The following is a 55210-nucleotide window of genomic DNA, read 5'->3' as shown; positions in this document are numbered from 1 at the left end:
GCTGACGGTCTTGCCGAGGCCGACGACATTCAGCACCCGCCCGCCATCGGCGACGAGGTCGGTGGCCGTCTGCTTCGTCCCGGCATGGAAGACGAGCACATCGTCCAGCGCCGCGGCTTTCTCGACGCCCTTGATCACGCTGCCCTTCTCAGGTCCGGACGGATAGCCCTTGGCCGCCAGCACGACGGTCAGCGCGGCCTCATCCGACCAGCGCAGGTCGAAGGAGGCGAGTACGCCGTCGCAGGAAGCGAGCAAGGCCGGCACGATGTCGCTCTTCAGGCGCGGCATCAGCACCTCGCATTCGGGGTCGCCGAAGCGGACATTATATTCGATCAGCTTCGGTCCCTGCGCCGTGATCATCAGGCCGGCATAGAGAATGCCCTTGAATGGCATGCCGCGCTTGATCATGCCGGCGAGCGTCGGCCGGATGATCTCGGCCATCACCTGCTCTTCCAGCGCCGGCGTCATCACCGGGGCGGGTGAATAGGCACCCATGCCGCCGGTATTGGGGCCGGTATCGCCGTCGCCGACGCGCTTATGGTCCTGGGCGGACGCCATTGCGATGGCATGCGCACCATCGCAAAGCGCGAAGAAGCTCGCCTCCTCGCCGATCATCCACTCCTCGATCACGACCTCCGCGCCGGCCGCGCCGAGCCCGCCCGAGAACATCATGTCGATGGCTTCGTTCGCCTCGGACAGCGTTTCCGCCATGACCACGCCCTTGCCGGCGGCAAGCCCGTCGGCCTTGATCACGATCGGCGCGCCCTGGCGCGCGACATAAGCCTTGGCCTCGTTCGCATCGGCGAAGCGGCCGAAGCCGGCGGTCGGGATGCCGAATTCGGCGCAGAGCTCCTTGGTGAAGGCCTTCGAGCCTTCGAGCTGGGCTGCGGCCTTGGATGGGCCGAAGGTCTTGATGCCGGCGGCGATGAGATCGTCGGCGATGCCGTCGACCAGCGGGCCTTCCGGGCCGATAACGGCGAGATCGACGCCATGCAGCTTGCAGAAGGCCGCGACGGCCGAATGATCGGCGATGTCGAGCACGACATTCTCGCCGCATTGTGCGGTACCGGGGTTGCCCGGCGCGATGTAGAGCCGGTCGCAGAGCGGCGAACCCGATATCGCCCAGGCCAGCGCATGCTCGCGTCCGCCCGAACCGATCAAAAGGATGTTCATCGTGGTCTCCTTGCGTGTGGACGTCCGTCCACCCGCACTGGTTCCGGATCTGAAATCTGAAGGCGGCAATAGCCGCCGGGCGCGCAGACGGCAACGCTTCTGCTCGGCCATCCACGCCGCTATGGTCGCGCCATGGATATCGAATCGCCTGACGTAAAACCCTCCAACACGCCGGAATGGTCGGTTTCCGACCTTTCGGGTGCGCTCAAGCGCACATTGGAAGATGCCTTCGGCTTTGTACGCGTACGCGGCGAGATCTCGGGCTATCGCGGCCCGGTCGGCTCCGGCCATGTCTATTTCTCGCTGAAGGACCAGAACGCCAAGATCGACGCGGTGATCTGGAAAGGCGTCTTCGGCCGGCTGAAGACGCGGCCTCAGGAGGGGCTGGAGGTCATCGCCACCGGCAAGATCACCACCTTCGCCGGCAAATCGAGCTACCAGATCATCATCGATTCGCTGGAGCCCGCCGGCGTCGGCGCCCTGATGGCGCTGCTGGAGGAGCGCCGCAAGAAGCTTGCGGCGGAAGGCCTGTTCGATGAGGCGCGCAAGCAGCTCATTCCCTATCTGCCTGGTGTCATCGGCGTCGTCACCTCGCCGACAGGCGCCGTCATCCGCGATATCCTGCACCGGCTGGAGGATCGGTTCCCGCGCCATGTCCTGGTCTGGCCGGTGCGCGTGCAGGGCGAGACCAGCGCCAATGAGGTGGCCGCTGCCATCACCGGCTTCAATGCATTGCCCCGGGGCGGGCGCATTCCGCGCCCCGACGTCATCATCGTCGCGCGCGGTGGCGGCTCGCTCGAAGACCTGATGGGCTTCAACGAGGAGGCGGTGGTGCGCGCGGCTGCCGCCTCGCAGATCCCGCTCGTCTCGGCCGTCGGCCACGAGACCGACTGGACCTTGATCGACCATGCCGCTGATCTGCGCGCCCCGACGCCCACAGGCGCGGCCGAAAAGGTCGTACCGGTGCGCGCCGAGCTGATGAGCCTGGTCGCTGACCTGTCGCGCCGGCAGGCGGGCGCGATGCGCCGCCTGTCCGATCGCCGCCGCAGCGATCTGCGCGCGCTCGCCCGTGCCTTGCCCGCGCCGGAGGCGGTGCTGTCGGGCCCCCGCCAGCGGCTCGATCTCGCGGCGACGCGGCTCGCACCGGCGCTGGCCCGCAATGCGCGAGCCCATGAAATGCGTTTGGCTGGCCTTGCGCAACGGCTTGGCCGGCATTCGCCGTCTGCGCGCCTGGCCGGCTATGCGGCCAGGCTCGATGGCTTGTCGAACCGCTTGCGTGCCGGCCGCGATGCCTTGCTGCGCGCGGAGACATTGCGGGTTTTGCGGGCAGCCGAGCGCATCGGCGATCTCGCCCAGCGCTCTCGCCGCGCTTTTGCCCAGGGCGTCATGCGCCGCCGCGACGGGCTCGGCTCGCTCTGGGCGCTGATGCGTTCGCTGGGGCCGGACTCCGTCCTGGCGCGCGGCTATGCGTTGGTGCGCGATGAGGCCGGGGCGCTGGTGCGTGGTGTCGCACAGGCGCATGCCGGCCAGGGCTTGAGCGTTCAGGTCAGCGATGGCCGCTTCGCTGTCACGGTCTCGGGAGGAGGGGATGCACCGCCGCCCCGGCCCGCGCGCCCGCTGCGCAAGGAGGCGCCGAAGGGGGGGCAGGGCGATCTGTTTTAGCTCGGTTTCGTGTGGAGCGGGGCGTCAGGAGATCAGAGCCCCTTCAGGAAAGCCTTCACGCGTTTGAGCGCATCCTCACGCGCGGCGGGGTTGGTGCCGACCATGGCCTTGCCCGTCCCCGTCGCCGAATAGGCGATGTCGGAGCGCTCCTTCACCTCCAGACGCGGGTGGTCGAAATCGTGCACGGCGCCCGCATAGACCACGAGGTCGACCTTTTCGCCGCGAGCTTGCGCGGCTTTCGCCAGGAAGTCGCAAGGGGCGGGCGGTGTCCAGTCGTCGGCTTCGCCCACAAGGATCAGCACCGGCAGCCTTGCGGCGAAGCTGGCCGATTCCGATTGCTGGCGGCAGCTCGGATAGAAGGCGATGGCACGGGCGAAGTCGGGCTTGCCGTCGGCCGGCCGCCGGTCCTTGCGGATTGCCGCCAAGACGGCCGATCCGCCACCTGACCAGCCCATCAGCGCGATCATATCCGCTCGGACATCCTCGCGCGTCTGCAGCCAGCGGCGCGCGGCGGCCGCGTCCGCAACGCGTTCCCGGCTTGGGCGTACGGTCACGTCCTTGACGCCGCATTGCGAGCCGAGCCGGCGCGAGCCGTAGCTGTCGGGCATCAGGACCATCAGCCCGGCCTGCGCGAGCTGTTCGCCCCAGTCGGAATGCCGCAGCGACAATGTGCCGTTGTCGCGCCATAAACCGTTGCAACCATGCAGCGCTACGACGGCGGGAAACGGTCCCGGCCCCGCCGGCCTGTAGAGCACAGCGTCGATTTGTCCGTCGTCATTGGGAATGCGCACGTGCTCGTAACCGCCGGCTGAAGCGGCCGAAGACAGAAGCAGTACAGCTCCGGTCAGGGCTGCCAGAGCATTGTGCGAAAAAGCGGGTACCGGTTTATCGCTTGAGCAATGCTCTAGACTGTTAGAATCGATCAGGTTTGACGCCTTCGGACGGAATCGTCGGAAGGCGACGTGATCGAGGAGACGCATCAAGCTGGACATCATTGACGGGCACGCTATCACAGAGTGAGGATTATTTCGATAATCCGTTTTCCGATCAACGGTTTCGATGCATTCGAGATGAATATCAGCGAACGTCCCCCGATGCCTGGACCAGAGGCCGCCATCGACTACGGCCATGGCGAGTTCCGCGTCGTGCGGCCCGGCGCCTTCGTGCGCTGCGCGGTCACGGGTGCGCCGATCCGTCTCGACGATCTGCGTTACTGGTCGGTCGAATGGCAGGAAGCCTATGTCTCGCCCGAGGCCGTGCAATTAAGGCTGCGCCGCGCCGGCCGCAGCTGAGGCCAACGCGCTCCTCACCAGGCCAGTAAGGCGCGCTGGATCCTCGAAGGCGAGCGCGACCGGCACGACGACCAGCAGCTCCCGCTCGGTCTCGGGCCAGAGCGGGCCGAGCTTGGTCATGTCCTTCTCGGTCGTCGCGATCAGGCAGCCCAGCGTCCGCGCCTCGGCAATCAGGCTGGAGACATCGTCCGCGCTATAGGGATGGTGATCGCCAAAGGCGCGTTGCGACAGGATCTTGGCCTTGGCCGCGAGAAGGGTCGCTGCGAATTTCTCCGGCCGGCCGATGCCCGAGACGGCGATGACCGGATGTCCCTCCAGGAGCGAGGCTGTCTCTCGCGACGGCTCGAGCCGGGCCCGCAACAGCTCCAGGCCCGCCATTTGCGCCGCGAGCGCCACGGCGTCTCCCGCCGCTCCGTCGCCGATCATGAGGATGGCGTCGGTCGCCGCGAACTGGCCGGCGAGCGGCGCCCGCAGCGGGCCGGCGGGAACGCACAGGCCGTTGCCGACCCCGCTCGCGCCATCGACCACCGCGATCCGCAGATCCTTGGCCAGAGAGGGGTTCTGCAGCCCGTCATCCATGACGATGACGCTGGCGCCGAGCCGTTTGGCGAGGCGCGCGCCGGCGGCTCGCTCGCGCGCCACGATCGTGCGTGCTTGAGCGGCTAGAAGCAGCGCCTCGTCGCCGATATCGCTGGGGCCGTGGCGCGGCTCGACCTCGATCGGCCCGGCAAGGGCGCCGCCATAGCCACGGGTCAGCATGAAAGGCGTCTCGCCCAGGCTCCGCAGCAGCGCCGCCAATGCGATTGCGGTCGGGGTCTTGCCGGCGCCACCGGCGACGAAATTGCCGACGCAGATGACGGGGATGCCGGCCTTCGCGCCGCGCCTGCACATGCGCAGGCGCGTGATCGCGCCATAGAGCCAGCCGAAAGGTTGGAGCAGACGCGCCGGCGCTCCGGGGCGTGGCCGCCACCAGAATTCCGGCGAGCGCATCAGGAGGCCGTCTCGCGTAGGCCGATCGCGACGCGCATCAGCAAGGGCTCGATCGTCTGCATCGTGCGGTTGAGCGCTCCGCCGAGCTGGTGACTGGTCTGGGCCGCCGCGCGCGCCGCTTGCCGGGCCGCTGCAGGGTCGCTCAGCCAGCGATGCACCGCGCCGGCCAGCGCCTGCGTATCGGCGACCTCGCGAGCGCCGCCGCCGCGGTCGAAGGCCGCGAAGACGTCGGTGGCGTTATGGACATAGGGCCCGTGCAGCAGGGCGCAGCCGAGCTTGGCCGGTTCGATCGGATTATGGCCGCCGACAGGCGTGAGCGAACCGCCGATGAAGGCCACTTGCGAGAGGCGGTAGAACAGGCCGAGCTCGTTGACCGTGTCGGCGATGTAGAGTTCGACATCGCGCTCCGGCATGCCGCCTTGCGAGCGCTGCGCCGTGGCGATGCCGTTGGCCTGCGCCAGCGCATCGATCTCGGCGCCCCGCTGAGGGTGGCGCGGCGCGATGATGGTGAGCAGCTTCGGCAGATGCGCCTTGAGGCCGAGATGCGCCGCGATCACCTGCTCGTCCTCGCCCGGATGGGTGCTGGCCGCGATCCAGACGGGCCGCCCGGTGGTCAACCCATCGAGGATCGCCAGCGTGTCGGCATCGGCGGGCGGAGCAGGCACGTCGAATTTCAGATTGCCGGCGATGCTGACCCGGGGCGCGCCGAGCTGCGCCAGGCGTTCGCCGTCTCCCTGCGACTGGGCGAGGCAGGATTCGAAGCAGGAGAGCAGATAGCGCGAGGTCTGCGGCAGCTTGTACCAGCGCTTGAACGAGCGCTCCGACATGCGCGCATTGACCAGGACCAGCGGAATCGCGCGCTTGCGCGCCTCGATCATCAGATTGGGCCAGATCTCGGACTCGCAGATCAGGCCGAGCTCCGGCCGCCAATAGTCGAGGAAGCGGCGCATATAGCGCGGCACGTCGAGCGGCAGATATTGATGGATCACGCCGGCAGGCAGCCGTGCGGCGAGCAGTTTCGCCGAGGTCACCGTGCCCGAGGTCACCAGCACCGCGAGCCCGCGCCGCTTCAGCTTCTCGACCAATGGCAGCAGCGTCACCGTCTCGCCGACGCTGGCGCCATGCAGCCAGACCAGGGTTTTGTCCGGGCGCCGGACGCCTGGATAGCCGCGCCGCTCGGCAAAACGCGTCGGGTCTTCCTTGCCGCGCCGCCGCCGCCAGAGCAGCAGCCCCGCGGCCGCCGGCTCGAGCAGCGCGCTCATCACGCGGTAGCCCTGCAGGATGGAACCCTTGCCGATCATGCTGCTTTGCCTGCGGTCGCTCGTGCGGCCGGCTGGGTCTGCCTCAGCCCTTCGCCAGGGTCGCGCGCGCCGATCAGCGCATAGGCGCGGGCATGGACGGCGTCGAGGCCTGCTTCCAATGCGAGGCGTGCGGCCTCGCAGGTTGCTTCGTCCGCTTCCCGCTCGACGCGGATCGCCTCGCCGACGACGATCGCACCGCGCCCGAAGGGCAGGCCGATCGAGGCGCGGTCCCAGCTCTTGAAATCGATGCGCCGGCTGGTGACGACGGCGATCGGGTGGATCGGCCGGCCCGATGCGCGTGCCAGGGCGATGATGCCGGGGCCGGCGATGCGGGCGCGCTTGGGAATATCGGCGGTCAGCACCATGGTTTCGCCAGCGGCCAGCCGCCGCATCATGGCGAGGAAGGCGCTGGCGCCGCCCTTCTCCCGGATCTTCTTGCCCAGAGCGCCCGACCCCCGGATCGCGCCGATGCCGAGCTGGCGCAACGCGACCGCATTGAAGCCGCCATCGCCATGGCGCGAGACCAGGGAGCAGGCTGGCATCCAGTCCGGCCGGGAGAACGGGATCATGATGTGCTGGCCGTGCCACATCGCAATGATCAATGGCAGTTCGGGGCGCACCTTCTCATAGATGTCGGCTGGCTCGACGACGAACCGGTTCGTGCGGCGCACGAGCTTGAGATAGCTGGCCAGGAGCCGGCCGAGCGTCTCCTGCGCCGCGCGTGTCTTGAGAAGGGAAAAGCCCATTGCTGATGATTGAACCGATAAGGGAAGATTGAGGCCGTGATCTGACCACGGACGCTAGAGCAGGATGCGAAAAAGTGGGAACCGGTTTTCGCATCGATCCCGCTCTCACTCTTGGATGAGAGAGGAAATCATCCGGCTCTAGCGCGCCTGTCGCAGCCTGACGGTTCAGGACTTGACGGATTCAGGACTTGGCGGGCTCGGGATCGAGCAGGCGGTGCAGATGGACGATGAAATAGCGGGTCTGCGCCTGGTCCACGGTCGCCTGCGCCTTCGCCTTCCAGGCGGTATGGGCGCTGGCATAATTCGGGAACACGCCGACGACGTCGACCTTGGCGAGATCCTTGAAGGTGATGCCTTCGAGCGAGCTCAGCTCGCCGCCGAAGACGAGATGGAGAAGCTGTTTCTGTTCCGGTTCCATATCGATCCCTCCAGCCATGTGCGCCCGATTGCGGCACCAGATAAGCCATTCACGCCGAAGGCGCGAGTGCCGAACGCCCTGCGTTCTGCAATTCCCGGTCCGCAGAGGCTGTTACGATCCATGGGGCCGATTTGACGCAGGCGATTTTGCGCGAATGCCAGAGTTCGAGGACGCAAGCCTTCCGGCTTGCTACGAAGAACGACGCCGCAGTCGCGCAAAAGCGCCGCGCCCTACGGGTGAGGTGAAAACGGCGGAGCTGCAGCGTCGCATCGCTTGCCGATACCGATGGTATCGCCCGCGCAATGCTCCTCCCATCTCCGCCGTTTTGACCTCATCAAATCGGCCCCATGGTTCATAACAGCCTCTAACTGCTTGAAAGTCAGATGCGCTGCGGCTGTCCGTCGCGCAGACGCTGCAAGGCGCGCAGCAGAGGCTCTGCCAGGCCGTTGCTGCTGGCGACGAGCATGCCGTGAACCGGCGTCTCGCGGTTGTAGATCGCAGGCTGGCCCTCGCCGCCGGTCATGCGGCCGCCGGCCTCGTTCAGGATCAGGTCGGCTGCGGCGAGATCCCAATCGCGCGCGTCGGGCGAGATCAGTCCGGCATCGATCGTGCCGTCGGCGATGCGCGCAAGTCTGAGCGCGAGCGAAGGAATCTTATCGGCGGGCTCGAAGGCCTCCAGACGCGCCAGCGCATCCAGCATTGGCTTGGGGCCGGCGATGCGCGCCTCCTTCAGGCTCGCGATTTGCGAAGCCGAGATCGCGGCGCCGTTCAGGAAGGCCCCGGCGCCGCGTATGGCGGTATAGGTTGCGTTGCAGGCCGGCGCATGCACTGCGCCCAGGATCGGTACGCCCTCGTCGAGCAGGGCGACGCAGACGGCCCAATCCGGCGAGCCGCCCATGAAGGCGCGCGTGCCGTCGATCGGATCCACGACCCAGACGAAGCGGCGCGACAGCCGCAGGGCATCGTCGACGGTTTCCTCGGAGAGCCATGCCGCGTCGGGCAGCAGGACCGAGAGCTGGATGCGCAGGAAGGTGTCGACGCCGATATCGGCTTCGGTGACCGGCGAGCCGCCGCTCTTCGACCAGGTCCGTGCCGCCGTCGTCTCGCCGGGACGAAATAGCGCGAGCGCGATCTCGCCCGCTTCGATGCAGCTTGCGCGAACCGCCGGCAGGAGATCTGAGGCGATGGGCATCGGGAGCCTATTCATGATGCGTTCCGTATCGAATGCGGAGCCTGCGGACACAAGCCGAAAATGCGCTCGCGCACCGAAAGATTCCGTCAATCATCATGCATGAAACAGGCCATTCAGGGGCGCTCAGGCCGAAAAACACGCTCCTTTAACCCAACCGCTTAAGCGCTCGGAGAGAGCTTGGACGCAATCTCGACCTGCAAGCACGAGAGCCCCGGACTGCACAGAGGGCTCCGTAGCGGCAGGGACATAGAGAGGCGTTATACCGATGGCCAGCGTCACGCCGGCTGCCGGAGAGACCGGCTTTGCGTCAGGTCTCTCCGGCCGCCCGACACACACGACCACCGTTCCGAAAAACCCGATGCCGGCGCAGCCAGACGCGCCACGGGTCGAACGCATCGCCTCGGTCAGGATCCTGCGCGGCGGCGCCGGATGGCGCGGCATCGCGATGCGCATGACGAATACCGGGCGCGAGGATGAGCGCTTCGAACTGGCTCTGACGGCCGGCGACGGCCGCTCGATCACGGTTGCGGTGCTGGATCAGGACGATGTGGTGGCGCTCTGGCGCGACTGCGGCCGCGCCAGCGGCCTGCCCTTGCTGATCGAGACCAGCGATGGGGTAATTTCGGAGCCCTATCCGCAGCTTGGCCGGCTCGCGCTCGGCCCGGTGCGGATCAGGCGGCGTCATTCCTTCCTCAACGGCCGCCGGCCGCGCTTCCTGGTGCGGCGCAAGACCGGCCGTCTCAGTGAGCGCCCGGTCGTCGTCGCCGGCGAGCGCCTGACGGATTGAAGGCCGGCCGGGCCTTCCATGGACTTACAGTGAAAGCAGCAGCAGACTCTCGCCATTCGGCAGGGTCTCGCCCGTCTCCCTGAAGCCGAGCGAGCGATAGAACTCCAGGGGCCCTGCGCTCCCCTGCACGATACTCGTTTTCAGCAGGTGGAATCCCTGGTCGCGCAGCGCTTGAAAGAGCAGCATCAGCGCCGCCTTGCCGTAGCCGCTCTTCTGGTGTCTGTGGTCGATCATGAAGCGCCACAGATAGCAGGCGCCGGATTCAGAACCCGGACGCCACATCAGGAAGCCGACCGGAGTTTCGGCGGCGTAGATGGCTTTGAAGCTTGCCGCGGGCTCGAAATGCGCCTGCGCGATCGAGATGGCATTGGGCGCGACGAAACCTTTTTGATCCTGGCGGACTTCCAGCGCGCAGATCGCGCGAACCGTCGCCGCGGTTATATCGCGCAGGGCAACGTCAGACATGCCGCATCATCGTTGAGGGCGTGAGCGCTGGCGATCCAGCCATCGCCAGCGCGGTAACGCGCGGGGCGTTCAGAGGCCGAACCGAACCAGCGCATCGAGCGCGAAGCCGGCCGCCAGCAGCAGTCCGGCGTGCCAGTTCGAGCGGAACAGGCGCAGCGCCAGCACCGGCGTCACACCGCTGATCTGCGAAACTTGCCAGCCAAGATGAGCCGCAAAGCCCGCGACGCCGAGCCAAGCGAAGACGCCGCCGCCGACCATCCAGGTCGCGACAGCGATCAGCAGCACGGCGAATCCGAAGCAGGCTCCGATCGCCTCCCGGCCATACTGCCCGAAATAGCGCGCGCTCGACTTGATGCCGGCGATGATGTCGTCCTCGATGTCCTGCAGCGCGTAGATCGTGTCGTAGCCGATGGTCCAGAGGATTGCCGCCGCATAGACCAGATAGGCCGGCGGATCGAGCCGGCCGAAGACCGCGCTCCAGCCGAGAAGCGCGCCCCAGGAGAAGGCGAGGCCGAGCACGAATTGCGGCATCTGGGTGATGCGCTTCATGAAAGGGTAGATCGCGACGATCGCCAGCGAGGCGATGCCGGTCAGAATCGTGAAGCGGTTGAACTGGAGCAGCACCAGCAGGCCGACAAGCGAGAGTGCGACCATGAATAGCGCTGCCGCCTTCGCCGTGACCTGGCCGGAAGGGAGCGGCCGGCCGCGTGTCCGCGCCACCTGAGCGTCGAGCTTGCGGTCGATGATGTCGTTGAAGGTCGAGCCGGCGGCGCGCATCACCACGGCGCCGATCAGGAACAGCAGGCAATGCCAGGGATTGGGGAAGGCCTGCCTGTCGGCGATCGCCGCGAGGCCCGCCGACCACCAGCAGGGCAGAAGCAGAAGCTGCCAGCCGATCGGCCGCTCGATCCGCGCGAGCTTGAGATAGGGTCTGAAGCGTCGCGGTGCACGCGTATCGACCCAATGCCCGGTTAGGGCGTCGGGAAGCGGAACATCCGTCGTCGAAACCATGGGCCGTTCCGGGTCGGGGGCTAGGGTCACGAAGTGGTCAGAGCGCGCCCTGGGGAACCCGCAGCGATCCGCCGGTGATCGAATCGGCGCCGCCGAACGGGCTGCCGCCGCCCTGATGTTGCTGGGCCTGCTGCTGGGCGCGCTTCTGCATCGCCGCCTGCTGCTTGACGGCGTTGCAGGCATTGTTGCGGATGCCGGCGGCCTTGTCGTTGTCGACCTTCAGGCCATCGACGAAGCTGGCCGGAATCTGGCACCAGTCCTGGTTCGCACTGGCGAATTTCAGCGCCGCATTGCCGTTCCCGACCAGGCGGCCGAGCGTGCTGCAGGCTTGCGCCGGGGTCAGCTTCTGCTTGGATCTCGAGGACGAGTTCAGCGAGGCCACGATCGCCTGGCGCTCCGCCAGCAGCTTCTGGATCTGCTCGCAGCCGGAAGCTTGCGCGGCGGCCGGCGCGGCATCGAGCAACGATACCGTCGCCAGACCGAGCATCGCGATCACTCCAGAAGCGATCTTGCTCGAAGTCATCATGCGCCGCATATGTCTTGCTCCGAATTGTTCATGCTGGGAGCGTTTCCGCTCCGGAATGTTCATAACAGCCTCACCGTGTTAGCGCCAAGCGCCTATGCGAGTCCACTTGCCGTTACGCCTGGATTGTGGCGGTTTTCGCGCTGGTTCGGCGGCGCGACGGCGGGTGACAGGAGATGACCGCGCCGATGTCCACCCCCGATTTCGCTCGCTACCGGCTTTATCTCGCCGACGATCTCGCCATTGGCACGCGCCTGCCGCTGGCGCGCGAACAGGCGAATTACCTGCTCAACGTGCTGCGCCTGAAGAGCGACGACACCATCATCGTGTTCAACGGCCGCGACGGCGAATGGCTCGCGGCGCTGACGGCGGAAGGGCGCAAGCAAGCAAGCCTCGGCCTGGTCCGGCAGACGCGCCCGCAGCCGGAAGCCCCCGATCTGCATTACCTGTTCGCCCCGCTGAAGCATGCGCGGCTCGACTATATCGCGCAGAAGGCCGTCGAGATGGGGGCGGGTGTGCTGCAACCGGTTCTGACCCGCAGGACGCAGGTGTCGCGGCTCAATCTCGATCGGCTGCGCGCCAATGCGATCGAGGCGGCCGAGCAATGCGGCATCCTGTCATTGCCCGAGATTCGGGGTGAATGCGGGCTGGACGCGGCGCTCGAAGCGCTCGAGCCCGAAAGGCTCCTGATCTTCTGCGACGAGGCGATGGCGCAGGAGAGCCCGCTCGAGGTGCTGGCTGCCGCCGCGCCCGGCCCGCTCGCTGTGCTGATCGGCCCTGAAGGCGGCTTCGACGAGGCCGAGCGCGCGCGCATCCTGGCGCGACCGAAAACGCTCAGAATCTCGCTGGGACCACGCATTTTGCGCGCCGATACGGCTGCGATTGCAGCTCTAGCGCTCGTCCAGGCGGTTTTGGGCGACTGGCCGCGCGGCTAGAGCGTTTTCGAGAGAAGTGGATACCGGTTCGCGTCAAGAAAACGCGTTAAAACAAAGATCCAGCTGTTTCAAAGGCGACCAGCCATGAAGGCCAGTAAAGCGTCGACGAGTTCGCGTGGGCGTTCTTCCGGCACGTAGTGGCCGCAGTCGGGCGCAATCCAGCTTTTCGGTTCGATCGCAACTTTCTTCATCGTGTTGAATGCTCCTTCGCCATAGCCGTGATCGGCCCCAACGGCGAGAACGGGGCAGGTCAGTGGCTTCGAGCCGAGCACCAGATTATCCTCACGGTCTTGCGGGATAAGCGCACGATAATGCGCGAACATCGCGCGCAGGCCGCCCGGTGCCGCCGCCGCCGATGCATACACGGCAATATCCTCGTCTGTGATGGCCGTGGGGTCGAAAACGCCGACCTTCTCGCGACGGATCATGGAGCGGATGAACATATGTTCGCGCCCGCGCACCAATTCTTCGGCGATATCGCCGGCGCGGTTGAAGCCGAAATGCCAGCTTCCGCCCGCGGCGATATCCATCGCCCGCTCCTGTCCAAAGCCGGGTAGCCCCGATTCGATGAAAACAAGCCCTCGGGTGCGCTGCGGCCACTGTGCTGAGAACGGGTAAGCAACCTGACCGCCGAGATCATGTCCGATGATCCAGGCTGAAGCGATGCCGAGCTGATCGAGTAGGGCGACGAGGTCCCCCGCGACTGTGAGCTTGGAATATACGCCTTCAGGTTTTGAGCTGTCCCCAAAGCCGCGCAGATCGGGTGCGATCGCACGATACCCCGCCTCGGCCAACAGTGGCATGACCTTGCGCCAGGTATGGGCGGTCTGGGGCCAACCATGCAGGAGTAAGACGGGTTCGCCAGATAACGGCCCTGCCTGAACGACATTCAGGCGGAGGCTCTCGCCGATCTTTATGCGTCCATGTCGTATCGTCGGGACTTCGCTCATCCGAGTTCTCGCTCTCCGCACCCTCGCCCAGCCTGGTGAAGGCTTACACCTAGCTGCGGAGCCTCGACAGGTTGTCGCTCGCACCGCACGAACAACCAATTGATTGTTCACAGCTAGTCCTCTGTTTTAACGCGCTTTCTTCACGCGAACCGGTGCCCGCTTCGCTCGAAAACGCCCTGGCGCTGCAGGCGGTCGGGAACGCCGGGGCGTGTCGGGCGTTTTCGCGATTGTGCGAAGGGAGCCGTATTCTCGACTCATTGGCAGCCAGGCTGTGGCGCGATTCCTGCCGAGGGGCGCGATGGCGCAAGCCCACCCCTCCGCACGGCCTGTAGCCCTTTGCCCGACGAGGATGACGCCATGAACGAAGCCAACCGCTTCGGCATCGAAGAAGAATATTTCCTGTCCGATGCCGGCAGCCGCGGGATCGCCCGCAAGGTTTCTCCCAAGTTCTTCGCCGCGGTCCAGGACGCCTTTCCCGACGAGGTGCAGCGTGAAATGCTGCAATCGCAGATCGAGGTCGCAACGCCGATCTGCGAATCGATGGCGCAGGCGCGGCATTCGCTCTCGACCTTGCGGAAGGGGCTGGCGGGGCTCGCGCTCGAACATGAGATGCTGCTGCTGGCCTGCGGCACGCATCCCAGCGCCGTCTGGTCGCGCCAGCGCGCGACAGAGGCCACGCGTTACGACCAGATCATGCGCGATCTGCAGATGCTCGGCAGCCGCAACCAGCTCTGCGGCCTCCATATCCATGTTGAGATCGAAGACGAGGACGAGCGCATCCGGCTGATGGTGCGCATTCTACCGTTCCTGCCGCTGCTCCTGGCGCTGTCAACCTCGTCGCCTTTCTGGCAGGGACAGCGCACTGGCCTGATGGGTTACAGGCTCTCGGCCTATGCCGAATTGCCGCGCACCGGCCTGCCCGAGCTCTTCACCGATGCGGCCGATTACCGGAGCTATGTCGAGACCCTGGTCGCAGCCGGCGCGATCAAGGATGCGAGCTATATCTGGTGGGCGATCCGCCCCTCCGACACGCATCCGACGCTCGAACTGCGCATTGCCGACAGCTGCACGAGGCTTGATGACACGCTCGCCATCGCTGCGCTGTATCGCTGCCTGATCCGCCATCTGCAGCGCCATCGCGGGCTGAATGCAGAGCTCACGCCGGCGGCGCGTGCGATTGCCGCGGAGAATATCTGGCGCGCGCAGCGCTACGGCATCCATGGCGGGCTGATCTGCGGGGAGAGCCGGACCATGCGCTCCGTGCCGAGCCTGATCGACGAGTTGCTCGGCGAGCTGGCCGATGACGCTGCGGCGCTCGGCTGCAAGGCCGAGCTCGCATATTGCCGCAGGCTGGCGGCGAACGGCACCAGCGCCGATGTCCAGCTCGCGGTCTTCGAAGAGGCTCGGGGGAGGGCGGGAGGGCAGGCCGCCGGGCTTGCCGCCGTGGTCGATTGGCTGGCCTCCGAGACCCGTCTCGACGGCGTCGCCCTCTCGCCGGGCTGGCAGCCGGCCATGCGCGGCGCAGCCTAGAGCAGGATGCGAAAAAGTGGGAGCCGGTTTTTCGCGTCAATCCTGCTCTAATTCTTGGATGAGAGACGGATTCAGGTTTCAGATGGGGTCACTTTGCGATCCCATCTGAAACCATCCGGCTCTAGCGAACGCCCGCCGACGACCGGGCGCGCCGCGCCGCCTTGCGTTGGCGCGGGGATCACTCTTGCATCAATGCGCGACGGGGGTCGTTGTCGAGCGCCTGAGGCTCGCCTATGTCTGGCGCTCCCGAGCCTGATCCGGCCGCGCCGAAATGCGCGGGCGGCCGCATGGCTGCATGCCTTACTCTGCCGGAGCGCCCATGGCTCGCGATGTGTCCGATTCGACCCCGATCGGTTCCAAGGACGAATTGATTTCCTGGATCGCTGCTGGCGAGAAGCCGGCCTCCGCGTTCAGGATGGGGACGGAGCACGAGAAGTTCCCGTTCTATGCGCATGACCTCTCCCCCGTGCCCTATGAGGGGCGCGATGGCCGGGGCGGCATCCGCCATCTGCTGGAAGGCATGCAGGAGAGGCTCGGCTGGGAGCCGATCGTCGATGACGGCCACATCATCGGCCTTGCCGGTCCCGAAGGCGGCGGCGCGATCTCGCTGGAGCCCGGCGGCCAGTTCGAGCTCTCAGGCGCGCCGGTCGAGACGCTGCACGATACCGCCGACGAACTCGCCAACCATCTCGCCGACGTCAAGGCGGTCGCCGCGCCCCATGGCATCGGCTTCGTCGCGCTCGGCCACTCGCCGCTCTGGACGCGCGCGCAGACGCCGGTGATGCCCAAGGGCCGCTACAAGATCATGGCGAACTACATGCCCAAGGTCGGCACGCGCGGCCTCGACATGATGTTCCGCACCTGCACGGTGCAGGTGAACCTCGATTTCGCGACCGAGGCCGACATGGTCAGGAAGCTCAGGGTCTCGCTCGCCCTGCAGCCACTGGCCACCGCCTTGTTCGCGGCCTCGCCGTTCACCGAGGGCAAGCTCAACGGCCTCCAGTCGGTGCGTTCGGAAATCTGGCTCGATACCGACAAGGCGCGCTCCGGCATGCTTGCCTTCGCCTTTGACGAGGGCATGTCCTATGAGGGCTATGTCGACTGGGCGCTCGACGTTCCCATGTATTTCGTCAAGCGCGGCGCGGTCTATCACGACGTCGCCGGCGCCTCCTTCCGCGACCTGCTTGCCGGCAAGCTTGCGCAGCTGCCGGGTGAGCGCGCCACGATCTCCGACTGGGCGAACCATCTCTCGACGCTGTTCCCCGAGGTCAGGCTCAAGCGCTTCCTCGAGATGCGCGGCGCCGATGCCGGGCCGCCCGAGATGCTGAACGCCCTGCCGGCCTTCTGGGTCGGCCTGCTCTACGACCAGGTGGCGCTGGATGCGGCCTGGGATCTGGTCAAGGGCTGGAGCGCCGAGGAGCGCCAGGCGCTACGCGATGCGGTGCCGAAAGCCGGCCTCTCCGCCCGCATCGGCGAACGCAGTTTGCGCGATCTGGCGCGGGAGGTGCTGGCGCTGGCGCGCGGCGGCCTCGCCCGGAGGGCGCGGCTGGATGGCGCGGGGCGCGACGAGACGGGGTTCCTCGCGCCGCTCGATGCGATCGTCGCGCAGGACCGCACGCTTGCGCAGCAACTCGCGTCACGCTTCGGGGGTGAGTGGTCGGGCGAGATCGCGCCCCTGTTCCCGGCGCTTGCGCTGTAAGGCATTCCGGCCAGTTTCGGCAGTCATGTTAACGATTTGGCCGAATTTATTCGGTATTTCCGAGACATGGAACGGATCAGAATGGCCATTTCCGACTTTGCTGGCGATGCGCGCGGCGCAACGGCGATCGAATATGGCCTTGTCGTGAGCCTGATATCGCTCACGATCGTGGTTTGGGCGACGCAGATCGGTCAGTCGGTGCTGGGCTTCTTCCAGAAGGCGGCGGCCGGCTTGGGGCCCTGAAACGCAGCGTCCGGCCTTTGTCCGGCGCTATTGCCATCCCTTATTCCGCCGCGGTCTTGAAGCTCTGCAGATTGTCGAGGCTCTGGATGATGTGCTCAGCCAGCGCATTGGACAGGACCGAAGGGTCAAAGCGCGTGCGCAGCAGACCGATCTTGCAGGATGGCAGCGTCGCATAGCCATCCGTCGGTCCCAGGATACGCATGCCGGGCCGGACCGCGCTTTCCGGCAGGACCGAGACGGCGAGCCCTGCGACCACCGCCGCGCCCACTGCCGTCGAATTCCAGCTCGCATAAAGCACACGGAAGCGCCGCCCCTTGGTCTCCAGCGCCTCGACGGCGGCCTGCCGCCAGTTGCAGGTCGGGCGGCCGAGCGCCAGCGGCAGCGGATCCTCCTCATGCACGCCATGGCGCGCCGAGGTTACCCAGAGCAGCGGCTCGATGCGGATGATCTCGCCCTGGCCGCGACTCTCGACATGGGTGATGATGGCGAGGTCGATGTCGCCGGTGGCGATCCTATCGGCCAGCATCGGCGTCGGCTCGCAGACGACGGTGACCTCGGCGCGCGGGTTGGAGCGGGCGAAGCGGGCGAGAATCTCGGGCAAATAGCGGTCGGCATAGTCGTCGGGCACGCCGAGCCGGATGCGGCCCTTGAGGTCGGCATCGGTAAAGCTCGCGACGCATTCGAGGTTCAGCCGCACGATCCTGCGGGCGTAGTCGAGCAGGCGCTCGCCATCCTCGGTCAGCTTGGCATGGCGGCCGTCGCGCCCGAAGAGCGGCCGGCCGACGCGCTCCTCGAGCCGCTTCATCTGCATGGAGACGGCCGATTGCGTCTTGAATACGATCTCGGCGGCGCGGGTGAAGGAGCCTGTATCGGCGATGGCGACGAAGGTCTTGAGCTGGTCGGCGTCGAGAACATGCGCCATGGCGGCCCCCAAACTGGATCATCAATATCCGTGCTGTGAAGCATCATAAGCATTCGTTTGGCTTATGACCAGCGGAAAGCTATCGTTTGGTCAGTTTCGAGGTCTTGCCAGCGGTGCGTCCGGGTGGGGTCTGGGAATACCCGTCGTTTGGACCCTTAGGAGGTCGTTATGCTGATCATGACCATTGCCACGAAGCCGTTCGCGTCCGTTTTGGGTGTCGTCACGCGCATCGGTGCGCGAGGGTTTGCCGGCGTAACGTCGCTCACGAAAGCGATCATCCATCGCCGCGAGGTTCTGCGCTTGACCGAGCTCGACGAACGCGGCCTCAAGGATATCGGCCTCGTCCGCTCCGATGTTGAAGGCGCACTTGCCACCTCCTGGCTCGACGATCCCTCGACCATTCTTGCCGCCCGCTCCGGTGCGCGTTCGGGCGTCGCCTCGGCGCGTCGCGCGGAAGGCGTTCGGCAGGCTCAGGCGAAGGCTCCCGCCATGAAGGCCGGGCCGGTCGCCAGGCAACCAGTCGCCAAGCAAGCGGTTGCGTGCAGCGCCTGACCCCTTGGGGCTGCGCGTTCCTGTGGGCGGAGGCTTCGTGCTTCCGCCCTTTTTTGTACCTGCGCCGCTAGAGCATTGCGCGAAAAAGTGGGTGCCGGTTTTTCGCATTGATCCGGCTCTAGCGCCGCTTCATCCCGGCCTTGCTCCTCGTCGCTGCTGTTGCGGCAGGGCGTATCGCCGATGCTTGCCTGGTTTCACGGATTTCTTGCTGATGTGAGCGGTTTTGCGCGGCCGCGAGGCTAAACCTAACTCAAAATTCACCAAACTCGGCAAAACCTCCTGCCCATGCCGCGCCGGGAGAGCGCGTATCGTTGCGATGCGGGGATGTCGGACATGCGATTTTCGTTGCGCCTTCAGGATCTGGCCATTCGGACGAAAATCGCCATCCCCCTGATCATCATCGGGGCGATCAGCCTGGCCACCGCCATTTATGGCGGTCGCGAATATGGCCGGATCCAGAAGACCTATTCCGACCTGATTTCCCAGCGCGCGACCGCGATCCTCGATGCAGCCCGCGCCACCCGCGCGATGAGCGACATCTCGCGCGATCTCTACAAGTCGATCGCCTATCCCGACTACATGAAGCAGAACACCACCGCGATCGAGGACGTGCGCAAATCCTATGATCGCGCGCTCGCCCGTTTGACCGATGCGAAGATCAGCTTCCCGCAGAAGGCTGCGGAGTTCGACGCGTTGGCGCGAAACTTCATGGCGTTGAAGGCGCAGGTCGATGATGTCGTCGCCATGGCGGCGCGCGATGAGGATCTCGCGGCCCTGTCCGTGATGTCGCAGCTCGACAAGATGATCAGCGAAATCGTGGCGCAGGCGGACGCGCTGAACGACAGCGTCAAGGCCGATACGGAAGCGACCTCCGGCCAGCTCGACGCCGAGGCCCGGACGCTCAATCAGCTGGTGCTCGCATTGTCCGCGCTCGGCATGCTGCTTGGCCTGATTGGAGCCATGGTGCTGGTGCGTCACTCGATCACGCGGCCGCTTGACCTGCTGAAGCAGCGCATGGGCGACCTCGCCGACGGCGACTACCAGATCGCCATCGACGGCCAGACCCGCAAGGACGAGATCGGCGCGATGGCGCGCGCCGTCCAGATCTTCAAGGACAATGGCCTGGCGGTCCAGCGCCTCGAGACTGAGACTGCGGAAGGTCGCGAAGCCTCGGATGCGCAGCGCCTGGCGATCGAGCAGGAGCGGGCCGGGCATGCGCGGGAACAGGAGCGGCTGGCAGCAGAGCAGCGGCAGGTCATGGATCTGCTGGCGAACGGGCTCGATCTGCTTTCGCAGGGCGATCTGACCTATCGCATCGACGCCGATGTGGCGGCTGAATACGAGAAATTGCGCGACGACTTCAACCTCGCCGTTGGCCATCTATCCGAGACGATCAGGACGATCCAGGCGACGTCTGGCGATGTCGGCAATGCGGCGCGCGAGATCAATATGGGGGCCGACGATCTGTCGAAGCGGACGGAAGAACAGGCCTCGTCGCTCGAGGAGACGGCGGCCACCACGGAGGAACTCGCAGCCTCGGTGAAGGCCGCGGCCACGGCCTCCAGGCAGGCTGTTGCGCTCGCCGATGAGGCGATGGACGTGGCGCGCAAGGGCGGGGCGATCGTCGGCGAGGCCGTCGATGCGATGGCCCGGATCGAGGCCGCCTCCCGCAAGATCTCCGACATCACCACCGTCATCGACGAGATCGCTTTCCAGACCAATCTGCTGGCGCTCAATGCGGCGGTCGAGGCCGCCCGCGCCGGCGATGCCGGCAAGGGCTTTGCGGTCGTCGCCTCCGAGGTCCGCACCCTGGCGCAGCGCTCGGGGGCTGCGGCCAAGGACATCACCGCCCTGATCACCGAATCGGGCGCTGAGGTCGCGCAGGGCGTTGGCCTCGTCCGCTCCGCCGGCGAGGTGCTGGAGCGCATCGTCGAGGCTTCGCGCAAGGTGTCCGCCACCGTCTCCGACATCTCGGCCGCTTCCGCCGAACAGGCCAATGGCATCGACGAGATGAGCCAGACCGTGGCGCATATGGATGAGATGACCCAGCAGAATGCGGCGCTCGCCGAAGAGAGCGCGGCCTCGGCCACGGCCTTGTCGGACCAGATTCAGCGCCTCAACGCGCTGGTCGCGAGTTTCCGCACCAATGCCGATACTCAAGGATTGCGCGAACTCGCCGCGGGTATGGCGCGCGAGGACGCGAACTGGCAGTCGCGCCGCGTTGCCTGACGCAGATCAGCTTTTTGATAGCGGCGCGAAACCGCCACCAGAGCCATCCTGCTCTATCAATCCGCGACAAATTCACAGGCCAGCAAGGTCTTGCCGGGCAGGGCGTCGCTCTCGCGTACCACGATGGAGACCTTGCCCGGGCCGGCAAGGCCCGCCGGGGGCTGCAGCTTCTTCGCAAGCGGCCGCGCATAGCCCTTGCTGGATGTGCCGAGCAGATCCGATGTCTCGCGCTTCAGCTTGTATTTGGCGGCGAGCGCATCGGCCTGGAGGCCCTTGATCAGGACGCCGACAGCGCCATTGGCGAAAAACACCTCATCGCTTTCAAAGCCGTCGCGACCGATCTGCGGGATCTTGTAGATCGCGGCCCCCATTGACGACGTATCAGGCTTGGCAAGCTTTTCAGCAGCCTCATAGATCGCGGTCGACGACGCCAGGGAATAAGGCGGCTTGCACAGGGCTGCGTCATAGAATGTCGAATTGGCGGCAACCGCCATGGTGCTGCCGGCCTGCAGCACAGCGATCGTTGCACAGGCCGTGAAAAGACCGCGACGGAGAGATTTAGGCGCAGGCATTGGTCAATTCCATTGGAGCGGGCCGGACGGCCCGCAATTGATCTTCGGGACAAAACGAATTGCAGTGTCGGGCGACCTGAGAGCATCCATGCCCCCTTTGGGAGGCCATCCGATCAGGTGCTGAGCGTCGCGACCGGAATCACGCGCTCCGTAACGGATCGCCGGGAGCAGCCGTCAAAGCAAGGGCAATTCCCGGGATCCAACAGGTGGCGAGCGCGTGGTAACTCTGGAGCGAGCGAGCGCTTGTTGCTTCGGCGCCCGCTCTCCTTTTCAGCGCCGGCCCGGACCGCCGAACATGCCGTCGAAGATCGATTTCAGCGCGTCCTGATGGCTGTCCTGCACCTGCCGGCCATGCTCGAACATCTGGTTGAGCGCATCGAGCCCGATCGAGCCTGGTCCGGTTGCCGAGGAGGGCGGCGGCGCGTCGTCGGGCTGCTCCTGCGGCTGGGCTTGAGCATTGCGGCTCGTGGGGGCCGGCGCGGGCTGGGCATTCGGCTGCTGCGCGCCGCCCAGCATGCCGGTCAGGATCTGGCCGAGCAGGCCGCCGTCCAGCGGGTTGAGCGGGTTGCCGCTCGCCTGGCCGCCCGGCATCTGCCCGCCGCCGAAGGGGCCGGCCTGGGGCTGGCCCGTCGGTGCTTGGCCCGTCGGTGCTTGGCCATTGCCGAACAGCCCGCCGAGGATGGTGTCGAGCGGGTTGGCGGGGGCTTGCGCTTGGGGCGATGTCGGCTGCTGGCCGGGCATCTGCCCGCGCATCATCTCGGTGAATTGTCCAAGGATGCCGCCGAGGCCCTGATTGTTCGCCGATTTGAACAGCCCGCCCATCACCATGGAGGCGATCACCGGCAGCATCTGCTTGAGGATGGCCTGGCCGACGCCGCTCGTCGCGGCCGCTTGCGCCGCGACGGCGCTGCTGATCTCCTTGGAGCCGAAGAGCTGGCTCAGCACATCATTGCCCATCGTCTGGGCATGGGCGGGAATGGCGCCGCCGCCGGTCTCGAACATCTGGCCGAAAGGCGTCGCGGTCATCATCTGCGCGAGGTTCCCGAAGGCCTGGGGATTCTGCGTCTGGCGCTGCAGCCCCATCGAGAAGGCGGGCAGCAAGGCCTCGATCGCCGACTGTGTCTGCTGCTGGCTGAGCCCGTATTGCCGGGCGATGTTCTGCATGGCCTGCCCGTTCTGGGCCTGCTGCATCATCTCGAACAGGTTCATCATGGCGCGCCTCCGGTTCAGGCATCGCGCCGGAAAGCGGGAGCGATGCGATGATCTATCTGCGGTCTGCCGCCGCCTGGAGCGGAACGATAGCAGCGCCAGTTCGTGAGGCAAGGGAAGCAGAGCGTGACGCGCCCTCGCGCTCCAGCCGGGCGATGCCGCGATAGGCGAAGACGAGCGCGACGATGCCGAAGACGACGGCGCCGAAGACGCAGCCGACCAAGGCGCCCTTCGGCCCGGCATAATGGGCTCCCACGAAGGCGAGCGGTATCGTGCCGAGCGTGGCCCGGCCCCAGCTGAACAGCGTGGAGAGCAGCGGCATGCCGAGATTGTTGAAGGCGGCGTTGGCGACGAAGAGCAGGCCGACGAAGATCCACATCGGCCCCGCGATCAGGCAGAAGAACGTCACCAGCTCCGCCGTCAGCCCCGTCGCGCCGAAGACCGTGACGATTTGCCCGCGCAGCAGCACGAGCAGGAGCCAGGCGACGACGACGCAGGCGACCGCGAAGAGCGCCGAGTCGGTCAGGCCGCGCCGCATCCGGTCGAAGCGGCCGGCGCCCCAGTTCTGGCCGAGGATCGGTCCGACTGCGCCCGACAGCGCAAACAGCGCGCCGAAGGCAACGGGCACGAGCCGGTCGATGATCGCCAGCGCCGCGATCGCGGCATCGCCGAAACGCGCCATCAGCCCGGCGAAGACGGCGTTGGCGATTGGCGTCGACAGATTGGTCAGGATCGCCGGCCCCGCGATCGCCATGGTCTTTCCCCTATCCTCCGCAAGTGCGGCGTAGGTCGGTCTGGCGACGATGTCATGAACCTTGACCGCGCCATGGAAGCCGACCGCCGCGATGATGACGCGCGCCAGAACGATGGCGCAGGCCGCGCCATTGGGGCCGAGACCGAGACCGAAGATGAAGAGCGGGTCGAGCACTGCGGTCGCCAGCCCACCGCCGAGCGTGACGAACATGGCGCGCCTCGCATCGCCGACGGCTCGCAGCACGCCGGAAAAGCCCATGCCGAGCGCCATCAGCACATTCGACGGCAGTACGATCCAGAGAAAGGAATAGGCCACTGCATAGGATTCGCCATGGGCGCCGAGCGTGCGCAGCAGCCAGGGCAGTCCGGGCAGGACGATGATGCTCAGCGCCAACGCCGCCAGCGTCATCAGCGCAAGCGTCGAACCGGCGAGGCGTCTTGCGCTGCCGCGGTCTCCCGCGCCGAGCGCGCGCGCGGTAAGGGCCGTGACCGCGATCATCAGCCCGATATTGATCGAGATCATCAGGAACAGGACGATGGTGGCATAGCCGACGCCTGCCGTCGCCTCCGGCCGGCCGAGCCAGGAGACGTAGAGCAGCGAGAGCAGGTCGACGACGAACACAGCCATCAGCCCGGCCGAGCTGGTCGCCGTCATCACCGCGACATGGCGCATGATCGGGCCGCTGACGAAGACCGCCGGCGGCCCGACTGGGCGCGCGCTCACCGCTCGGGCTCGCCGACGCCGCCGACAGCGACCTCGGCTCCGCCATCCTCGATGACCTCCTGGGTCTCGGGCGTGAGCGCCTTGGATTTGCCCTTGGGCTGGACCAGCGGCTCGGGGGTGACGCGCGGCACCTTGTTGAGCGCGGCGGCGATGCCCTCGGTGAACTGGATCTCCATGCGCTGGGCGTCGCGGTCGCGGACATGGTCGATCACCAGGCTCGCCTCGTCATAGTTCAGCCCGAGCCCTTCCAGCGTGACGCGGCCGAAGCCGAGCGCGGATTCGAAGGTCTCGCGCATCTGGTAGTCGACATTGGCCTTCATCAGGTCGATGGCGTGGATGCGGTCATAGGCGCGTGCATGCAGGCGCACATTCGGGAACTCGGCCTTGGCCATCTCGACGATGCGCAGGGCCGCATCCTTGTTGTCGATGCAGACGCACAGGATGCGGGCCTTGCCCGTCCCCGCCGCGCGCAGCACGTCGAGCCGCGTACCGTCGCCATAATAGATCTTGAAGCCGAACTTGGCGGCGGAGCGGATGCGCTCGACATCCGAATCGATGATCGTGACATCGACATGCTGCAGCAGCAGCGCCTGCGTCACGATCTGGCCGAAGCGACCGAACCCGATGACCACGACGGAGGGAGCGTCCACGCCCTCGAAATCCTCGTCCATCGTCTCGGGCGAGGCGCGCGAGAGGAGGGCGCCGTCGATGAGCTTGGCGACGATCGGCCCGATCAGCATCGAGATCGCCGCCAGCGCCGTCGCGATCGCGCCATGGCGCTCGTCGAGCAGGCCGAGCGAGACGCCCAGCGGCAGCAGCACGAAGGCAAATTCGCCGGCGGGCGAGAGCAGGGCGCCCGCCCGCACGGCCTCCGTCATCGAGGAGCAGGAGGCACGTAGGATCGAGGCCGCGACCGCGATCTTGAACAGCACCAGCAAAGGCGCGGCCAAGGCCAGCAGCAGCCAGTTGTCGAGCACGAGCTTCAAGTCGAGCGACATGCCGACCGCCATGAAGAACAGGCCGAGCAGCACGCCGCGAAACGGCTCGATATCGGCTTCCAGCTCGTGGCGGAAATGCGAATCGGCCAGCAGCACGCCAGCCAGGAACGCACCCATCGCCATCGAGAGCCCGACATGCTCCATCAGCAGCGCAGCGCCGAGCACGATGAAGAGGGCGGCTGCCGTCATCACCTCCTTGGCGCCGGTCTTGGCCAGGATGCGGAAGAACGGGTTGAGCACATAGCGCCCCGCCAGCACGATCGCGGCGATGGCGAGGAAGGCTATCCCCAGACCCGTCAGGGCCTGGCCGGCGCCGCCGGGCTTGGCCTCGGTCGTCGTCGCCAGCAGCGGCAGGATCGCCAGAGCGGGCGCGATCGAGATGTCCTGGAACAGCAGGATCGAGAAGGTGCGCCGGCCATAGGGCTCGTTGCCGTCACCGCGCTCCTCCAGCAATTGCAGCGCGATCGAGGTTGCAGACAGCGCCAGTGCCAGCCCGACCGCGACCGCCCCGCCGACGGACAGGCCGAACCACCAGGCCGCCGCGCCGATGACGCCCGCGCTCAGCGCCATCTGGGCGAGGCCCGCGCCGAGAATGTCCTTGCGCATCGAATAGAGCCGCGACGGCTGCAATTCGAGCCCGACCAGGAAGAGCAACAGCACGACGCCGATCTCGGCTGTGCCGCGGATCGCGTCGGGGTCCTTGATCACGGCCAGCACCGAGGGGCCGATGATGATGCCGGCCGCGAGATAGCCCAGCACTGCCGAAAGTCCGACCCGCCGGAACAGCGGCACGGCGATCACGGCGCCGGCGCAGAAGGTCAGGATCGGCGGCAGATAGCTGGTATGGGAGACGTCGGCCATGAGGTGCTCTTTGCGGGGGACGAGGCCAGTGCCCGCATGCGGAACCGGCCTGCCGTCAATCTAAGGGCGCCGGCGCGTTTGTGCGAGGGGGGCGTGCTCGATCACGCCATGGCTTGTTGGCGCTGCAGGAACTCGGTGGCGAGTGTATCGACCTCCTGCCATGAGGTCGCGATATGGGTGGCGCCCGCGGCGCGCAGCCTTTCGGCATGAGCGGCCCTGATATGAGAGGCTGCGCACAGGCCGATACTTTCCATTCCAGCAGCGGCAGCGGCCTTGATGCCCCCAGTGCTGTCCTCGATCACGAGGCAGGATTCGGGGTTTGTGCCGAGCTTGCTGGCTGCGAGCAGGAAAATGTCGGGATGCGGTTTGCCCCGTGCGACCATCTCTGCGCTGAAGACGTTCTGACCGAATTGGGATGCGAGGCCGAGCACGTCGAGGCAGAGCGTCAGCCGCTCGATCGAGCTCGACGAGGCAATGCAGCGTGGAATCGCGTGGAAGCGTGCGATGAAGGCGCTCGCGCCTTCGACCTCCCTAAGGTCCGAGCGAAATCGGGCGAGCGTCGCCGCCTTCAGCGCATCGGAGAAATCGGGTGGCAGCTCGGCGCCAAGATCGCCCTCGATCGCGATCACGACATCGCTCCATCGGCGGCCGCAATAGCGGGTGAGGGCGTCGTCCAGTGTGGTCGGGTGGCCGAGCGCGCTGACCGCCTCGGCGAGAACCAGATTCGCGAGGGACTCGCTGTCCGCCACCACGCCGTCGAAATCGAAAATCAGGGCCGCCATGCTGCTCTCGGTCGAAAGGATCTGTCTGAACGCCGCGTGGCGCCGTCACGCGACCGCACGGCTTAGATCAGGCTCTGTGACTTGCGTATGTCGGTCCTGCCGGCGTCGCTCGGCCTTGCCTTGATATGCCACGGTCACGCCAGCGGCCCCGATCAAGAGGTGGATGGCGAGCCAGTGAGCGCCCTGCGCCCTCGACCATGGTGTATCGCAAGGCCAAGCCTGCGCCCGATGCCGGTCAGGCGGTAGCCGGCGCGTTCTGGCGGAATGGCGCCATCTGCGCCTCCAGCGCGCGGGCGAAGGCCGGGCGATTGAGGCAGCGCGCGCGATAGGCTTCGAGCGTGGGGAAGCGCGCGAGGATGTCGTCGGGCACGTCGCGCAGCACCGTCGCCATGATGAGATCGCCGGCGGTGAAGCGCCCGTCGAGATAGTCCTTGCCCGCGAGCCAGTTGCTCAGCGCCTGAAGGCGCATCACCACCATCTCGACGATCTGTGGCCGGCGCTCGATCGTCCAGGCCTCGCCTTTGTGGAAGATGTCGGTGCTGGCCAGGCCCGAGACATGCGGCTCGATCGAACTCAAGGCCGCCAGGACCCAGGTCACCACGCGGGCGCGGCCGGCTTCGTCCTCGGGTGCCAGAGCCGAAGATTTCCGCGACAGGTAGAGCACGATCGCGCCCGATTCGAACATTTCGACGCCGCCGTCGCGATAGGCCGGCACCTGGCCGAAGGGCTGCCAGGCGCGATAATCCTCGGACGCCTGGTCGTCGCGGCCAATCAGCGTCGCCTCATAGGGAATGCCGGCTTCTTCAAGCGCCCAGCGCACGCGCAGGTCGCGGACATGGCCCTGCGCGAAGGGCGGCACCCAGCGGAAGGCGGAGACATGGGGCGTCGAGACCTGGGGCGTGGAGACATGGGTCGTCATGGCGTTCTCTCCTGGTTGTGCGAACTTGCGGTCACCACCGTTCAAGTCATGCCCGGCCAACTGGCCAGGAGGGTGAGACCGTGTCGCGTTTGTGCAGGGTCTGGAGCGTCGAGCGTCGCCTCCAGAGCCTCGTGCATGGCAAGCCAGACCGGCAGCGCGGCTGCGAGCCGCTCATGGCCAGCCGGCGTCAGGGCCGCGCGGCGAGCCCTGCGGTCCCTGGTATCGGCATGGATCGTCGCAAGCCCGTCGCGCATCAGCGGCTTCAGGGCTGCGGTCAAGGTCGTGCGGTCGGCGCCGAGCACGCTGGCGATCTGGCTGATCGAGGCCGCGCTCGGGCGGTTGAGCGCCATCAGCAGCGAGAATTGCTCATTGGTCAGCCCGTATGGGCGCAACGCCTCGTCGAAACGCCGCGCCAGAACGCGTGCCGCGCGTTGTGCGTGCAGGCACAGGCAACGGTCGCGGACCATCAGGGTCGTCTCGAACGGGATCTTGGCTGCAGGTATGCAGTGAAGATAAGTTGATATCAACTTATCTGTCAACAAGTCGCACCTGCTGCGATGGCTGCCCGGCTATGCGGCCGCCGATGCGCGGCTTCCTTGACATCGCCCCTTTCACCCCGAAAGAAGACGCTCATTCTCTGGAACGATATCCGCGCGTGAAACCGCCGCTCGACATTCTGCTCTGTGCTCCGCGCGGCTTCTGCGCTGGGGTTGTGCGCGCCATCGACGCGGTCGAGAAGGCGCTGATCCTGCATGGCGCGCCGGTCTATGTCCGCCATGAGATCGTGCACAACAAATACGTCGTCGAATCGCTGAAGCGGAAGGGCGCGGTCTTCGTCTCCGAATTGTCGCAGGTGCCCGATGCGACGCGGCCGGTGATCTTCTCCGCCCATGGCGTGGCGAAATCGGTTCCAGCCGAAGCCGGTGAGCGCAATCTCTTCGCCATCGACGCGACCTGTCCGCTGGTCACCAAGGTGCATCGCGAGGCGGAGGTGCATCACAAGCGCGGCCGCCACATCCTGCTCGTCGGCCATGCCGGCCATCCCGAGGTGATCGGCACCATGGGGCAATTGCCTGCTGGCGCGATCACCTTGATCGAGACGCTCGACGATGTCGCCGCGCTCGAGCCGCCGGCCGACCAGCCGCTCGCCTATGTCACACAGACGACGCTCTCGGTGGACGACACCCGCGAGATCGTCGCCGCCTTGCAGGCGCGCTTTCCCGATCTGATCGCGCCGCATAAGGAAGACATCTGCTACGCCACGACCAACCGTCAGGAAGCGGTCAAGCGCGTCGCGCCGCAGGTCGATGCGCTGATCGTCGTCGGTTCGCCCAATTCCTCGAATTCGCAGCGCCTGCGCGAGGTCGCCGAGCGCGCCGGCTGCCCGGCGGCGCGGCTCGTCCTGCGCACCGACGAAATCGACTGGTCGGTCTTCGGCAACATCCGCAGCCTCGGCATCACGGCCGGCGCGAGTGCGCCGGAGGTGTTGGTCGAGGAGATCATCGACGCTTTCGCGCAGCGTTACGACGTGCGCGTCGAGACGGTCTCGACGGCCGATGAGAACGTGTTCTTCCCGCTGCCGCGCGAATTGCGCGGCGAAGCGGCGCCGACCGCGGCCGAGTGAGCGCGAGCAGGAGAGAGCGAGCTTTTGGCCGTCTATACCGAAGTACCTGATGATGAACTGGCCGCCTTCGTGGCGCGCTACGGCATTGGCGATCTGCTGGCCGTCAAGGGCATCGCCGAGGGCGTCTCCAACTCGAATTTCCTGCTGCACACGACGCAGGCCTTCTTCATCCTGACGCTCTATGAGGAGCGGGTGGATGCAGGCGATCTGCCCTTCTTCATCGGCCTGATGGAGCATCTGGCCAGGCGCGGGCTGATCTGCCCCTTGCCGGTCAAGGACAAAGACGGGCAGGCGGTGGGCCAGCTTGCGGGCCGCCCGGCCGCGATCGTCACCTTCCTTGACGGCATTTCGGTGCGGCGCCCCAATGCGACGCATTGCGCCGAGGTCGGGCGCGGGCTCGCCTTGCTGCATCAGGCCGGCGCGGATTTCAGCATGGAGCGGGTGAATTCGCTGGCGGTGCCGGGCTGGCGGCCTCTCGCCGAGCAGGCTGGCGCGGCGGCCGACACGGTCTCGCCGGGGCTCGGGCGGCGCGTGATGGCTGAGATCGAAGCGCATGAGCGCTCCTGGCCGCAGGACCTGCCGCGCGGCGTCATCCATGCCGACCTCTTCCCCAACAATGTCTTCTTCATCAAGGACAGGCTCTCGGGGCTGATCGACTTCTATTTCGCTTGCACCGACGCCTTCGCCTATGACCTCGCCATCTGCCTGAACTCCTGGTGTTTCGAGGCTGACGCCTCCTTCAACCTGACAAAGGGCCAGGCGCTTCTGGCCGGCTATGAGAGCGTCCGCCCGCTGACGCCGGCCGAGGTCGCGGCGCTGCCGCAGCTCTGCCGCGGCTCGGCGCTGCGCTTCCTAGTGACGCGGCTGGTCGACTGGCTGAACGTGCCGCCCGGCGCCCTGGTGAAGCCGCTCGATCCGCTCGAGTATGATCGCAAGCTCGCCTTCCACCAGCGCGTGACGGATGCACGCGATTATGGGTTGAGGCGATGATGATGCGAGCCTTCCCCGCGTCCGTATCTGCCGTGAGCCTGCCATGAGCGAAATTGTTGAAGTCTGGACGGACGGGGCCTGCTCGGGCAATCCCGGCCCCGGCGGTTGGGGCGCGATCCTCTCCTTCAAGGGCACGCAGAAGGAGCTGTCGGGCGGCGAGGCGATGACCACCAACAACCGCATGGAGCTGATGGGCGCGATCTCCGCCCTGGAGACGCTGACGCGGCCCTGCACCGTGGCGCTGCACACCGACAGCCAGTATCTGCGCCAGGGCATCACCGCCTGGATCCATGGCTGGAAGAAGAACGGCTGGAAGACCGCCGACAGAAAGCCGGTCAAGAACGAGGAGCTCTGGAAGCGCCTCGACGTTGCGCTCGGCCGCCACAAGATCGAGTGGAAATGGGTCAAGGGCCATGCCGGCAATGAGATGAACGAGCGCGCCGACGCGCTCGCGCGCGCAGGCATGGCGCCGTTCAAGCCGGGGCGCTGAGGTGAGCAGGCGTGCCCGCGCCGCCTATGGCTTTGCCACGGCGGGGCATTTGCTCTCGGATAGCGGCCAGACCGTCTCCTCAGGAGCGATCGTCCGGACGATCTCGAAATAATCCCAGGGTCCCTTCGAATCCGCCGGCTTCTTGACGCGGGCAAGGTACATCTCGCGCAGGATACGGCCGTCGGCGCGGATCGTCGCGCCCTTGGTGAAGGCGTCGTTGATCGGCATGGCCCGCATCGCGGCGGCCACTTTGTCCGGGTCATCGGTGCCCGCTTCCTTGATCGCCTTGAGGTAATGCAGCACGGAGCCGTAGACCCCGGCATGGAGCATCGAGGGCATCATGCCCGTGCGCTCCATGAACTGCTTCGACCAGGCGCGCGAGGCCTCGTCCCGATCCCAATAGGAGGCGGTGGTCAGATAGGTGCCCTGGGTCGCCTTCAGTCCGAGGCTGTGGACGTCCTGCAGGAAGAAGATCAAGGCCGCCAGGCTCTGCCCCTGTTCCGTCAACCCGAATTCGCCGGCCTGCTTGATCGCATTGATGGTGTCGTTGCCGGCATTGGCGATGCCGATGACCTTTGCGCCCGAGCTCTGCGCCCGCAGCAGGAAGGACGAGAAGTCGGCGTTGTTCAGGGGATGACGCACGGAGCCTACGACCTTGCCGCCATTGGCCTCCACCACATCGGTCGCATCCTTCTGCAGCTGGTGGCCGAAGGCGTAGTCGGAGGCCAGCATGAACCAGGAGTTGCCACCGGCCTTCACCACCGCCGCGGCCGTGCCGTGCGACACCGCATAGGTGTCGTAGGTCCAGTGGAAGCCGTAGGGCGAGCATTGCTCGTTGGTCAGCGCCGTCGTGCCGGCGCCGGAATACATCACGATCTTCTTCTTTTCGCGAGCGAGCGACTGGACGGCCAGCGCCACGGCCGAATTGGGCACGTCGACGATCGCGTCGACCTTGTCGATATCGAACCACTGGCGCGCGATCGTCGTGCCGAGATCGGCTTTGTGCTGATGGTCGGCGGCGACGATCTGGATCGGCTTGCCGAGCACCGTGCCGCCAAACTCCTTCACGGCGAGTTCTGCCGCCACGACCGAACCCTTGCCGGTGATGTCGGCGGTGACGCCGGCCATGTCGGTGAGCACGCCGATCTTGACGACGTCGTCGCTGACCTGCGCCTGTGCGGTGCCCAGGCCGGTCAGCGCCAGCAGCGCCCCGGCCAGCAGAGTGGTCTTCATGATGTTTCTCCCCGTTTTTATGGCCGCTTGCCGCGGCGTCTCGATTGAATGCGGTGTCAGAGGCCGCGGCCGCGCAACCAGCCGATCAGCCGATCGGCGACGACGTCGCTGTTGTCCTCGATCATCGGCATATGGCCGTTGCCGCTGATGCCCTCATCCGGCAGCCAGACGAACTCGGCGCCGAGATAGCGGGCCGTCGCCTCGTCCATGGCACGTGGATGGCGCGGGTCGTGCTCGCCCGTCACGATCAGGATCGGGGTGCGCGCGAGCGCGGCCGGGTCGGCGATCCGCAGGCCGCGCCCGCCGATGTTGAAGCGCTCGTTGAAGAGCCGGGCGCTCTCGGGAACGATCGAGAGCCGATATTGCGCGAAGGCCTCGTGCGGGAAGCGCGGCGCATTGGCCCAGAAGCTGCGCATAAAGGTATCGTCGACCGTGACGGGGCGGTCTTCCGGCAGCATCACCGGGCAGCCGAGGCTGACATCGTGGCTCAGCCGGGCGACGGCGGCGGGATCGTCCGGCAGGACCGGCAGGATATTGGCCGGCGCACCTGGCGCGACGCCGATGATGGCGGCAACCGCATGCGGCGCACGCTCGGCGATCCACCAGCCCATCGGCCCGCTGGCGGAGTGGACGAGCAGGATGGCCGGACCGACCCTGTCGAGGAGAGCGAGCAGAGCCTCGGCGATGTCGCGGGTCGGCAGCCGCGCGAGGTCCTGGCAAGCCGGCGAGCGCCCATGCCCTGGCCAGTCGACGACGAAGGCAGCATGGCCGGCAGCAGCGAAACGGGCCGCCCAGCCTTCGCGGCCGTCGGGCGTTGCGAGATAGCATTGCCCGGTATGGCATCCGCCATGGACCATGACGACCGGCAGGCGAGGCCGCGCCGTCATGGCCGGGATATGGTCGACATAGATCGGATGCGCCGGCGTGCCGCTGAAGAAGGCGCGGCCATACGGCAGAGGCGGGGCGACGACGCGGGAGCCGGCGGGAGCGGTGATGTCCATGCGATCCTCCCCGGGAGATCGCTACGAGGCGATGTCCTCTCATTGCCGGGGATGGTAGGACTGCCGCGTCATGACATCAACAAAAAAGTCTCATATGAGACCGATATCGGAATCGGATGACGCGGGCGATGGCGAGGACGGGCTGCGGGCCATCCTCAACGGCACGGATATCCCGACCGCCTACAAGATCGGCTACATCCTGAACTTCTACCGCGAGCCGTCATTCCGCCGGATCGAGGCGGAGTTCGGGCTGACGCGGCCGGAGATCGTCATCCTGCTCGCCCTGCATTTCCGCGATGGGATCACGGCGGCCGAGTTCTGCGAGTTCTCCGGCCATCTCAAGGCGGGCGTCAGCCGGGCCGTCATCGCGCTGGAGAAGAAGGGACTGATCCGCCGGCAGGCCGACAGCACCGACAGCCGCCGCCAGCGCCTGTTCATCACCGATGCCGGCCGTTCGCTCTACCAGCGCTACGCACCCGCTTTGCGTACCCGCGAGGCCGCCATGCTTTCCTGCCTGTCACCGGCGGAGCGCGAGCAGTTCGACCGTCTGCTCGACAAGCTCGCGGCGCATGTGCCGCATTGGGGCTCGCTCTCGGAGCTGTAGTGGAGTCGGCGCGCTTGGCCGCCACAAGATCGCGTGGAAATGAGTCAAGGGCTATGCCGGGCCGAGATGAATGAGCGCGCCGACGCGCTCGCCCGTGCCGGCATGGCGCCGTTCAAGCCGGGTCGGTAGGGCGCACGGGCATGGCGCCGCCCCTTCCCAGCTCGGACCAGGTTGTGAGAGGATCGTCGGCCTGAACGGTTCATGTCCACGGAGTCTCGCGATGCCCAAAGCCTATTGGCTCAGTTCCTATCGCTCGGTCAGCAATCCCGACGCGCTCGCGGCCTATGCCAAGCTGGCTGGCCCGGCCATTGCCGCCGGCGGTGGCAGATTCCTGGCGCGCGGCTTGCCGGCACAGGTCTACGAGGCTGGGCTCCAGCAGCGCACCGTGATCATCGAGTTCGACAGCGTCGCGCAGGCGCAGGCGACCCATGACAGCCCGGCCTATCAGGAAGCCCTGGCCGCGCTCGCCGGCGGAGCGGAGCGCGATCTCCGCATCGTCGAGGGCGTGTAGAGCACGCTGATTTTCCGCGGAAACAGACCGTCATTCCGGACAAGCGGCGAAGCCGCGCCGCTTCGGAATCCATCGTAGAGCGCGGGAGCCCTCCGATGGATCCCGGGGCAAGCCGGAATGACGGCGATGGCTGAGCCTCAGCGCCAGCCAAGAGCCGGCGCGACATGCTTCAGGATCATCTCGATGACATGGGCGTTGTAGGCGACGCCGAGCTGATTGGGCACCGTCAGCAGCAGCGTATCGGCCTCGGCGATCGCTTCGTCCTGCGCCAGTTCCTGGATCAGCTTGTCCGGCTCTGCCGCGTAGCTGCGCCCGAAGATCGCGCGGGTGTTGTCGTCGATGAAGCCGACCTGGTCGTCGCCCTGGTTGCCGCCGCCGAAATAGGCGCGGTCGCGGTCGTCCGCCAGCGCGAAGATGCTGCGGCTGACCGAGACGCGTGGCTCACGCGCATGTCCGGCTTCCTTCCAGGCCTCGCGATAGGCGCGGATCTGCTTTGCCTGCTGGATGTGGAAGGGCTCGCCGCTCTCGTCGTTCTTGAGCGTCGAGCTTTGCAGGTTCATGCCGAGCTTGGCGGCCCAGATTGCGGTGGCGTTGGAGCCGGCGCCCCACCAGATGCGCTCGCGCAGCCCCTCGGAATAGGGCTCGAGCCGCAGCAGCCCGGGCGGGTTGGGAAACATCGGCCGGGGGCTGGGCTTGGCGAAACCCTGGCCGCGCAACAGGTCGAGGAAGACCTCGGCGTGCTTGCGACCCATATCGGCGTCGCTCTGGCCCTCTGCCGGCTCATAGCCGAAATAGCGCCAGCCATCGATCACCTGCTCCGGCGAGCCGCGGCTGATGCCGAGCTGCAGGCGCCCGCCGGCGATGAGATCGGCGGAGCCGGCATCCTCCGCCATATAGAGCGGGTTCTCGTAGCGCATGTCGATGACGCCGGTGCCGATCTCGATGCGGCTCGTCCTGGCGCCGACGGCAGCAAGCAGCGGGAAGGGCGAGGCGAGCTGGCGCGCGAAATGGTGCACGCGAAAATAGGCGCCGTCCGCGCCCAGCTCCTCGGCCGCGACTGCCAGATCGATCGATTGCAGCAACGTGTCGCCCGCCGAGCGCGTCTGGGATTGCGGCGAGGGCGTCCAATGCCCGAACGAGAGGAAACCGATCTTCTTCATGGCTCGACGCCTGTCGCTGCCCGCGAACGCAGCTGCGCTCCACGGAAAGAGGGATGTCCGAGCGGCTGGCGCGGGCGCCGTGCCGTCTGACGGATGTGTCCCTCATATAGTGGGCCGTAGCAGTGCCAGGGTTGCATGCACGCACATGTCCCCATGCGCTGGCGCAGTTCTGGCCGACGCACAGTCTCGGCAGGGACGGCGACAGGCCGTGCGGAGTTCGTTAGCTCAGCGCCTGCCGATAGACGATGAAGCCGGATTTGTCCGCAACCTTGTCGTAGAGTTCCTGGGCCTGCAGGTTCGTCTCATGGGTCTGCCAATAGACCCGGAAGGCGCCCTCGACCTGGGCCATCTCGCGCACGGCCTCGATCAGCTTGCGCCCGACGCCGCTGCCGCGCGCCTCGGCCACGGTGAAGAGGTCCTGCAGGTAGCAGATGTCCTTCGCGCTCCAGGTCGTGCGGTGCAGCACCCAGTGGACGATGCCGAGCGCTTTGCCGTCGCGCTCGGCGATGAAGCCGCCCATCGGCTCCGTGCGGCCGGTCAGGCGGGCGAAGGTCAGGTCGTAGAGCTCCGGCGACAGGGCGCTCTTGTAGAAGGTCAGATAGCCTTGCCAGAGCGGCTCCCAGGCGGCGCGGTCGCTCGCGACGAGCGGGCGGATGGTGATGTCTGACATGGCTGTGCCCCCAAGATAGGCGCCGAAGCTAGCGCGCGCCTCGGGAGCTGTCTCATGACAAGGCGAGATCGCATCGATCACTGGGGCATGGGCATTGAAGCGGCCCGTGCCTTGCCCGGCCGCAAGCCCGTCGGAAGCCGGCGCATGAAAAAGCCCGCGACGCCGGGCGTCGCGGGCTCGTATCTGCGTGGCCAGGGGGCAGCTCAGAGCTGCGTCAGCAAGTTCTCGGCGCCGGAGATCTCGGCCTTGCCCGGGCCTTCCTCGATGTTGAGCGAGGTCACGACGCCGTCCTCGACGATCATCGAATAGCGCTGCGAGCGGGTGCCGAGGCCGAAGCCCGAGCCGTCGAGCGAGAGGCCGATCTCCTTGGCGAAGTCGCCGTTGCCGTCGGAGAGGAACTCGATCACGCCCGCGCCGCCGGTCGCCTTCGACCAGGCGTCCATGACGAAGACATCGTTGACGCCGGTGACCATGATCGCATCGACGCCCTTGGCCTTGATGTCGGCGGCGTTGTTGAGATAGCCCGGCAGATGGTTCTTGTGGCAGGTCGGCGTGAAGGCGCCGGGAACGGCAAAGAGGACGACCTTCTTACCCTTGAACAGGTCGTCGGTCGTCTTGGCGGCGGGGCCGTCCGCGGTCATCACCCGGAACGTCGCCTGGGGAAGCTTGTCACCTACCTTGATGGTCATCGCGCCTGTTCTCCGTGAAGCCTGCGGCTTGCGCCGCGAGGTTCACGAATTAGGGCTTGGCGGCGGGGATGTCGAGTTCCAGCCGCGTCTCGACCGCATTCGGCGAGCCGCGTAATGTGACGATGAACGGCGTCGGCCCCGAGGCGCCCTTGGGCCTGTCCTTGAGCCTGACCTTGGCGAGGACGGTTCCGTCGGCCTGCGGCATCAGCACGGTCTTGCCGAACGACCACATGCCGGGGCCCTCGACGAAGACATCCTCGACCTTACCGTCGGGCGGCGTGCGCAGCACGAATTTGAGGCCCGGTACTGGCGAGGTTTCATCCAGCCGCGCCTCAGCGATCGACAGCATGTCCTTGTGCTCGCCGAGCTTGGCGCGCACCGGGACACGCGCCTCGAACTGCTCCAGCCGCGGCGAGGTCACGGATGTGACGCCGGGCTCCAGCCAGAGCCGGGCCTCGCCTTTGGTTGGGATGCAGATCTTGTCGCAGACGGCATAGTCGAGCTTGAGAACCAGCATGACGGGCTTGGACGGGTCGACCGGCTGCACCGAGACCGGGATGACGACCTCGCTGACATAGCCCAGCGAATAGCCTGCGCCGTCAGGGAAACGTTCAGGCGCCGGCCAGCGCACGTCGAGGCCGCCGACATTGTCCGAGCCGCTCCAGTCGAACACCGGCGGCACGCCGAAATCGCCCGGGCTGCGCCAATAGGTCTTGTAGCCAGGGGCCAGCGCGATCTCGATGCCGACACGTTGCTTGCCCGAAGCTGCGGTCGCGCCGGCGATCAGGCGCAGCGATGCATTGTCGCCCTTCGACCATGACGACATCACCGCCTCCTGCGCGAGGGCAGGGACGCTCAGCGCCGAAGCGGCGATCGCGAGCAAGGTCAAAACGAGTTTCACGATGCTGACTTATGTGTTCCGGCGCGAAATAGCGAATACAGTCCACTCATTTTCGGCAACGATTGCGTGAGGCGCATGCGTCCAGTGGATGCAGCATGATTGGGGCGCAATCGCGATCTCCGATTTTCATGCGCCCCCCCGGTTCCCAGCGCGGGGGAAAGTGATCTAGCATGGGGCCATGAAGATTGGCTCAAATCAGCGCGTCAGCGGCCGCAGCTATCTCGACGGGCAATGCTTGATCGCAATGCCCGGCATGACCGACGCGCGTTTCAGTCGCAGCGTCATCTATGTCTGCGCCCATTCCGAGGATGGGGCGATGGGGATCATCGTCAACAAACCGGCTGCCGACACCAGGTTCCCAGACCTCCTGGTCCAGCTCGACGTCATTCCCTCAGACGAACTGATCCGCCTGCCGAGCCAGGCCGAGCGCATGCAGGTTCTGCGCGGCGGGCCGGTCGAGACCAAGCGCGGCTTTGTGCTCCACACCGCTGATTTCTTCCTGGAATCGGCGACGCTGCCGATCGATGACGGCATCTGCCTGACGGCGACGCTCGACATCCTGCGCGCCATCGCCATCGGCAGCGGGCCGGAGAACGCGATCCTCGCGCTGGGCTATGCCGGCTGGGCTGCAGGCCAGCTCGAGAGCGAGATCCAGTCGAATGGCTGGCTGCATTGCGCGGCTGACCCGGAGCTGCTTTTCGACGACGGCATCGAGACGAAATATCACCGCGCTCTGGGCAAGATCGGCATCGACCCGGCTTTCCTGTCGAGCCAGGCCGGGCACGCCTGAGCCTCTGCGTCATTCTCGGGTGAAGCCCTCGGGTTCGATCCGCGATCGGCCCAAGGAAAAACGCCGCGCAGAACCGAGAATCTCCGGCATAAGATGCCCGGCTCGAGCCCGAGCGTGACGCGCGTGCCTCAAGCCGCTTCGGACGAGCTCGCGGCCGCTGCCCCGACCAGGCGCCGCGCCTCGGCCGCGGTCATCGGCTGGCCGAAGATGTAGCCTTGCGCGTATTGGCAGCCGAGCTGGTAGAGCTCGATCGCGTCGGACTCGCTCTCCGCGCCCTCCGCGACCACGTCCATATGCAGGTCTGCGGCGAGCTGGACGATCGAGCGCAGGATCACCGGCGGCTTGCCGTTGCCCATCTGGCGCACGAAGCTCTGGTCGACCTTGATCGTGTCGAAGGGGAAGCGCTGCAGATAGGACAGCGAGGAATAACCCGTGCCGAAATCGTCCAGCGACAACCCCGCGCCGAGATCGCGGATGCGGCTGAGCATCTGGGCGGCGTATTCCGGGTTCTCCATCACCAGGCTCTCGGTGATTTCGAGCTTGAGCGTGCCGGGCAGCACACGCCGGCGGCCGAGCACGGTCTTGACGTCGTGCAGCAGGTCATGGCGCAGCAATTGCCGGCTGGAGACGTTGACGCTGGCGAAGATCGGCGGGTCGACTTCGAGCGCCGCCTGCCAGGCTTCCAGCTCGCGCGCCGTGCGGTCCATGACATAGACGCCGAGATCGACGATCAGCCCGGTTTCCTCGGCGATGGCGAGGAAGTCCTGCGGCATCAACCGCCCCTCGCGCGGATGGTCCCAGCGCACCAGCGCCTCGAAGCCGGCGATGGTGCGGTCCTCCAGCCGGACGATCGGCTGGTACATCACCTGGATCTCGCCGCGCTCGATGGCGCGGCGCAGATCGCTTTCGAGTGCCAGCCGGTCGTTGCGGTCTGTCCGCATCGCCGGCACGAAGACCTCGATCTTGTTGCCGCCCTGGCGCTTGGCATGGGCCATGGCGAGCTCGGCGTTCTTCAGCGCATCGTCCTTGCGCGCAGCCGGCGCGGGGTCGAACAGGGCGAGCCCGATCGAGGGCGTCAGGAATATCTCCCGCTCCGCGAAGGTCACCGGCGTCGAGACGGCGCGGCGCACCAGTTCGGCCAGCGCCAGGATGCGCTCTGGGTCGCGCTCCGAGACCAGGATCATCGCAAACGTGTCGCCGCCGATGCGGGCGAGCGTGTCCTGCGCCCTGAGCAGGCGTCCAAGCCGGCGCGCCAGCGTCAGCAGGATCGAATCGCCGGCGGAGAAGCCGACGGATTCGTTGACCTGCTTGAACCGGTCGATATCGATCACGAGCACGGTGGGGCGGATGTTCTCGTCGGCGCGGCAGAAGCCGAAGATCGCGCCCAGCCGGTCCTGGAAGAGCTTGCGGTTTGGCAGGCCGGTGAGGTTGTCGTGGACCGCGTCGTGCAGCAGCCGCTCCTGCGCGGTGCGCTGCTCGGTGACGTCCGAGAGCGTGCCGATGACGCGGATGACCTCGCCATCGGAGCCGATGACCGGCCGCGCCTTGAGGTTGAACCAGTGATAGGCGCCATTGGCCGAGCGCAGGCGCGAATCGAGGTTGAGCTTGCCGCGGCGCTGCTCCAGCACCGCGTCGAGCGTCACGCGGTAACGATCGCGGTCGGCGACATGCATGTGTTCGAGCCAGCGCGCGGCCGAGCCTTCGAGCGAGCCGCGCGGCAGTCCGAGCAGCGCCTCGATCTGCGGGGAGACGAAGATCTTGTCGGCGGTGACGTCCCAGTCGAAGACGAGGTCGCCGGCGCCCGAGAGCGCAAGCGCCCGCCGCTCCGTATCCGAGACCAGGCCTTGCGAGACCGCGCCGCCCGCAAAAGCATGCTGGATCACGGTGAAGCCTATCAGCAGCACGATCAGCACCAGGCCGCCCAACAAGGCAGGCGCGACGAGATCGCGCTGAAATTGCCCGGTCACGGTGAAGCCGGCGGCGGTGACCCAGACCGCGAGCAGGAACCAGGTCGGGATCAGCATCACGGCGCGCTCATAGCCATGCGTCGCCAGATGCAGGATCAGGACGAAGCCGACCGCCGCGACCGCCGCGATCGAGATCCGCGCGATGCCCGACGCCATCGGCGCGTCGAATACGGCAAGCCCGAAGAGCCCGGCAAGGCCGAGGATCCAGACGATGGTGACGTGGCTGTAGCGCACATGCCAGCGCGCCAGATTGAGATAGGCGAAGAGGAAGACGAGCAGCGTCGCCGCCAGCACCACCTCCGCGCCGGCGCGATAGATGCGCTCGATCGCGGGCGTCAGCGGGAAGATGCGCTGGAAGAAGCCGAAATCGAGCCCGGCATAAGCGAGCACGGCCCAGGCCAGCGCAGCCGCAGCCGGAAAGATCACCGCGCCCTTGACCACGAAGATGATGGTCAGGAACAGCGCCAGCAGGCCGGCGATGCCGATGATGATGCCCTTGTAGAGCGTCAGCCCGTTGGTCTTCTGGCGATAGGCCTCCTGCTCGTAGAGATAGAGTTGCGGCAGGTTCGGCGATTTCAGCTCGGCGACGAAGGTCACCGTCGTGCCGGGGTCGAGCGTGATCAGGAAGACGTCGGCATCCGGGCTCGCCTCGCGGTCGGGGGAGAGGCCCTGGCTCGCGGTCACAGCCTCGATGCGCCGGTCGCCGAGATCGGGCCAGATCACGCCCGAGCCGATCAGCCTGTGGAAGGGCGCGACCAAAAGCCGGTCGATCTGCTCGTCGGAATCATTGGTCAGCGCGAAGACGATCCAGTCCGGCCTCGCACCGGATTCGCGCGCCCTGACCGCGATGCGGCGCACGATGCCGTCGGGCCCCGGCGCGGTCGAGATCTGGATGACGTCGCCGTCCGACTTGTTGCGCTCCACCACATTGGTCAGGTCGATCACCGCGGTGTCGACGGGAACGCGCACGGCTTCCACGGCAAGCGCCGGGCTCGCCGTCTCGACGGCGAACCAGAGCGCGAGGCCGGCAAGCGCGAGGCCAATCCGGAGAAGTCGATCAGGAATGGACAAGCGCGGCTCGGAGCTGGGACGGAAAGTGATCATTCGAATGCTAGAGCCTTGCGCGAAAAAGTGGGTACCGGTTTTTCGCATGAGCAATGCTCTAAACTTTTAGAAGCGATCACGTCGCATTCGGACGGAACCGTCCGAATGCGACGTGATCTAGCAACCAGTCGTATCGGCGGCTCATGGCGAGGGCAAGGCGAGGAATCGGCCAGCCCACCGTCACTTTTCCATCGGCAGACGGTCGCTGGACAGGGCAGCATAGAGCAGATGATCGGCCCAGGAGCCGTTGATGCGCAAATAGGCCCGCGCCATGCCCTCGCTTTGAAAGCCGACCCGTTCCAGCAGGCGCTTCGACGGTGCATTGTTGGGCAGGCAGGCGGCTTCGACACGGTGCAGTGCGAGATCCTGGAAGGCGAAGCGCAAGGCGCCGCGCACGGCCTCGGTCATGTAGCCCTTGCCGGCATGGCGCTCGCCCATCCAGTAGCCGAGCGTGCAGGCCTGGGCGACGCCGCGCCTGACGAGGCCGAGCGTCAGCCCGCCGAGCAGGATGTCCGAGCGCGTGTCGAAGATGAAGAGCGAATAGGCCTCGTCGGTCGTGATCTCGCGGGCGGCGCGCTTGACCCGCAGGCGGAAGGAGGTCCGCGTCAGATCGTCCTCGTTCCAGACCGGTTCCCAGGGCGTCAGGAATTCGCGGCTTTCCATGCGCAGCACGGCCCAGGCGGCGTAGTCGGTTGCGACCGGCGCGCGCAGCGCGAGGTTTTGCGTGCGGATCAGCGGGCGCGTCGGAGGATCCGTCGTGAAGCGGAAGAGCGCCATCGCGGCTTAGTCCGGGACGCGGGCTGCGTGGAGCAGGCGCTGGGCCGGCGGCAGGCCCTGCAGCGGTCCAACCGCCGCAATCGTCGGCTGGTGGCCGAGCAGCGAGTGCCCGGCGGCGCGGACGTCTTCCAGTGTCGCCGCATCGAGCCGCGCGGCAAGCTCTTCGCGCGGGATGGCGCGGCCGAAGAGCAGGACCTGGCGCGCCATCTGCTCCAGCTTGCCGCCGGGGCTTTCAAGCGAGGCCAGAAGCCCGACCTTCATCTGCGCCCGGGCGCGCGCGACCTCGACCTCGCTGACATCCTCGGCCGCCTGGCGCAGACAGGCGAGCGCGACATCGATCAATTCGCCGACATCCTCGGGCGCAGTGCCGGCGCTGATACCGAAGACGCCACAATCCGAGAAGGGCCAGTGGAAGGCGTCGACCGCATAGGCGAGGCCGCGCTGCTCGCGGACCTGCTGAAACAGCCGCGACGACAGCCCACCGCCGAGCACCGAGGAGAAGATCTGCAGCGGGTAATGCGCGCCGTTGCTGAAGGGCTGGCCGGGAAAGCCGAGGACGAGATGGACCTGCTCTTCGTCGCTCTTGATTCGGGCCTCGCCGCCGCGATAGTGGCCCGCCTCGCGGGGGGCGGCGGTGGCGGGCCCGGGGGGCAGGGCGGAGAGATGCTTTTCCGCCAGGGCGACGAGTTCGGCATGGTCGACAGCGCCCGAGGCCGCCAGCACCATGTTGCCGGCATGGTAGTGCCGCGCCAGATAGGCGCGAATCGCATCGGGCGTGAAACCCTTGACCGTCTTGGCCGTGCCCAGGATCGCTCGGCCGAGCGGCTGGTCGGGAAAGGCCGCCTGCAGGAAGCGATCATAGACGAGGTCGTCGGGCGTATCCTGGACGGCGCTGATCTCCTGCAGGATCACGCCCTTCTCACGCTTGAGCTCTTCGGCGGTCAGCGCCGGCGCGGTCAGGATATCGGAGAGGATGTCGACGGCCAGCGGCAGGTCGGAGCCGAGCACGCGAGCGGTGTAGCAGGTGTATTCGACTGATGTCGCGGCGTTGAGATCGCCGCCGACGCTCTCGATCTCCTCGGCGATCTCGAGCGCATTGCGCCGCGCTGTGCCCTTGAAGGCCATGTGCTCGAGCAGATGGGCGAGGCCGTGCTCATGGGGCAGTTCGTCGCGCGAGCCGGCACCGATCCAGATGCCGAGCGAGACCGTCACGGCATGGTCCATATGCTGCGAGACGATGCGCAGGCCCGAGGGCAGCGTCGTCAGTCCGACATCGGGGTCGTGCACGCCATGGCCGTTGCCGGTCGGCGCCGCGATGTCGGCTGTCTCGGCCGGGCCGGTTGCGCTCATGCCGCCGCTCCCCGGACCGCCCGCGCATTCTGCCGGACGAAATCCTCGATGCGGGCGAGATCGTTCGGCAGCAAGGTGAAGCGCTCCTGGCGCTCCATCAGATCGGCGAGATGGGCCGGCAAAGCGGGCGAGACGCCGCTCGCCGCCTTCACCGCCACGGGGAATTTCGCGGGATGCGCCGTGCCGAGCACGATCATCGGCGTGGCCGGATCGGCCTTGAGGCCGCGCCGCGCCGCACTGAGGCCCACCGCCGTATGCGGATCGAGCAGATAGCCCGACTCGCGCCAGGTCCGGTCGATCTCGGCGGCGGTCTGCGCTTCGTCGATCGAGGTGGCGTCGAACTCATTGCGGATCTTCGCCAAGGGCCCGGCTGCGATCTCGAAACGGCCGGACTGCTGCAGCGATTGCATCAAACGGCGCACGGCAGCGCCGTCGCGGTCATGCGCCTCGAACAGCAGACGCTCGAAATTCGACGAGATCTGGATGTCCATCGAGGGCGAGGTCGTCGCGGCGACGCCGCGCATCTCGTAGACGCCGCTCGCCAGCGTCCGCGCCAGGATGTCGTTGCTGTTGGTGCCGATCAGCAATCGCTCGATCGGCAGCCCCATGCGCTTGGCGACGAAGCCGGCGAGCACATCGCCGAAATTGCCGGTCGGCACGGCGAAGGAGACCTTGCGCGCCGGTCCGCCAAGCGCCACCGCCGAGGTGAAGTAGTACACGCTCTGTGCCGAGACCCGGGCCCAGTTGATCGAGTTGACGCCGGAGAGGCCGATCTCGTCGCGGAAGGCGTGGTGGTTGAACATCGCCTTCAGCAGATTCTGGCAATCGTCGAAGGTGCCGTCGACCGCGATGGCGTGGACATTGGGGGCGTCGACCGTGGTCATCTGCCGGCGCTGCACATCCGAAACCCGCCCCTGCGGGTAGAGGATGAAGACATCGACGCGGGCAAGGCCCTTGAAGGCATCGATTGCCGCCCCGCCGGTGTCGCCCGAGGTCGCGCCGACGATGGTGGCGCGCTCGCCGCGCAAGGCCAGGACATGGTCCATCAATCGCCCGAGCAACTGCATCGCCACGTCCTTGAAGGCGAGCGTTGGGCCATGGAAGAGTTCGAGCACGAAGAGATTGTCACCGAGCTGCGTCAGCGGACAGACGGCCGGATGCCGGAAGCCGGCATAGGCCGCCTCGATCATCTCGCCCAGCGCTTTGGTCTCGATGTCGCCATCGATCAGCGCGCCGAGCACGCGTTCGGCGACCTGCGCATAGGATTTTCCGGCAAAGCCCGCGATCTCGCTCTGCGGCAGGACAGGCCAGGATTTCGGTACGTAAAGCCCGCCATCGCGGGCAAGCCCGGCGAGAAGCGCATCGGAAAAGGAGAGCGCGGGCGCTTCCCCGCGAGTGGACACATGCAGCACGGCGTTTGGTCTCGGTGATCTCAGTTGAAGCTATAGGCTGCTCTGCCGGTTTCGGCAAAACCGGCAGAGCATCACGGCACTGCGTCGCCGGGCTTGTGCGCCTGCGGGATCTTGCGGGCCTGCAGGGCGAAGGCTGCGAACACCCCCAGCAGCGTCAGCGCCAGCCCGAACCAGGTCAGCGCATATTGCAGGTGGTTGTCGGGAATCCGGGCGATCAGCTCCTTGGGGTCGACCCCGGCGGGTGGGGTGAGGCCGTCGCCTTGGCGCTCGGCCTCGAGATAGAAGGATGGGCCGCCGCTCAAGCCCAGCGAGGCCGCGATGGCGGCGGGATCGCGCGTATAAAACTCGCGCTGGGCGGGCAGGTCGTTGGGCGTGAAGGCGTTGCGCGCCTCGGCTGCGCGCAGGAAACCGGTGACGGTCGCCGGGCCCGCCGCGGGCTTGATCTCGCCGAGCCTGTTCTCCGGCACGAAGCCGCGATTGATCAGGATCGTGCCGCCATCCGCCAGCCGGAAGCCCTGGAAGATCCAGCGGCCGAAGCCGGAGAGCTGGCGCGTGCCCGGTCCGCCTGACGCGATCGTGGTGCGCACGCCGGCGAAGGGGCCGTCGATGAAGCTTCCGCTTGCCGCGACACGTGTCAGGTCGAGCTTTGCGGGATCGAGCGTGGCCCATGTCGCGGTGGCGGGCATGGCGGCGGGGGCGCCGGCGGCCTGTGCCTCCAGCCGTGCGATGAAATCTTGCTTCTCGGTCATGCGCTCGAGCTGCCAGGCTCCAAGCGCGCAAAGCACCAGCGTGCCGATGACCGTCAGGATCGCCGGAGCGACCAAGCTGGGGCGCTGCCGGGCGGGGAGGGCCTCGCCGCTCATTTCTCCAGCCTGCCCTCTTCCGCCTTGTTGACATATTGCAGGGCGACCGCGAGCCCCTTCATCGGCCGCAGCAGGGCCAGGCAGACGATCACGGCGAGCGGCAGCCAGATCACCATATGCACCCAGATCGGCGGCTCATAGGCGACCTCGACATAGAGCGCCGAGCCCAGCACGGCGAAGCCCGCGATCAGCATGATGAAGACGGCAGGCCCGTCGGCCGAATCGGCGAAGGAGAAGTCGAGCCCGCAGGCGGCGCAGCGCGGGCGCACCTTGAGGAAGCCGTCGAACAATTTGCCTTCGCCGCAGCGCGGGCAGCGGCCGGTCAGCCCCGTGGTATAGGGCGAAGGCAGATTATGGTGTTCGTCGGCCATGGCGGCCTCCATCAAAGCATGATGCCGAAGGGTGGTAGCGATCTTTCGGACGAGGGCATCACGCGGCTTCAAAGCACAAAGGCGGCCTTGCGGCCGCCTTTGCCATATCAGTGCTTGCGGCCGTTCGTCAGTGCGCCGCCGCGGCGACGTGAGCCCCCGCGCCCCAGACATAGATCGAGGCGAACAGGAACAGCCAGACCACGTCGACGAAATGCCAGTACCAGGCGGCGAATTCGAAGCCGAGATGCTGGTCGGGTTTGAAATGGCCGAGATAGGCCCGGTAGAGGCAGATCGCCAGGAAGATCGTGCCGATGATGACATGGAAGCCGTGGAAGCCGGTCGCCATGAAGAAGGTCGAGCCATAGACGTTGCCGCTGAAGGCGAAGGCCGCGTGCGAGTACTCATAGGCCTGGCAAAGGGTGAACAGCATGCCGAGGATCACGGTGAGCCAGAGGCCTTGCTTCAGCCCCTTGCGGTCGCCCTCGATCAAGGCGTGATGCGCCCAGGTCACGGTGGTGCCCGAGGTCAGCAGGATCAGCGTGTTGAGCAGCGGCAGGTGCCAGGGGTCGAAGGTCTCGATGCCCTTGGGCGGCCAGACGCCGCCGGTGAACTCCTGGCGCGTGAAGTTGATCGCCTCGTAGCTGAACAGGCTGGCGTCGAAATAGGCCCAGAACCAGGCCACGAAGAACATCACCTCGGAGGCGATGAACATGATCATGCCGTAGCGATGGTGCATCTGCACCACCTTGGTGTGGTAGCCCTCCTTCTCGGCCTCGCGGATCACGTCCATCCACCAGGCGAGCATGGTGTAGAGCACGCCGAGCAGGCCGATGCCGAAGACCATCGGGCCGAGCTTCATGCCGCCCACCAGCAGGGCCTTCATCCACATCACGGCGCCGATCGCCATCACCGTCGCGCTGGTGGCGCCGACGAGCGGCCACGGGCTCGGGTCGACGAGATGGTAGTCGTGGTTCTTGGTATGGGCCCCGGCCATGTATCAGTCTCCGCGTCCGACTTTATCTGCGCAGCGCTTCGGCTTCGCTCGTATTAGGTTCGACTAGTTACAGGTTTGACTTGGCCGCGTCACCCTTGCCCTCGGCGACGGGCTGGCCCGCCTTCGACTGGAAATAGGTGTAGGACAAGGTCATCGAATTGACGCCGTCGAGGTCGCGATTCCCCGCGATCTCCGGGTCGATGTAGAAAACCACCGGTGCCTCCAGGCTCTCGCCCGGCTGCAGCGTGTGCTCGGTGAAGCAGAAGCACTGGATCTTGACGAAATAGGCCGCGCCCTTCTCGGGTGCGATGTTGAAGGTCGCGATCCCGGTCGAGGTGCGGCTGGAGCGGTTGGTGATCTTGTAGAACACCGTCTGCGTCTGGCCGACACGCAAGCTGATCTCGGGGCTCTCGGGCGTGAAGGCCCAGCCCAGCCCGGGCGCGACATTGGCGTCGAAGCGCACGGCCATGGTCCGGTCGAGGATCACGCCCGCGCCGGCTGTGCCGACCATCGGCGTGCCGCCGAAGCCCGTCGCCTTGCAGAACATGTCGTAGAGCGGCACCGAAGCGAAGGCCAGGCCCGTCATGCCCATGGCGACGCCGGCGCAGATCAGCGCGGTGCGCCGCAGGTTTGCGGGCTGTCCCTGAGGCGCAGGGGCGGGCGCCATTACAGCGGCCTGTTCATGATCGCGGGGCCGGTCTTCACCAGCGTCACCACGAAGAAGAATACGACGAGGCCGGCGAGCACCAGCGCCAACGCCACCGAGCGGCGCCTGCGGCGCGCCAGATCCTCTGGCGTGAAAGCCGGCGCTTTCGGGCGCTTGGGAGCCTCGCTCATCCGATCACCTTGGGCAGAGCCCACATCAGGCCGAGGCTGTTCTCGGCGAGCAGCACGGCAAACAGCAGGAAGAGATAGAGGATCGAGAAGCCGAACAGCGCATAGCAGGCCTTGCTCGCGGCCTCGCCCTGCGTCGTGCGCAGCACCCGCACCGCAAGCCCGATCATGGCCAGGCCCGTGATCACGGAGACGACGAGATAGATCAGCCCGCCGAAGCCCATCAGCGCGGGCAGCACGGCGACGGGCGCCATCACCAGCGAATAGGCCATGATCTGGCGGCGCGTCGCGGCGGCACCGGCGACATTGGGCAGCATCGGGATGCCGGCGCGGGCGTAGTCCTCGGACTTCACCAAAGCGAGCGCCCAGAAATGCGGCGGCGTCCACAGGAAAATGATCGCGAACAGCACCAGCGAATGCATGCCGAAATCGCCGGTCACCACCGCCTCGCCGATCATCGGGGGGAAGGCGCCGGCCGCGCCGCCGATGACGATGTTCTGCGGCGTCCAGCGCTTCAGCCACATCGAATAGATCACGGCGTAGAAGAAGATCGTGAAGGCGAGCATGCCGGCCGCCAGCAGGTTGGCGACGAGACCGAGCACGAGCACGGAGCCGACCGACAGCGTCAGGCCGAAGGCCAGCGCCTCCGAGGGCAGGACGCGGCCGGCCGGAATCGGGCGCTTGGCGGTGCGCGCCATCAGCACGTCGATGTCGGCGTCGTACCACATGTTGAGGCAGCCCGAGGCGCCGGCGCCAACGGCGATCGCCAGCAGGGCGGCAAGGCCGATCACCGGATGCACGGAGCCCGGCGCCGTCGCCATGCCGCCGAGCGCGGTGACCACGACGAGGAGCATCACGCGCGGCTTCAGCAGCTCGAAGAAGTCGCGCGCCTCCCCCGTGGAGGTCAGCGCGCCGCCTTCGGTGCGAGGATCGATCCTGTCGAACGCAGCGGACATCGGATTCAGGTCAATTCACTTGTTGTGGCGCCTCTGAAGGGCGCGATGGGCTCTCAGTGGAAGCGGCCTTGGCGAAGAAGCTTTGGCCGCCCGTCTCCGGAACGCCTCGGCAGGCGCTCGGGAGAGGGGCGGCGGCGGGCCCGGATGAGCCCGCCGCCTGTTGGATCAGTGGTCCGAGCCGGTGATGCGCGGCAGGGTCTCGAACTGGTGGAAGGGCGGCGGCGAGGGCAGCGTCCATTCCAGGGTGGTGGCGCCTTCGCCCCAAGGATTGTCCCCGGCGAGGACCTTCTTCGAGAAGGCCGTGTAGACGCCGTAGAAGAAGATCAGCAGGCCGGCGGCGAAGATGTAGGAGCCGATCGACGAGATGAAGTGCCAGTGCGTGAAGGCGTCGGGATAGTCGGCATAGTGACGCGGCATGCCGGCCAGGCCGAGGAAGTGCTGCGGGAAGAACAGCACGTTGGCGCCGACGAAGGCGACATAGAAGTGCAGCCTGCCGATCCAGTCCGGGATGATATAGCCGCTCATCTTCGGGAACCAGTAGTAGAAGCCCGCGAAGATGCCGAACACGGCGCCCAGCGACAGCACGTAGTGGAAATGCGCCACGACGTAATAGGTCGCGTGCAGCGAGCGGTCGACGCCGGCATTGGCCAGCACGACGCCGGTGACGCCGCCGACGGTGAACAGGAAGATGAAGCCGTTCGCCCACAGCATCGGCGCGGTGAAGCGGATCGAGCCGCCCCACATCGTCGCGATCCAGGAGAAGATCTTCACGCCCGTCGGCACCGCGATGACCATCGTCGCGAAGACGAAATAGCGCTGCGTGTTGAGCGAGAGGCCGGCGGTGTACATGTGGTGCGCCCACACGATGAAGCCGACGACGCCGATCGCGACCATGGCGTAGGCCATGCCGAGATAGCCGAAGATCGGCTTCTTCGAGAAGGTCGAGATGATGTGGCTGACGATGCCGAAGGCCGGCAGGATCATGATGTAGACTTCGGGGTGACCGAAGAACCAGAACAGGTGCTGGTAGAGGATCGGGTCGCCGCCGCCGGCGGGGTCATAGAAGGTCGTGCCGAAATTGCGGTCGGTCAGCAGCATGGTGATGGCGCCGGCGAGGACCGGCAGCGCCAGCAGCAGCAGGAAGGCGGTGACCAGCACCGACCAGGCGAAGAGCGGCATCTTGTGCAGCGTCATGCCCGGAGCGCGCATGTTCAGGATGGTGGTGATGAAGTTGATCGCGCCCAGGATCGAGGCCGCGCCGGCAAGGTGGAGCGCCAGGATGCCGAAATCGACGGAGGGGCCGGGATGGCCGGCCGAGGAGAAGGGCGGATAGATCGTCCAGCCGGTGCCGACGCCATGGGCGCCGGGAGCGCCTTCCACGAACATCGAGATGATCAGCAGCACGAAGCCGGCGACCGTCAGCCAGAACGAGATGTTGTTCATGCGCGGGAAGGCCATGTCCGGCGCGCCGATCATCAAGGGCACGAACCAGTTGCCGAAGCCGCCGATGACGGCGGGCATGACCATGAAGAAGATCATGATCAGGCCGTGGCCGGTGACGAAGACGTTGTAGCTCTGGCCGTTGGCGAAGATCTGGAGGCCCGGCTGCTGCAGCTCGATGCGCATCATGATCGACAGGAAGCCGCCGACGAGGCCTGCCATGATCGAGAAGCACAGATAGAGCGTGCCGATGTCCTTGTGATTGGTGGACAAGAGCCAGCGGCGCCACCCGGTCGGGTGGTGCTCGTGGCCGGCATCGTCATGTCCGTGGCCATGGGCGTCGTGAGCCGCAGTTGCCATGGGGTGGTCTCCTTATGCGAATCGGGTTCGCTACAGTCGGTCGATCAAGTTGCGCCGCAGCAGTGGCCGGGCGGCAAACGGTTCGTAAAACGGTGCCTATTGGCCGGCGGCGGCGACCTTGTTGGTCGCGTCGTCGGCATTGGCGAACTTCTTCTTCGAATCGGCGAGCCAGGCGGCGTATTTCTCGGCGCTGACGACCCGGAAGGCGATCGGCATGTAGGAATGGTTCTGCCCGCAGATGAACGAGCACTGGCCGTAATAGATGCCCTCGCGGTCGGCCTTGAACCAGGTCTCGTTCAGGCGGCCGGGGATGGCGTCGATCTTGATGCCGAAGGACGGCACCGTGAACTTGTGGATCACGTCGGCGCCGGTGACCTGGATGCGCACGATCTTGCCGACCGGGACCACAGCCTCGTTGTCGACGGCGAGCAGGCGCGGGGCCTCGGCGGCGGCAATCTTGTTGCTGCTGATCGCCTCGGCGCGCTGCTTCTCGTCCAGCATCAGCGAGTCGAAGCCGAAGGCGCCGCCATCCTGCGGGTACTCATAGGACCAGTACCACTGCTTGCCGGTGACCTTCACGGTGAGGTCGGCCTGCGGAATCTCAAGCTGCAGCTTGAGCAGGCGGAAGGAGGGGATCGCGATGACGACCAGGATCAGGACCGGAATCACCGTCCAGGCGACTTCGAGCAGCGCGTGATGCGTCGTCTTCGAGGGAACCGGGTTCGCCTTCTCGTTGAAGCGCCAGGCGACATAGACCAGGAGCCCGAGCACGAAGATCGAGATGATGAAGATGATGACGTTCAGCCAGTTGTGGAACCAGTGAATGTATTCGGAGACCTCGGTTGCCGGGCCCTGCAGATTCATCTGCCAGTCGCTGGGCATCCCGGTGCCGGCCAGGGCGGCGTCGGGGAGGAGCGCTGTCGCGCCGGCCGCAAGGGCCATGGCGGCCACGGTTGCAAGGGTCCTGCTCAGAAATCGCATCGGTCCGACCTAGCTCCTCATCATGCCCGCTTCGGAACGCCCTGATCGAAAGGCGTCCGTGCGACAAGGTTACGACCCAGCGGCCCACCCTGCACTTCGGCATTGCGATAAATCAAAGATCACGCTTGCGCCAGTGGGGCAATGCGGGCCTTCCACGCATGCCGTGCGGCATAATCGCGCGAGGTCGTATGTCGCGGCGGGCTTGGCTTTGGGCTCTCGCCTTGACAGGACAGGGTCTGCATGGTCCCAACACGGGCATGATTTGGCGGGGGCGGCGCGCGCCGGGGCGCTGGCCGGCTTTTCGCCTGAATTCGGCTGCTTTATTCGTCACGCCCGGCGGCGTGCGCCGGTTTGGAGGTTAGGCAGGAATGGGCAAGATGATCGGACGCGTCTTCGCGACCGCGCTGGCCGCCTGCGGCGTCAGCGGCGCTGCGCTGGCGCAGGGCGCGGTCAAGTCGACGCATGGCGACTGGCAGATGCGCTGCGAAGTGCCGCCCGGCGCCAAGGCCGAGCAATGCGCGCTCGTGCAGAATGTCGCGGCCGAGGACCGGCCGAACCTGACGCTGCTCGTCATCGTGCTCAAGACGGCGGATCAGAAGAGCCGGCTGTTGCGCGTGGTCGCGCCGCTGGGCGTGCTCCTACCCTCGGGGCTGGGCTTGAAGATCGACGACAAGGATATCGGCCGGGCCGGCTTCGTGCGTTGCCTGACCACCGGCTGCGTCGCCGAGGTGGTGATGGACGATGCGTTGCTCGGCCAGCTCAAGACCGGCAAAAGCGCCACATTCATTGTGTTTCAGACACCGGAGGAAGGCGTGGGCATCCCCGTCTCGCTTTCCGGATTCGGCCCCGGCGTGGAGACCTTGCCGTGATTGACGCGACATTCCGCCGGCCGCACTGGCTGATTCTCCCTGTCTTATGTGTCGGCCTCGCCGGCTGCGGCTCGTCAGGCTCCTCCTCGGGAGAGCCGAGCGCGTTCCAGAAATTCAGCAATGTCGTGATGTTCCAGTCCACGACCGTGCCGCCGGCGCCGCCGAAGACGCAAGGCGAGGTCCAGAAGGAGCGCCAGGACGAGGAAGAGTCGCTGGTCTGCCCGGAGGTGATCATCGCCGATGGCGGCGCCGCGATGCGTGCCCAGTCTGGCCCCGACAGCGGCAGCCTGCGCCATCAAATTTCGATTCTGAATGTTGCGCGCGAATGCACGGCGACGGGCAATGGCGGCTACAATCTCAAGGTCGGTGTCGAAGGCCGCGTGCTGCTCGGCCCCGCCGGCGCGCCCGGCAGCTATTACGCGACGCTGGTGACCACGGTCACGCGCGGCACGACCTCGGTGGCGCGCCGCTCGGCCCGTGTCGGCGGCACGATCGCCAGCGGCCAGGGCGGTGTCGATTTCTCCTATGTCGAGCAGGGCATCGTGGTTCCGCCCGGCCGCGGCGATGTCGAGATCACCGTCGACCTCTCGCCCGCTGGCGCCGCGCCGGCCGCCCACAGGCGGCGCAGGTAAGGCGTCTTCGAGCGAAGACATGAGCGCTGCGTGGAAAATCGCGGTGCTTGCCGCGAAAGAAGGCAGTCGCCCGATTGACTCAAGGGCTGCCTCCAGTATGTCTGCCTTCAGCCGCACATCCCCGCGGGAGAGACCGGGTTCGGACTTGTCCGGATTCGGCGCCGAAGGCGCAACCGCCCCGGAAACGCTCAGGCAAAAGGACCGCTAGGGGAGTTGGCGCTCTGGAAAGTGGCGGAAGCGATTCCGCCCACCGACGGGTGTAACCTGTCCGGCTGACGACGCCGGAATGGGGAAATCTCTCAGGTTCCGAGACAGAGGGGGCGCGCTCCGGACAGTTCCGTCCGGGGCTTGCGCTTGACTCTGGAAGGGGCCCTCCATGGCTGCCGAAGCCGATACCGCGATTGCTCATGCATCGCCCGAGACCCCATCGCTCAAGACGGCACTCCATTCCCGCCATGTCGCGCTCGGTGCCCGCATGGTGCCTTTCGCCGGCTACGACATGCCGGTGCAGTACCCCAGCGGCATCCTGACCGAGCATAACTGGACGCGTGAGAAGGCCGGGCTCTTCGATGTCTCGCATATGGGCCAGGCATTCCTGGTCGGTCCCGATCACGAGACCACGGCGCGCGCGCTGGAAGCCCTGATTCCCGCCGACATCGTCAATCTCGCCCCAGGCAAGCAGCGTTATTCGCAGCTCCTGAACGAGGAGGGCGGCATCCTCGACGATCTGATGGTGACGCGCTCGCTCGACCCCGATGAGGATGGCGCGCTCTATCTCGTCGTCAATGCCGCCTGCAAGACCGAGGACTACGCCCATATCGAGGCGCGGCTGCCGGCCAATGTGAAGCTGATCCGGGCCGAGCATCGCGGCCTGATCGCGATCCAGGGACCAGCCGCCGCCGAGGCGCTGGCCGTGCTCGCGCCCGAAGCCGCCGAGATGGGCTTCATGACCTCGCGCAGCATGAAGGTCGCCGGCATCAAGGCCAATCTCAGCCGCTCCGGCTATACCGGGGAGGATGGCTACGAGATCTCGGCTGCCGCGGGCAAGATCGGCGAGATCTGGGACACGCTGCTGCTCGACGCCCGCGTCAAGCCGATCGGGCTCGGCGCGCGTGATTCGCTGAGGCTGGAGGCGGGCCTGTGCCTCTACGGTCATGACATCGACACCACGACCTCGCCGGTCGAGGGCGCATTGACCTGGTCGATCCAGAAACGCCGGCGCGAGGAGGGCGGCTTTCCCGGCGCTGCCCGCATCCAGCGCGAATTCGCAGAGGGGCCCGCGCGCGTCCGCGTCGGCCTGCTGCCGGAAGGTCGCGCTCCGGCTCGCGAGGGTGCAGAGATCGCCACGCCCGAGGGCGAGATCGTCGGAAAGGTCACCTCCGGCGGCTTTGGCCCGACCCTGAACGCGCCCTGCGCCATGGGCTACGTCGCCAAGGCGCATTCCGCTCCCGGCACGCGGCTTGATCTGATCGTGCGCGGCAAGCCGCTGCCGGCGGTCGTCGCCGCGATGCCCTTCGTGCCCAACCGCTACAAGCGCTGATCCCGATTCCCTTTCCAGGAGACAAGACCATGGCCGAGACCCGCTACACCAAGGACCACGAATATATCCGCATCGAGGGTGACACCGGCACGGTCGGCATCAGCGACTACGCCCAGGCCCAGCTTGGCGACGTTGTCTTCGTCGAATTGCCCGCCATCGGCAAGGCCGTGACCAAGGGCGGCGAAGCGGCCGTGGTCGAGAGCGTCAAGGCGGCGTCCGAGGTCTATGCGCCGGTCTCCGGCGAGGTCGTCGCCGTCAACAGCGAGCTCGAGGCCTCGCCCGGCACGGTCAATGAGGATCCGGCCGGCAAGGGCTGGTTCGTCAAGCTCAAGCTCAGCAACGCTGCCGAGCTCGAGGGTTTGATGAGCGAGGCCGAGTACCAGGATTACGTCAAGACGCTGTGAGGCTCGGCGCTCCGTCATTCCAGGACGGAGCTAGCGGAGATCCGAGAATCTCCTGACGAGACGTCTCTGGTTCACGAGATGCTCGGGTCAAGCCCGAGCATGACGCCATTCAAGGGAATTCCCCATGCGCTACCTTCCCCTCACCGACACCGACCGGCTCGACATGCTGGCCCGCATCGGCGTTCCCGATGTCGATGCGCTGTTCAGCGACGTACCGGCCGGCAAGCTCCTGACCGCGCCGCTCGATCTGCCCCG

General features: G+C 66.5%; 57 protein-coding genes, 1 pseudogene and 1 riboswitch (2 of these 59 cut by a window edge). Of the genes and pseudogenes, 21 read left to right on the top strand and 37 right to left on the bottom strand.

The features are described from left to right. Window positions 1-1173: the 5' portion of a phosphoribosylamine--glycine ligase gene (gene purD, locus BMZ97_RS12670; protein ID WP_092169676.1), read on the bottom strand. It extends 108 nt beyond the left edge of the window; the window shows 1173 of its 1281 coding nt (coding positions 1-1173); its start codon is at window positions 1171-1173; its stop codon lies off the left edge, out of view. 132 nt (window positions 1174-1305) lie between these two features. Here purD and xseA point away from each other — a divergent pair, with 132 nt between their 5' ends. Beyond that, window positions 1306-2835: an exodeoxyribonuclease VII large subunit gene (gene xseA / locus BMZ97_RS12665; protein ID WP_092169674.1), complete on the top strand. Its 1530-nt coding sequence runs from the start codon at window positions 1306-1308 to the stop codon at window positions 2833-2835. A 32-nt stretch (window positions 2836-2867) separates the two neighbouring features. Here the strand turns inward: xseA and BMZ97_RS12660 are convergent, their stop codons facing one another. Further along, window positions 2868-3965, bottom strand: a complete 1098-nt coding sequence (locus BMZ97_RS12660) for a dienelactone hydrolase family protein (protein ID WP_244546384.1) — start codon at window positions 3963-3965, stop codon at window positions 2868-2870. Between BMZ97_RS12660 and BMZ97_RS12655 the strand changes: the two genes are divergently transcribed. Beyond that, a complete protein-coding gene (locus tag BMZ97_RS12655) occupies window positions 3930-4127 on the top strand; it encodes a DUF2093 domain-containing protein (protein WP_244546383.1) in 198 nt (65 codons plus the stop codon). The genes BMZ97_RS12660 and BMZ97_RS12655 overlap by 36 nt on opposite strands. Here BMZ97_RS12655 and lpxK read toward each other — a convergent pair. The 5 genes from lpxK to BMZ97_RS12630 form a co-directional block, all read right to left on the bottom strand. Further along, window positions 4098-5117 (bottom strand): tetraacyldisaccharide 4'-kinase, encoded by a 1020-nt coding sequence (lpxK, locus tag BMZ97_RS12650; protein WP_092169671.1) that lies wholly within the window; start codon window positions 5115-5117, stop codon window positions 4098-4100. The two genes, BMZ97_RS12655 and lpxK, sit on opposite strands and share 30 nt — an antisense overlap. Further along, window positions 5117-6418, bottom strand: coding sequence for a 3-deoxy-D-manno-octulosonic acid transferase (locus BMZ97_RS12645; protein ID WP_092169669.1), 1302 nt, complete (start codon window positions 6416-6418; stop codon window positions 5117-5119). Before BMZ97_RS12645 ends, lpxK begins: the two co-directional genes overlap by 1 nt. Further along, entirely contained in the window at window positions 6415-7164 is a 750-nt protein-coding gene (locus BMZ97_RS12640; protein WP_092169666.1) for a lysophospholipid acyltransferase family protein, read from the bottom strand. Before BMZ97_RS12640 ends, BMZ97_RS12645 begins: the two co-directional genes overlap by 4 nt. A gap of 181 nt (window positions 7165-7345) precedes the next feature. Beyond that, window positions 7346-7582 (bottom strand): DUF4170 domain-containing protein, encoded by a 237-nt coding sequence (locus BMZ97_RS12635; RefSeq protein ID WP_092169663.1) that lies wholly within the window; start codon window positions 7580-7582, stop codon window positions 7346-7348. Window positions 7583-7961: 379 nt separating this feature from the next. Further along, a complete protein-coding gene (locus tag BMZ97_RS12630; protein ID WP_092169661.1) occupies window positions 7962-8774 on the bottom strand; it encodes a 3'(2'),5'-bisphosphate nucleotidase CysQ in 813 nt (270 codons plus the stop codon). 265 nt (window positions 8775-9039) lie between these two features. Between BMZ97_RS12630 and BMZ97_RS12625 the strand changes: the two genes are divergently transcribed. Continuing rightward, the gene (locus BMZ97_RS12625) at window positions 9040-9561 is read left to right on the top strand and encodes a DUF6101 family protein (RefSeq protein ID WP_139221209.1); all 522 of its coding nucleotides are present in this window, start codon (window positions 9040-9042) and stop codon (window positions 9559-9561) included. A 24-nt stretch (window positions 9562-9585) separates the two neighbouring features. On the opposite strand, the gene BMZ97_RS12620 is transcribed toward BMZ97_RS12625, so the two are convergent. The 3 genes from BMZ97_RS12620 to BMZ97_RS12610 all read right to left on the bottom strand — a co-directional run bounded on the left by BMZ97_RS12620 (window position 9586) and on the right by BMZ97_RS12610 (window position 11563). Continuing rightward, window positions 9586-10026, bottom strand: a complete 441-nt coding sequence (locus BMZ97_RS12620; RefSeq protein ID WP_092169655.1) for a GNAT family N-acetyltransferase — start codon at window positions 10024-10026, stop codon at window positions 9586-9588. 69 nt (window positions 10027-10095) lie between these two features. Then, the gene (ubiA, locus tag BMZ97_RS12615; RefSeq protein ID WP_092169653.1) at window positions 10096-11037 is read right to left on the bottom strand and encodes a 4-hydroxybenzoate octaprenyltransferase; all 942 of its coding nucleotides are present in this window, start codon (window positions 11035-11037) and stop codon (window positions 10096-10098) included. Window positions 11038-11074: 37 nt separating this feature from the next. Then, window positions 11075-11563 (bottom strand): hypothetical protein, encoded by a 489-nt coding sequence (locus BMZ97_RS12610; RefSeq protein WP_175525536.1) that lies wholly within the window; start codon window positions 11561-11563, stop codon window positions 11075-11077. Between the two features lie 185 nt (window positions 11564-11748). Between BMZ97_RS12610 and BMZ97_RS12605 the strand changes: the two genes are divergently transcribed. Further along, window positions 11749-12495, top strand: a complete 747-nt coding sequence (locus BMZ97_RS12605; RefSeq protein ID WP_092169648.1) for a 16S rRNA (uracil(1498)-N(3))-methyltransferase — start codon at window positions 11749-11751, stop codon at window positions 12493-12495. A gap of 68 nt (window positions 12496-12563) precedes the next feature. Here BMZ97_RS12605 and BMZ97_RS12600 read toward each other — a convergent pair whose 3' ends face one another. Beyond that, window positions 12564-13445 carry an alpha/beta fold hydrolase gene (locus BMZ97_RS12600; RefSeq protein ID WP_092169645.1) on the bottom strand — a complete coding sequence of 294 codons (882 nt, stop codon included), beginning with the start codon at window positions 13443-13445 and terminating at the stop codon, window positions 12564-12566. A 357-nt stretch (window positions 13446-13802) separates the two neighbouring features. On the opposite strand from BMZ97_RS12600, the gene BMZ97_RS12595 reads away from it, so the two are divergent. From BMZ97_RS12595 to BMZ97_RS12585, 3 genes are all read left to right on the top strand, one after another. Further along, window positions 13803-14975, top strand: a complete 1173-nt coding sequence (locus tag BMZ97_RS12595) for a carboxylate-amine ligase (protein WP_092169643.1) — start codon at window positions 13803-13805, stop codon at window positions 14973-14975. A gap of 319 nt (window positions 14976-15294) precedes the next feature. Next, window positions 15295-16674, top strand: a complete 1380-nt coding sequence (locus BMZ97_RS12590) for a glutamate--cysteine ligase (protein ID WP_092169639.1) — start codon at window positions 15295-15297, stop codon at window positions 16672-16674. 81 nt (window positions 16675-16755) lie between these two features. Beyond that, window positions 16756-16917 (top strand): Flp family type IVb pilin, encoded by a 162-nt coding sequence (locus BMZ97_RS12585; protein WP_139221208.1) that lies wholly within the window; start codon window positions 16756-16758, stop codon window positions 16915-16917. Between the two features lie 40 nt (window positions 16918-16957). On the opposite strand, the gene BMZ97_RS12580 is transcribed toward BMZ97_RS12585, so the two are convergent. Then, window positions 16958-17839, bottom strand: coding sequence for a LysR substrate-binding domain-containing protein (locus BMZ97_RS12580; protein WP_092169634.1), 882 nt, complete (start codon window positions 17837-17839; stop codon window positions 16958-16960). A gap of 168 nt (window positions 17840-18007) precedes the next feature. Here BMZ97_RS12580 and BMZ97_RS12575 point away from each other — a divergent pair, with 168 nt between their 5' ends. Then, window positions 18008-18391: a DUF1127 domain-containing protein gene (locus tag BMZ97_RS12575; RefSeq protein WP_139221207.1), complete on the top strand. Its 384-nt coding sequence runs from the start codon at window positions 18008-18010 to the stop codon at window positions 18389-18391. 333 nt (window positions 18392-18724) lie between these two features. Then, a complete protein-coding gene (locus BMZ97_RS12570) occupies window positions 18725-20620 on the top strand; it encodes a methyl-accepting chemotaxis protein (RefSeq protein ID WP_175525535.1) in 1896 nt (631 codons plus the stop codon). Between the two features lie 56 nt (window positions 20621-20676). On the opposite strand, the gene BMZ97_RS12565 is transcribed toward BMZ97_RS12570, so the two are convergent. From BMZ97_RS12565 to BMZ97_RS12535, 7 genes are all read right to left on the bottom strand, one after another. Continuing rightward, window positions 20677-21192 (bottom strand): hypothetical protein, encoded by a 516-nt coding sequence (locus BMZ97_RS12565; protein ID WP_092169629.1) that lies wholly within the window; start codon window positions 21190-21192, stop codon window positions 20677-20679. 270 nt (window positions 21193-21462) lie between these two features. After that, entirely contained in the window at window positions 21463-22404 is a 942-nt protein-coding gene (locus tag BMZ97_RS12560; protein WP_092169626.1) for a DUF937 domain-containing protein, read from the bottom strand. 52 nt (window positions 22405-22456) lie between these two features. Then, window positions 22457-23878, bottom strand: a complete 1422-nt coding sequence (locus tag BMZ97_RS12555; RefSeq protein WP_244546382.1) for an MATE family efflux transporter — start codon at window positions 23876-23878, stop codon at window positions 22457-22459. Next, on the bottom strand, window positions 23875-25737 hold the full coding sequence (locus BMZ97_RS12550; RefSeq protein ID WP_092169624.1) for a monovalent cation:proton antiporter-2 (CPA2) family protein: 1863 nt from the start codon (window positions 25735-25737) through the stop codon (window positions 23875-23877). Before BMZ97_RS12550 ends, BMZ97_RS12555 begins: the two co-directional genes overlap by 4 nt. Before the next feature lie 101 nt (window positions 25738-25838). Then, on the bottom strand, window positions 25839-26519 hold the full coding sequence (locus tag BMZ97_RS12545) for an HAD family hydrolase (RefSeq protein ID WP_092169621.1): 681 nt from the start codon (window positions 26517-26519) through the stop codon (window positions 25839-25841). Window positions 26520-26754: 235 nt separating this feature from the next. Then, a complete protein-coding gene (locus tag BMZ97_RS12540) occupies window positions 26755-27438 on the bottom strand; it encodes a glutathione S-transferase family protein (RefSeq protein WP_092169619.1) in 684 nt (227 codons plus the stop codon). Window positions 27439-27479: 41 nt separating this feature from the next. Then, complete coding sequence (locus BMZ97_RS12535) at window positions 27480-27905, bottom strand: MarR family winged helix-turn-helix transcriptional regulator (protein ID WP_092169616.1); 426 nt, start codon at window positions 27903-27905, stop codon at window positions 27480-27482. Between the two features lie 188 nt (window positions 27906-28093). Here BMZ97_RS12535 and ispH point away from each other — a divergent pair, with 188 nt between their 5' ends. From ispH to rnhA, 3 genes are read left to right on the top strand one after another with little or no spacing between them, the layout of a single operon-like run. Beyond that, window positions 28094-29062 carry a 4-hydroxy-3-methylbut-2-enyl diphosphate reductase gene (gene ispH / locus BMZ97_RS12530; RefSeq protein ID WP_244546381.1) on the top strand — a complete coding sequence of 323 codons (969 nt, stop codon included), beginning with the start codon at window positions 28094-28096 and terminating at the stop codon, window positions 29060-29062. Window positions 29063-29086: 24 nt separating this feature from the next. Next, a complete protein-coding gene (locus BMZ97_RS12525; RefSeq protein WP_092169613.1) occupies window positions 29087-30052 on the top strand; it encodes a homoserine kinase in 966 nt (321 codons plus the stop codon). Window positions 30053-30095: 43 nt separating this feature from the next. Further along, on the top strand, window positions 30096-30542 hold the full coding sequence (gene rnhA / locus BMZ97_RS12520; RefSeq protein ID WP_092169611.1) for a ribonuclease HI: 447 nt from the start codon (window positions 30096-30098) through the stop codon (window positions 30540-30542). A gap of 24 nt (window positions 30543-30566) precedes the next feature. Here rnhA and BMZ97_RS12515 read toward each other — a convergent pair whose 3' ends face one another. Beyond that, window positions 30567-31775, bottom strand: a complete 1209-nt coding sequence (locus BMZ97_RS12515; RefSeq protein WP_092169608.1) for an ABC transporter substrate-binding protein — start codon at window positions 31773-31775, stop codon at window positions 30567-30569. Window positions 31776-31831: 56 nt separating this feature from the next. Beyond that, entirely contained in the window at window positions 31832-32776 is a 945-nt protein-coding gene (locus tag BMZ97_RS12510; protein ID WP_092169605.1) for an alpha/beta fold hydrolase, read from the bottom strand. A 94-nt stretch (window positions 32777-32870) separates the two neighbouring features. On the opposite strand from BMZ97_RS12510, the gene BMZ97_RS12505 reads away from it, so the two are divergent. From BMZ97_RS12505 to BMZ97_RS12500, 3 genes and pseudogenes are all read left to right on the top strand, one after another. Continuing rightward, window positions 32871-33380: a MarR family winged helix-turn-helix transcriptional regulator gene (locus BMZ97_RS12505; protein ID WP_244546380.1), complete on the top strand. Its 510-nt coding sequence runs from the start codon at window positions 32871-32873 to the stop codon at window positions 33378-33380. A 19-nt stretch (window positions 33381-33399) separates the two neighbouring features. Next, window positions 33400-33509 (top strand): annotated as a pseudogene (locus BMZ97_RS31550) (ribonuclease HI); the annotation flags it as partial. Between the two features lie 91 nt (window positions 33510-33600). Next, complete coding sequence (locus BMZ97_RS12500; RefSeq protein ID WP_092169601.1) at window positions 33601-33891, top strand: DUF1330 domain-containing protein; 291 nt, start codon at window positions 33601-33603, stop codon at window positions 33889-33891. A 137-nt stretch (window positions 33892-34028) separates the two neighbouring features. Here the strand turns inward: BMZ97_RS12500 and BMZ97_RS12495 are convergent, their stop codons facing one another. The 4 genes from BMZ97_RS12495 to BMZ97_RS12480 all read right to left on the bottom strand — a co-directional run bounded on the left by BMZ97_RS12495 (window position 34029) and on the right by BMZ97_RS12480 (window position 37311). After that, window positions 34029-35051, bottom strand: a complete 1023-nt coding sequence (locus BMZ97_RS12495) for an LLM class flavin-dependent oxidoreductase (RefSeq protein WP_092169599.1) — start codon at window positions 35049-35051, stop codon at window positions 34029-34031. Window positions 35052-35271: 220 nt separating this feature from the next. Continuing rightward, window positions 35272-35721 (bottom strand): GNAT family N-acetyltransferase, encoded by a 450-nt coding sequence (locus BMZ97_RS12490; protein ID WP_092171322.1) that lies wholly within the window; start codon window positions 35719-35721, stop codon window positions 35272-35274. A 203-nt stretch (window positions 35722-35924) separates the two neighbouring features. Then, window positions 35925-36410 carry a peroxiredoxin gene (locus BMZ97_RS12485; protein ID WP_092169596.1) on the bottom strand — a complete coding sequence of 162 codons (486 nt, stop codon included), beginning with the start codon at window positions 36408-36410 and terminating at the stop codon, window positions 35925-35927. Window positions 36411-36459: 49 nt separating this feature from the next. After that, window positions 36460-37311, bottom strand: coding sequence for a protein-disulfide reductase DsbD domain-containing protein (locus tag BMZ97_RS12480; RefSeq protein WP_244546379.1), 852 nt, complete (start codon window positions 37309-37311; stop codon window positions 36460-36462). Window positions 37312-37489: 178 nt separating this feature from the next. On the opposite strand from BMZ97_RS12480, the gene BMZ97_RS12475 reads away from it, so the two are divergent. Next, complete coding sequence (locus BMZ97_RS12475) at window positions 37490-38101, top strand: YqgE/AlgH family protein (RefSeq protein WP_092169593.1); 612 nt, start codon at window positions 37490-37492, stop codon at window positions 38099-38101. A gap of 128 nt (window positions 38102-38229) precedes the next feature. Here BMZ97_RS12475 and BMZ97_RS12470 read toward each other — a convergent pair whose 3' ends face one another. The 12 genes from BMZ97_RS12470 to coxB form a co-directional block, all read right to left on the bottom strand. Next, entirely contained in the window at window positions 38230-41112 is a 2883-nt protein-coding gene (locus BMZ97_RS12470) for an EAL domain-containing protein (RefSeq protein ID WP_244546434.1), read from the bottom strand. A gap of 240 nt (window positions 41113-41352) precedes the next feature. Beyond that, window positions 41353-41949 (bottom strand): GNAT family N-acetyltransferase, encoded by a 597-nt coding sequence (locus BMZ97_RS12465; protein WP_092169588.1) that lies wholly within the window; start codon window positions 41947-41949, stop codon window positions 41353-41355. A 6-nt stretch (window positions 41950-41955) separates the two neighbouring features. Continuing rightward, window positions 41956-43299: a M16 family metallopeptidase gene (locus BMZ97_RS12460; protein WP_092169586.1), complete on the bottom strand. Its 1344-nt coding sequence runs from the start codon at window positions 43297-43299 to the stop codon at window positions 41956-41958. After that, window positions 43296-44711 carry a threonine synthase gene (gene thrC, locus BMZ97_RS12455; protein WP_092169583.1) on the bottom strand — a complete coding sequence of 472 codons (1416 nt, stop codon included), beginning with the start codon at window positions 44709-44711 and terminating at the stop codon, window positions 43296-43298. The genes BMZ97_RS12460 and thrC overlap by 4 nt, the downstream gene beginning before the upstream one ends. 71 nt (window positions 44712-44782) lie before the next feature. Next, window positions 44783-45574, bottom strand: coding sequence for an SURF1 family protein (locus tag BMZ97_RS12450; RefSeq protein ID WP_092169581.1), 792 nt, complete (start codon window positions 45572-45574; stop codon window positions 44783-44785). After that, the gene (locus BMZ97_RS12445; RefSeq protein ID WP_092171317.1) at window positions 45571-45945 is read right to left on the bottom strand and encodes a DUF983 domain-containing protein; all 375 of its coding nucleotides are present in this window, start codon (window positions 45943-45945) and stop codon (window positions 45571-45573) included. Before BMZ97_RS12445 ends, BMZ97_RS12450 begins: the two co-directional genes overlap by 4 nt. A 127-nt stretch (window positions 45946-46072) precedes the next feature. Continuing rightward, the gene (locus BMZ97_RS12440; RefSeq protein ID WP_092169578.1) at window positions 46073-46939 is read right to left on the bottom strand and encodes a cytochrome c oxidase subunit 3; all 867 of its coding nucleotides are present in this window, start codon (window positions 46937-46939) and stop codon (window positions 46073-46075) included. Between the two features lie 67 nt (window positions 46940-47006). Beyond that, window positions 47007-47606 (bottom strand): cytochrome c oxidase assembly protein, encoded by a 600-nt coding sequence (locus tag BMZ97_RS12435; protein ID WP_092169575.1) that lies wholly within the window; start codon window positions 47604-47606, stop codon window positions 47007-47009. Next, window positions 47606-47776 carry a hypothetical protein gene (locus BMZ97_RS31235; RefSeq protein ID WP_175525534.1) on the bottom strand — a complete coding sequence of 57 codons (171 nt, stop codon included), beginning with the start codon at window positions 47774-47776 and terminating at the stop codon, window positions 47606-47608. Before BMZ97_RS31235 ends, BMZ97_RS12435 begins: the two co-directional genes overlap by 1 nt. After that, complete coding sequence (locus BMZ97_RS12430; RefSeq protein ID WP_092169573.1) at window positions 47773-48729, bottom strand: heme o synthase; 957 nt, start codon at window positions 48727-48729, stop codon at window positions 47773-47775. The genes BMZ97_RS31235 and BMZ97_RS12430 overlap by 4 nt, the downstream gene beginning before the upstream one ends. Window positions 48730-48894: 165 nt before the next feature. Beyond that, a complete protein-coding gene (ctaD, locus tag BMZ97_RS12425; RefSeq protein WP_092169570.1) occupies window positions 48895-50529 on the bottom strand; it encodes a cytochrome c oxidase subunit I in 1635 nt (544 codons plus the stop codon). A gap of 96 nt (window positions 50530-50625) precedes the next feature. Beyond that, the gene (gene coxB / locus BMZ97_RS12420) at window positions 50626-51471 is read right to left on the bottom strand and encodes a cytochrome c oxidase subunit II (RefSeq protein ID WP_244546433.1); all 846 of its coding nucleotides are present in this window, start codon (window positions 51469-51471) and stop codon (window positions 50626-50628) included. 416 nt (window positions 51472-51887) lie between these two features. Between coxB and BMZ97_RS12415 the strand changes: the two genes are divergently transcribed. The 5 genes from BMZ97_RS12415 to gcvPA all read left to right on the top strand — a co-directional run. After that, window positions 51888-52379 carry an invasion associated locus B family protein gene (locus BMZ97_RS12415; RefSeq protein WP_244546432.1) on the top strand — a complete coding sequence of 164 codons (492 nt, stop codon included), beginning with the start codon at window positions 51888-51890 and terminating at the stop codon, window positions 52377-52379. Beyond that, entirely contained in the window at window positions 52376-53011 is a 636-nt protein-coding gene (locus tag BMZ97_RS12410) for a hypothetical protein (protein WP_092169563.1), read from the top strand. The genes BMZ97_RS12415 and BMZ97_RS12410 overlap by 4 nt, the downstream gene beginning before the upstream one ends. Window positions 53012-53125: 114 nt before the next feature. After that, window positions 53126-53225, top strand: a riboswitch (glycine riboswitch). A 162-nt stretch (window positions 53226-53387) separates the two neighbouring features. After that, entirely contained in the window at window positions 53388-54551 is a 1164-nt protein-coding gene (gene gcvT / locus BMZ97_RS12405; protein ID WP_092169560.1) for a glycine cleavage system aminomethyltransferase GcvT, read from the top strand. Window positions 54552-54580: 29 nt separating this feature from the next. After that, window positions 54581-54955, top strand: coding sequence for a glycine cleavage system protein GcvH (gene gcvH, locus BMZ97_RS12400; RefSeq protein ID WP_092169557.1), 375 nt, complete (start codon window positions 54581-54583; stop codon window positions 54953-54955). A gap of 124 nt (window positions 54956-55079) precedes the next feature. Beyond that, window positions 55080-55210: the start of an aminomethyl-transferring glycine dehydrogenase subunit GcvPA gene (gene gcvPA / locus BMZ97_RS12395; protein WP_092169555.1), read on the top strand. 1210 nt of this gene lie beyond the right edge of the window; 131 of the gene's 1341 nt are visible here — the first part of the coding sequence; it begins with the start codon at window positions 55080-55082; its stop codon lies off the right edge, out of view.

The organism is Allobosea sp. OK403, assembly GCF_900113835.1.
Lineage (GTDB): Bacteria > Pseudomonadota > Alphaproteobacteria > Rhizobiales > Beijerinckiaceae > Allobosea.
The sequence above is the reverse complement of the archived record's forward strand: the minus strand, read 5'-3'. Positions and strand labels throughout refer to the sequence as shown.

Coding starts and splice junctions, on each gene's coding strand:
- gcvT (WP_092169560.1), top strand. CDS start 53,388: ATGGCTGCCGAAGCCGATACCGCGATTGCTCATGCATCGCCCGAGACC.
- BMZ97_RS12655 (WP_244546383.1), top strand. CDS start 3,930: ATGCCTGGACCAGAGGCCGCCATCGACTACGGCCATGGCGAGTTCCGC.
- BMZ97_RS31235 (WP_175525534.1), bottom strand. CDS start 47,776: ATGAGCGAGGCTCCCAAGCGCCCGAAAGCGCCGGCTTTCACGCCAGAG.
- lpxK (WP_092169671.1), bottom strand. CDS start 5,117: ATGCGCTCGCCGGAATTCTGGTGGCGGCCACGCCCCGGAGCGCCGGCG.
- BMZ97_RS12600 (WP_092169645.1), bottom strand. CDS start 13,445: ATGAGCGAAGTCCCGACGATACGACATGGACGCATAAAGATCGGCGAG.
- gcvH (WP_092169557.1), top strand. CDS start 54,581: ATGGCCGAGACCCGCTACACCAAGGACCACGAATATATCCGCATCGAG.
- BMZ97_RS12505 (WP_244546380.1), top strand. CDS start 32,871: ATGAGACCGATATCGGAATCGGATGACGCGGGCGATGGCGAGGACGGG.
- BMZ97_RS12635 (WP_092169663.1), bottom strand. CDS start 7,582: ATGGAACCGGAACAGAAACAGCTTCTCCATCTCGTCTTCGGCGGCGAG.
- BMZ97_RS12475 (WP_092169593.1), top strand. CDS start 37,490: ATGAAGATTGGCTCAAATCAGCGCGTCAGCGGCCGCAGCTATCTCGAC.
- BMZ97_RS12580 (WP_092169634.1), bottom strand. CDS start 17,839: ATGGCGCATGTTCTCGACGCCGACCAGCTCAAGACCTTCGTCGCCATC.
- BMZ97_RS12415 (WP_244546432.1), top strand. CDS start 51,888: ATGATCGGACGCGTCTTCGCGACCGCGCTGGCCGCCTGCGGCGTCAGC.
- BMZ97_RS12430 (WP_092169573.1), bottom strand. CDS start 48,729: ATGTCCGCTGCGTTCGACAGGATCGATCCTCGCACCGAAGGCGGCGCG.
- BMZ97_RS12590 (WP_092169639.1), top strand. CDS start 15,295: ATGGCTCGCGATGTGTCCGATTCGACCCCGATCGGTTCCAAGGACGAA.
- BMZ97_RS12445 (WP_092171317.1), bottom strand. CDS start 45,945: ATGGCCGACGAACACCATAATCTGCCTTCGCCCTATACCACGGGGCTG.
- xseA (WP_092169674.1), top strand. CDS start 1,306: ATGGATATCGAATCGCCTGACGTAAAACCCTCCAACACGCCGGAATGG.
- BMZ97_RS12450 (WP_092169581.1), bottom strand. CDS start 45,574: ATGAGCGGCGAGGCCCTCCCCGCCCGGCAGCGCCCCAGCTTGGTCGCT.
- BMZ97_RS12565 (WP_092169629.1), bottom strand. CDS start 21,192: ATGCCTGCGCCTAAATCTCTCCGTCGCGGTCTTTTCACGGCCTGTGCA.
- BMZ97_RS12630 (WP_092169661.1), bottom strand. CDS start 8,774: ATGCCCATCGCCTCAGATCTCCTGCCGGCGGTTCGCGCAAGCTGCATC.
- BMZ97_RS12540 (WP_092169619.1), bottom strand. CDS start 27,438: ATGACGACCCATGTCTCCACGCCCCAGGTCTCGACGCCCCATGTCTCC.
- BMZ97_RS12570 (WP_175525535.1), top strand. CDS start 18,725: ATGCGATTTTCGTTGCGCCTTCAGGATCTGGCCATTCGGACGAAAATC.
- BMZ97_RS12495 (WP_092169599.1), bottom strand. CDS start 35,051: ATGAAGAAGATCGGTTTCCTCTCGTTCGGGCATTGGACGCCCTCGCCG.
- BMZ97_RS12595 (WP_092169643.1), top strand. CDS start 13,803: ATGAACGAAGCCAACCGCTTCGGCATCGAAGAAGAATATTTCCTGTCC.
- BMZ97_RS12625 (WP_139221209.1), top strand. CDS start 9,040: ATGGCCAGCGTCACGCCGGCTGCCGGAGAGACCGGCTTTGCGTCAGGT.
- BMZ97_RS12620 (WP_092169655.1), bottom strand. CDS start 10,026: ATGTCTGACGTTGCCCTGCGCGATATAACCGCGGCGACGGTTCGCGCG.
- BMZ97_RS12485 (WP_092169596.1), bottom strand. CDS start 36,410: ATGACCATCAAGGTAGGTGACAAGCTTCCCCAGGCGACGTTCCGGGTG.
- BMZ97_RS12585 (WP_139221208.1), top strand. CDS start 16,756: ATGGCCATTTCCGACTTTGCTGGCGATGCGCGCGGCGCAACGGCGATC.
- BMZ97_RS12435 (WP_092169575.1), bottom strand. CDS start 47,606: ATGGCGCCCGCCCCTGCGCCTCAGGGACAGCCCGCAAACCTGCGGCGC.
- ubiA (WP_092169653.1), bottom strand. CDS start 11,037: ATGGTTTCGACGACGGATGTTCCGCTTCCCGACGCCCTAACCGGGCAT.
- BMZ97_RS12550 (WP_092169624.1), bottom strand. CDS start 25,737: ATGGCCGACGTCTCCCATACCAGCTATCTGCCGCCGATCCTGACCTTC.
- rnhA (WP_092169611.1), top strand. CDS start 30,096: ATGAGCGAAATTGTTGAAGTCTGGACGGACGGGGCCTGCTCGGGCAAT.
- ctaD (WP_092169570.1), bottom strand. CDS start 50,529: ATGGCAACTGCGGCTCACGACGCCCATGGCCACGGACATGACGATGCC.
- BMZ97_RS12640 (WP_092169666.1), bottom strand. CDS start 7,164: ATGGGCTTTTCCCTTCTCAAGACACGCGCGGCGCAGGAGACGCTCGGC.
- BMZ97_RS12660 (WP_244546384.1), bottom strand. CDS start 3,965: ATGGCCGTAGTCGATGGCGGCCTCTGGTCCAGGCATCGGGGGACGTTC.
- BMZ97_RS12440 (WP_092169578.1), bottom strand. CDS start 46,939: ATGGCCGGGGCCCATACCAAGAACCACGACTACCATCTCGTCGACCCG.
- BMZ97_RS12460 (WP_092169586.1), bottom strand. CDS start 43,299: ATGAGCGCAACCGGCCCGGCCGAGACAGCCGACATCGCGGCGCCGACC.
- BMZ97_RS12490 (WP_092171322.1), bottom strand. CDS start 35,721: ATGTCAGACATCACCATCCGCCCGCTCGTCGCGAGCGACCGCGCCGCC.
- BMZ97_RS12465 (WP_092169588.1), bottom strand. CDS start 41,949: ATGGCGCTCTTCCGCTTCACGACGGATCCTCCGACGCGCCCGCTGATC.
- BMZ97_RS12610 (WP_175525536.1), bottom strand. CDS start 11,563: ATGATGACTTCGAGCAAGATCGCTTCTGGAGTGATCGCGATGCTCGGT.
- BMZ97_RS12515 (WP_092169608.1), bottom strand. CDS start 31,775: ATGAAGACCACTCTGCTGGCCGGGGCGCTGCTGGCGCTGACCGGCCTG.
- BMZ97_RS12560 (WP_092169626.1), bottom strand. CDS start 22,404: ATGATGAACCTGTTCGAGATGATGCAGCAGGCCCAGAACGGGCAGGCC.
- BMZ97_RS12510 (WP_092169605.1), bottom strand. CDS start 32,776: ATGGACATCACCGCTCCCGCCGGCTCCCGCGTCGTCGCCCCGCCTCTG.
- BMZ97_RS12605 (WP_092169648.1), top strand. CDS start 11,749: ATGTCCACCCCCGATTTCGCTCGCTACCGGCTTTATCTCGCCGACGAT.
- BMZ97_RS12545 (WP_092169621.1), bottom strand. CDS start 26,519: ATGGCGGCCCTGATTTTCGATTTCGACGGCGTGGTGGCGGACAGCGAG.
- BMZ97_RS12645 (WP_092169669.1), bottom strand. CDS start 6,418: ATGATCGGCAAGGGTTCCATCCTGCAGGGCTACCGCGTGATGAGCGCG.
- coxB (WP_244546433.1), bottom strand. CDS start 51,471: ATGGCCCTTGCGGCCGGCGCGACAGCGCTCCTCCCCGACGCCGCCCTG.
- BMZ97_RS12575 (WP_139221207.1), top strand. CDS start 18,008: ATGCTGATCATGACCATTGCCACGAAGCCGTTCGCGTCCGTTTTGGGT.
- BMZ97_RS12535 (WP_092169616.1), bottom strand. CDS start 27,905: ATGGTCCGCGACCGTTGCCTGTGCCTGCACGCACAACGCGCGGCACGC.
- BMZ97_RS12500 (WP_092169601.1), top strand. CDS start 33,601: ATGCCCAAAGCCTATTGGCTCAGTTCCTATCGCTCGGTCAGCAATCCC.